A 54341-nucleotide genomic window follows, 5' to 3' on the forward strand; every position below is an offset into this window, starting at 1 on the left:
GGTTGGGCATGTTGCTGCATCAGGCCGTGCCCGGCTTCGAGGCTTGGTTCGGTCGGACCCCCACGGTTGACGAAGAACTGCGTCGGGCGGTCCTTGCATGATACTCGGGCTGACAGGCTCCATCGGTATGGGAAAGTCCACGACGGCTCAGATGTTCCGCGACCTCGACGTGCCGGTGTGGGATGCTGACGCGACGGTCCACGATCTTTATGGACCCGGCGGTGCCGCGGTCGCACCAATGTCAGCGATGTTTCCGGATGCGGTTCGCGACGATGCCATCGACAGGGCCGCGCTTCGCCGGATCATCACAGCGGATCAGACCGCCCTCAAACGGATTGAAGGTATTGTGCACCCCTTGGTTGCCGCGGACCGCAAGGCGTTCCTTTCAAGCAGCGACGGGCTAGTGGTGTTGGATATTCCGTTGATGTTCGAAACCGGGGCGGACGCCCTTGTCGATCGCGTCGCAGTCGTCACCGTTGACCCGGAAACGCAGCGGGCGCGGGTGCTGGACCGGGGCACGATGACTGAATCTGAGTTCCACGCGATCCTGTCCAAGCAGATGCCCGACGCTGACAAACGGTCGCGCGCGGATTATATCATTCCGACGGACGACATGGAAACCACCCGCGCCACCGTGGCCGCCATCGTGGAGGAGCTGAGATGAGAGAGATCGTCCTCGACACCGAAACCACCGGATTCGAGCCTGAATCCGGCGATCGTATCGTCGAAATCGGCGCGATTGAGCTGATCAATCACGTCCGGACGGGTAAGGAGTACCACCAGTACATCAATCCCGAACGCAGCATGCCCGCCGGAGCTTTTGAGGTGCATGGCCTGGGCGATGATTTCCTCAAGGATTATCCGGTCTTCAAACAGATCGGGCAGGCGTTCATCGACTTTATCGGTGATGCCAAGCTGGTGATCCACAATGCCGCCTTCGACATGAAATTTCTGAATGCAGAACTCAAGTGGATGGGGTTGCCGGTCATGCACATGAACCGGGCGGTCGATACGCTCGCTATCGCACGCGCAAAGTTCCCGGGTTCGCCTGCATCGCTGGATGCGCTGTGCCGTCGGTTCGGGATCGATAACGCGGCGCGGGTCAAACACGGCGCGTTGCTCGACTCCGAGATCCTCGCGGAAGTCTACCTGGAGCTGATCGGGGGACGGCAGCCGACGATGTCGCTCGTCAGCCAGTCGTCGGGGGGCGAGGTCAATGCCTCTGGAACATGGACGCCGCGGCCCCGACCGGCCCCCCTTCCGTCGAGAGTGACAGAGGCAGAGGGCAAGGCCCATGCCGCCTTTATCGAGGCGCTGGGCGACGGTGCCCTATGGAAGACTGGCGGCTGATCCGCGAAATGAAACGGCCCGGCGCAGGATGCACCGGGCCGAGATCAAATCTGTCAGATTCTTTTTACGAGACGGTGGCTGTCGCGGCCTCGGCCTGGGCGCGGCGCGTGAGTTCATTGCGGTAGAGCGTCACGAAATCGATGTTCTCAAGGTTGAGCGGCGGGAAGCCGCCATCGCGCGAGACGTCCGAAACGATACGGCGCAGAAACGGGAACAACAGACGCGGGCACTCGATCATCAGATAGGGATGCATCTGGTTTTCCGGGACGTTGGAAATCGCGAAAACGCCGGCATAGTCCAGCTCCATTGCGAAAACCGTATCGTCGGATCCCTTGGACTTGGCGGTCACGTTCAATTTTACGGCCACTTCGTATTGGCCTTCCGTCGATCGCTTCTTGGCCTCAAGACCAACCTGGACGTTGATTTCGGGCTGTCCGTCCAGCGTCTTGCCTTTCTGGACTGCAATATTCTCAAACGACAGGTCGCGAATGAACTGACCCAGAACCTGCGTTTGCGGCATCTGCTGCGGAGTGGCGGGGGCACCGGCCCCGTTCGAGGTTTCAGGTGTGGTCTGATCTTCGTCGGCCATGCTCTTCTTTCCTTGCGTCTGAATTAGGTTGACCTCGGTTACCAGACGCTCTCCTGCGTCACAACCGAGCCTTAAGGGGGCTTACTTTTGGGTCCAGCCGGAGGGACCGTCGCGGGGCGGGACCTCGACATACTCGGCCTCGACCACGTCATCCCGTGGGCTCGGCGGCGTGCCGTCCTGCTGTCCCATGGTGAAGGATTGCACCTTGATCCGCTTGCGGACCGCCTGCATCACCTTGTCGCGGACCCCCGGCACGAGCAGCAGAAAGCCGACAGCATCCGTAAAAAACCCCGGCGTCAGCAGCAGCAGTCCCGACGCCAGTATCATCGCTCCATGCGCCAGCGGGCGTGTTGGATTATCAAGCGTATTCAGCGAGTTCTGAATGCGCGCAAGCTCGGCAAGTCCTTGACGACGCACGAGATATGTACCAATCACCGCGGTGACGACCACGATTGCCAATGTGGGCCAAAGCCCCAGTATCCCACCGACCTGAATGAACAGGGCGATTTCGATCAGCGGGACGATGATGAACAAGGCCAACAGCGGCATGGGCAACTCCTTCTCGGGGTGCGGCTTCCCTTGACCCCCTTGCGGTCTTACATATGTCCCAAGCACAGGATACCAAGACCCGACCCTGCCGGAGCAAAGGATGACCGACGCCGTGATACAACTACTCGTCCTTGCCGGGATTGCCCTCTTTCTGGTGCTCAAGCTGAAGAATGTCCTCGGGACGCGCACAGGCTTCGAAAAACCCCGGATAACCCCAACGTCCGATAGCACCGACGTGCGGCGGGATTTCGAGGTGATCGAAGGTGGCCCCGACCGCGACATTACCGATTTCGTGGAGGATGGCAGCGATAACGCCAAGGAGCTTGCCGCCATGAAAGGGGCTGAACCGGGTTTTTCCGTCAGCGAGTTCGTCGGCGGCGCACGGCAAGCCTATGAGATGATCCTGATGGCGTTTGAGAATGGCGACCTGTCCGAAGTTCAACCGTTCCTGTCGGAAGACGTGTACGAAGCGTTCCTGTCCGGCGTGTCGGATCGGGAGGACAAGGGCCTGAAGGTCCACGCCAGTTTCATCGGCGTCCGGGAAACAACGCTGCGCAAGGCGCGGTTCGACGCGGCGGACAAGACGGCGGAGATCACGATCCGCTTCGTCTGCGAATTAACCAGCGTCGTTAAGGATAGCGAAGGCACCGTGGTTGAGGGCAACCCCAACGAGATCAAGAAACAGCGCGATGTCTGGACCTTCGCCCGAAAGATGGGCACCGGCGATCCGAACTGGAAGCTGGTCGCCACGGGCGATTGACGTGACCCAGGCAATGCAACCCCAGGCCGCCCCCGAAACGGGGCGGCTTTCGTTTTCCGACTTGCCGGGCTGGGCAGACGACGATCTGGATGCGACACTGGCCGCTCTGCGCCTGGGCGATGCGGCGGTTCCCAGCCGCGATGCACGCGCATGGTTCGAGGCAACGTTCAGGCCCGGTCCGGAGTTGGCCGGCCATTTCACCGGATATTACGAACCAGAGCTCCAGGCCTCCCGCACGCGCAGCGAGGCTTATCCCTGTCCGATCCACACGCTTCCCGATGGTGGGATTACCGCACCGCGCGCCACGATCGCGCCGCTCCTTGCCGGGTACGAGTTGGCCTGGCTGCGCGATCCGGTCGACCTGTTCTTCCTTCAGGTACAAGGCTCGGGGCGTCTGCGCCTGACCGACGGGTCAACGATGCGCGTCGGTTACGCCGGCAAGAACGGTCAGCCCTATGTCTCGATCGGCAAGCTTCTGGTCGAGCGCGGTGTGTTCGATGCGGACATGACGGCGGAGGGATTGAAGACTTGGCTGCGCGCGGATCCGGCGCGGGGGGACGCGCTGATGAACGAAAATCCCAGCTACGTCATGTTTCGGTCGGTCGAGCTATCCACGGAAACGGGGCCGATGGGTACGCTTTGCCCGGTAACTGCCCTTCGCAGCTTGGCCGTCGATCCGGACCACACACCGCTGGGCACTCTCGTCTGGATCGAAGTCGCGGGCCACGCGCGCCTGTGCATTGCGCAGGATACCGGATCGGCGATCAAGGGGGCAGGGCGGGCTGACCTGTTCTTTGGCACGGGCGCGGAAGCGGGAAGCCGGGCCGGGGCGTTGAATCAGTCCGGTCGCTTTGTTCCGCTGGTGCGGCGATGAAACGGCGACGGGGACTGAGTTTCGAGGATCGGGAGATCTGGTCGCGCTACAAGCAGAGCGCGGATCCCCTGCATCCCGATCAGCCCGAACCGGAACCCGACTCCAATCCGATGCCGACCCCAAAGCGACCTCGCTATGTTGCGCCCTTCGAGATGGGCAGCCGCGCCCGGCCGCGCACGTCTGGCCATGCGCTATTACCTTCGATCTCGGATCAGGTGAACAAGGCCCCGCTGCGCATGGATTCCAAGACGCACCAGCGGATGCGCGCGGGCAAATTGCGCCCCGAGGCCAAGCTGGACTTGCATGGCATGACCCTGGACGTGGCGCACCCGGCGCTGACGCGGTTCATCCTGTCAGCCCAAGCCGAGGGCAAGCGGCTGGTCATCGTGGTGACCGGGAAGGGCAAGGCCAAGCCTGATCATGGTCCGATCCCCACGCGTTTGGGCGTACTCAAACACCAGGTACCCCAATGGCTGCGTCTGGCCCCGCTGTCAGGCGTTGTACTGCAGGTGACCGAAGCGCATAGGTCGCACGGCGGGTCAGGAGCCTACTATGTCTACCTGCGGCGCTAGGGTCGGGCGTGCGCGGATCACGGCATAAGCCGCAATGGCCGCCGATAGAACGAAATAGGCTGCGATTGCCGACATCTGTTCCGGGAAATCCAACCCGGCGTCGATCAGAACGCCGGTGAGGCCCGGCCCGATAGCGGATCCAAAAACCATGACCGCCATCGCCAGCGCCTTGATCGAACCCAGGTGACGCGTTCCATAGAATTCCGCCCAGAACGCTGTCGGCACGGTGGCCTGCGCGCCGGTGCCCAGCCCCAGAACCATCAGGCCCAGTGCGGCGACCCCCAGTGTCTCGGCCCAGCCGATCAGCATGAACGCGGCGGCAAATGGCAACAGGTAAACCGCAAGCAATCGCCCCGTCCCGACCCGGTCTAGAAGGGCACCCGATGCAAAGGTGGTCGCGACGGAAACGGCCATGAACAGGGGCATCAGGGCGACGTAATCCAATAGGTCCCATCCTTTCACCTCGGTCAGGTGCACCTGGTGGAAGAACAGCGCGGTGCCGAAGGCGGGCGGCCCAAGCAACAGTGGGATAAGCAGCCAGAACAACCAGTGGCGCAACATCGCGCCCCGTGTCCAATGCAGGCCGTTCATCCCTGGCGCGGGGGATTCTGCCGCAAGCGATTGCGGTGTCCGTTCCGCCTGCAGCAGGCGCAGGATGATGGGCATGGTCAAAAGAACCAGTGCTGCCGCCACCAGCCAGAGTGTGCGCCACCCGGCGACGGCCAACAAGGCAACGAAGATGATCGGCAGCACTGCCTGACCTAACGCAAAACCCATGGAGGCGACGGAGAGGGCCTTGCCTCGTGTCGCAACAAACCAGCGCGCCATGGCAACGGCGGAGATATGGCTCATCATGCCTTGACCGAACAGGCGCAGCGCCAGCACCGTCACCGTGAGTGCGATGGCCCCGGAGAGCGTCGCCATTGCGACGCAGGCCAGTGCCAGACCCGTGGCTGCGACCATCGCCAAGCGACGCACGCGCAGCCGGTCCGTCAGGCCCCCGACAAAGACCATCAATGCAGCCGAAGCGGTGGTCGCGATGGTATAAATCAGGCCCCAGTCGCCGTCGCTCAGGCCGAAATCCCCCATGATCTCACCTGCGAAAAGTGAGATGAAAAAGGTCTGACCATAGCTCGACGTAAAGCAGATCAGCATCCCCGCCGACAGGAACGCCGCGTTGTCGCGCAGAAACCTCAGATAGGCGGCGGGCCCGCCGGCACCGCCGGTCACCGGGTCACAACACGTATCGCGATATATCGGTCGAGCGGGCCAGTTCGCCCAACTGCGCTTCCACGAAATCGGCGTCTATGGTGACTTCGGTGCCCGGTTTGTCGGGGGCGTCAAATGACAACTCCTCGAAGACACGCTCTAATACTGTATAGAGTCGGCGGGCTCCGATGTTCTCGACGCTGTCATTCACTTGCGCGGCGATGCGCGCCAACGCGGCGATGCCCGGTTCGGTGAAGGTGACGGTCACCTGCTCGGTCGCCATAAGGGCTGTGTACTGTCGCGTCAGGGCATTGTCGGTTTCGGTCAGGATGCGCACGAAATCATCCTCGGTCAGGGCGCGCAGCTCCACCCGGATGGGCAGGCGGCCCTGTAGCTCCGGCAGCAGGTCCGACGGTTTTGCGATGTGGAACGCGCCCGATGCGATAAACAGGATATGGTCGGTCTTGACGGTACCGTGCTTGGTCGAAACCGTCGTCCCCTCGATCAGCGGCAGCAGGTCGCGCTGTACGCCCTCGCGGCTGACGTCGCCGCCGCGGGCGTCGGCACGGGTGCAGACCTTGTCGATCTCGTCAATGAAGACGATTCCGTTCTGCTCCACCGCACGTATGGCCTCGCGCTTGATGGTTTCGTCATCCAGCAGCTTGTCGGCCTCCTCGTCGATCAGCAGCTCGTAGGATGCGGCGACGGTCAGGCGTTTCTTGACGGTGCGTTGCATCATCTTTCCGAACAGATCGCCAAGGTTCGCCATCTGGTCCATGCCCGGTTGACCGGGAATGGCCATGCCCATCGGGTTCGAGGTGTCGGACACTTCCAACTCGATGATCTTGTCGTCCAGTTCGCCCGAGCGCAGCTTTTTTCGAAAGCTTTCGCGTGTGCCCTCGCGGGCATCGGTGCCAGCCAGTGCCGTGATCACACGGTTTTCAGCGGCCCCGTGTGCCTTGGACTTGACCTCGTCGCGCATGTGCTCCCGGATCATGGTGATGGCCGCCTCGACCAGGTCGCGGATGATTTGTTCCACATCCCGACCAACATAGCCGACTTCGGTAAACTTGGTCGCCTCGACCTTGAGGAACGGTGCGCGGGCCAGCTTGGCCAAACGTCGGCTGATCTCGGTTTTACCCACGCCGGTGGGCCCGATCATCAGGATATTCTTCGGATAGACTTCGTCCCGCAGGTCGTCGCCGAGTTGCTTGCGCCGCCAGCGATTGCGCAACGCGACTGACACGGCGCGCTTCGCATCCTTCTGTCCGATTATGAAACGGTCCAACTCGGACACGATTTCGCGCGGGGTCAGGTCGGTCATTTGCCACTCCGGATATTCGTTGCACCCTACCTAAGGGGCGCTCACGGAAACGCAACGTCGGTCACGGCTGCGTGCGACCGGTCGCCTCGCATGGGGTGACTACGATCAACGTCAGGGATAGTCTGGTGCGCCCGCGTTTCATTTCCGGTTATTGCGCCAAGCCTTTCGAGCGCCGTCTCTGGCGAGGATCGGCCGTCATCGCACAATCCAACTTGACCGGTGCCTGTCGGCCGTCGTCATGTTCGAGGGGGTGAATTACATCCGGAGGAGGATAGCATGCTCGATCTTGGCAACCGAACTTCGATCTACCAACCCGAACAGGAAGGGCTGATCTTTCCATGGGAACCTGAATTCGATTCCGTCGAGGAGGAGCGTCGGTACCGCAAGGAACACCTTGTCGCTGCTTGCCGCGCCTTTGCACAGGAAGGCTTCGACTACGGTTTCGCAGGTCACCTGACGGTGCGCGACCCGGAGCGGCCCGAGCTTTACTGGACAAACCCAATGTGCGTGCATTTCGCCAAGGTGAAGGTGTCGAACCTGATCCTGGTGGACCACGTGGGCACGGTGATCGAGGGCGGTCATGCTGTGAATCGGGCGGGTTTCGTCCTGCATGCGAACGTTCACGAGGCGCATCCCGACATTATCGCCATGTGCCACGCGCATACGCCCTTCGGGGTGGCCTGGGCCGCGACTGGCCGCCCGATTGATCCGATCACTCAGGATGCCTGTGCCTTCTTCGAGGATCACGTGGTCATCGGTGAATCTGCTGGTGCGGTGGCCGTCGAGAACCATGCGGGCAATGATGTCGCCAAGGCGTTCAAGGGCGTAAAGGCCGCTATCCACCAGAACCACGGCCTGCTGACCGCCAGCCGCCACAGCATCGATGCCGCGGCATTCTGGTTCATCGCGCTGGAGCGGTGCTGCCGACAGCAGCTCGACATCGCCGCCACCGGGATCGAGCCTATCCGTATTCCTGAAAAGGGCGCGCGCTATAGTCGCGAACACGTTGGAAGCGATTATATCGGCTGGCTGCATTTCCAGACGGTTTGGAACCAGCTGATCGAGGATCAGCCCGACATGTTCGACTGAACCGGAAGGCGGTCGAGGGCTATTCGCCCTCGATCGTCTCCAATGTCAGGTTGCCGTTGGTATAAACACATATGTCGGCTGCGATGCCCATCGCCTTGCGCGCGACCTCTTCCGCCGAGAGGTCGGCCTCAATCAAACCGCGTGCTGCGGCCAATGCGAAGTTGCCGCCTGACCCGATGGCGGCGATGTTGTTTTCCGGCTCCAGCACATCGCCCGCGCCGGTAATGATCAGAAGCTCCTTGCCGTCGGTGACGATCAGCATGGCCTCCAGCTTTTGCAGGTACTTGTCCGTGCGCCAGTCCTTTGCCAGCTCCACGCTGGCGCGGGCCAACTGGCCGGGCATGGCTTCCAGCTTGGTTTCCAGCCGCTCCAGCAGGGTGAAGGCATCCGCCGTTGATCCGGCAAAGCCTACGACGACGTCATGACCGCCGGGTGACATACGCCGGACCTTGCGCGCGGTCCCTTTGATCACGGTCTGGCCCAAGCTGACCTGACCGTCGCCAGCTACGACGACGCGACCGTTCTTGCGAACTCCGATGATTGTGGTGCCGTGCCATCCGGGGAATGTGTTGGACATATTGTTACCTCTCTGGGCGTGGAACTCGGTGTGGTTTCGCCGGTTTGGCAAGTGTTCGAACCATCTTGCAAAGTGTAAATCTTAGTTGACGTATTCTTCTGTACGTATAAGTTGACAGTGTCCGATACTCGAAGCCGTGGAATCGTCCCGATCGATTTCCGGTCAACACCGGATCTTTCCTGTCTTCGGGCGGGGATGCATGCCCGCACCGCGCGATCAACAGACTGGTCGTTCTCTGTCTCGCACGGTGCGGGTATTTCTCTTCTCAGGATGTTTCGACCGGCCCGAAGATCCGCGCATGGTGTTCGCGCAGGTAGATTCGAATCCACGGGGTAAAGAGGTCGGGGTTTGCTTCGATCTCTCGCATCAGCTCGGGCAGGGGGGCCCAGCGGGTCGCCTGCACTTCGTCTGGCGCGGGATCGACGGTCAGCGCGCCGTCAGCCTGACCCACGAAAACTTCGGCCACTTCATGTTCGATCAGGCCCTGACCGACGTCGGCCCGGTATTCGATCGACTCGCGCTGGGTCAGGGGTACGCCGGTCACGCCCAGCTCATCGTTCAGCCGACGGATCGCGCAGGTCGCAGCATCCTCTCCCCAGTGTGGATGTGTGCAGCAGGTGTTCGCCCAGAGGTCAGGGGTGTGATATTTTCCCGCCGCGCGCTGCTGAATCAGCAGGCGGTCGCCCCACATCACGAAGACGGAAACGGCCTTGTGCTTGAGCCCACGTTGATGGGCCTCCAGCTTCTCGACGGGCAACAAGGTGCCATCGACCCAGGCAGGAATCATGATCGGCCCGTCGCGGGCCACGGTATCGGTGGTCATTGTCGTCTCAACGTCCCTTGGTTCAAGCCGGGGCGCTATTGATCGCCCTTGTCCAGCAAGCCGAACTTTCGAAGTTTAACGTACAGGCTTTGACGGCTGAGGCCCAGCATTTCAGCTGCGGCGACACGGTTGTTCTGCGTCAGATTGATGGCGGCCTCGACGCAGTCCCGCTCGATCGTATCTGTCATGCTGGCGACGATATCGCGCAGTGGTACACGTCCGACCTGTCGCGCGGCGTCTGCACTGGCAAGGAGCGGCTGCTCGGCGGTTCCCTGTGTTTCCGCCGTGTCACGGATGACATTCGCCAGAGAGACGTCGCGCAGGATCAGGCCGTGCCCGCCGTCCGGCAGATCGGAAACAGTGATTTCGACCGGCAGGCGTTGACCCGTGAGTCCGACAACCTGCGTTGAAAACGTTCTTGGGCGATTCTGGTCGGTCATCGCCTTGAGGTCGATGGTCCCGCGCAGCAAGAAGCCGGTAATGCTCCGATCCGCCACCACGCTTTCGGATGCGGCACCGACCATTCGCAGAAAGGCCGGGTTCATACGCGTTATATGTCCTTGGTCATCAAGGCAGATCATGCTGTCCGGACTGGCCTGGGAGAGGGCAGTGAACCCCTGCGGCCCATCGGATGTCCCGGCGTCGGATAGGTGGGTCAGGCGACAGACCAGAATGACCGGATCGCTGGCCCGGCTCAGCTGCGGGCGCAGAACGACGGTTCCGTTGCTGCCGCGCAGTTCGGCCGTGACGGTCCTGTTTGAACTGGCGGCGGAGCACAGACTGTCGATGAACTCGCTGCGACGACGGCCCTCAAAACATTGGGTAAAAGCCATTCCGGTACTGAACGCGCCGTGCGTATCGCTGGGCAGGCCCAGCAGCGCGACAGCGGGTTTGCTCAGGTCGAGGATGCGGCCTGTATGGGCATCGACAAGGACGATCGCGCTTTCAAGATGCGTCAGAAGAATACGGTTCAGACCTTTGGTCATGTGATCTTCTTCGTGGGCAGCCTCCAGCGCGGATTGCAGCCGGTCCGCCCGGGCCACAGCGTCGGCGAGCGGGGACTGATCGAGGCCGACGATCTGATATCCGTCTTCTCGGGATCGCAGTACGACGGACAGTACCAGATCAGACCTATCGTCGAGCGGTAGCGAAATCTGGGTGCGGGCCCGTGACGACACACCCTCGTCGAGGGATTTTCGCGCACGGATGAACTGTGCCTGCGATGACCGGGACAAGATGTCGTAGATGCGCTTGCCGACCCAGTCATCGCTCTCCGGAAGTGGTTTTGATCCGTTGGCCCGGATCTGGACGATATGATCATCCGACGAAAGGACGAAAATCACGTCCGCGATGCTCGTCTCCGCAGTAATGTGGTCAAACTCCCGAGTGGCCTCGGTCTTTCGGACGCTCATTCGATATCCTTCTAGTCCGCCTAGGGCACCCTCGCCCGCGGGATCTAGCGTTTCAAATAAGCAGTAAAATCTGGTATCCAAGGCGTAACGATGCGGAACCCACGCCCCTAATCTCCACACCCGAGTAGATAACACACATTTTTGTTGCAGTTTAGCGTCTTGCAGTCTGACTGTGTCAGTCTAGGTCTGATAAGGAAAACGGAAGAGGGAGACTATATATGAAATTTGCAATCGCATTCGCCACGACGGCGCTTCTGGCCGCACCGGCATTCGCCGATGCGCACCTTGCCGCGTCCGGTGATGCCGCCGAGGGTGAAAAAGCTTTCCGTCAGTGCCAAGCGTGTCACGTGGTCGAGGATCCTTCGGGTGAAGTTCTTGCTGGTCGCGCCTCGCGCACCGGTCCCAACCTGTACGGGGTCGTCGGACGCACCGCCGGTTCGGTCGAGGATTTCCGGTATTCGGATCTGATGATCGCCGCCGGTGAGGCGGGCATGATCTACGACGAGGCAAACTTCGTGCCTTACGTCATGGATCCGACTGCGCACCTCAAGGAAGCCAGCGGCGAAACCTCGGGTCGGGGCAAGATGTCCTACAAGGTCCGCAAGGAAGAAGACGCCATCAACCTGTATGCCTTCCTGGCACAGTTTCAGGACGAAGCCGCTCAGTAAACGAACAGTATCGTTGCAGGGGCCCCGCCGATTGTGCGGGGCCTTTTTGCGTTCACAGGTGGCCGCGATCAGCCTAGGTAAGCCCGCAGCGCGGGAGGCGGGTTTTCGAACAACGGCCCGGTCGGGCTCGGCGCGGCCATCACCCCGTCATCAATCACGGCCGTGTGGTCAGCGACGGCGCGCGCATCCTCCGGCGCATGGGTGACCATCAGGACCGAGAGATTCTCGTCACGGGCCGTGTCGCGCAGCAGGGTGAGCATCTCGGATCGCAACGCGGGACCAAGCGCCGAGAACGGCTCATCCAGAAGAAGCCAGGGTCGCCCCCGCAGCAGGGCGCGCGCAAGTGCGGCACGGCTTTGCTGCCCTCCGGACAGGGCGCGGGGCAGCCGGGCCTCCATCCCTGTCAGGCCAACCCGCTCAAGCACCTCATCGCGTGCCTGACGTTGGGCCTGCGACAGGCGCAGGTCCGGTCGCAGGCCCAAGCCGACGTTGTCGGCGATGCTTAGGTGGGGAAACAGGTTCTGATCTTGAAACAGGATCGACAGGGGCCGGTCGCCTGGCGCAAGGGTGGTGATGTCCGTCCCGTCCACAAGAATGCGCCCCGTGGTAACGGGCTGAAAACCGGCAATCGCTGCCAGCAATGTCGACTTGCCCGACCCGCTGGCCCCCATCAACGCGGTGATGCCGCCCGCCGGGATCGTGGCATTTGCTGCCAAGTGAAACGTCCCTTGAATCAAGGTTACATCTTCAAGTCTGAGCACGCCGGCCCCCTTTTTCGAACAGCCAGAACAGGCCCAGAGACAGAGCCACGAGGACGAGTGCCGCCGCCTTGGCTTCGTCCATCCGGTAGGATCCCATCAGTTGATAGAGCACCAGCGGCAGCGTCGCCTGATCGGGCGCACCGAACAGGGCGATCACACCAAGATCGCCCGCCGACAGGGCTGCCGTAAGACCCGCCGCAAAGCCCAGCGGCCCGCGCAACCGGGGCAGCGCGACGAAGCGCGCCCAGGCCCAGCCCTTAATCCCGAGAGAGGCAGAGAGGCGACCGTAATCGGCCTGCAACGTCTCTACCGCTGGGATCAGCGCCCGTAGCGCAAACGGCAAGGCCAGAACCACATTCACGAAGGCGGTCACCGGCAGTGCCAGCGCGACCGGGTTCGCGAAGGGCAGCAGGATCACGAAAAGGCCCGTTCCCAAGACCAGCGGTGATGCGGCGACAGAGAGCGTGCCGACCACCTCGACCCAACGCCCACGGCGGGTCATCACCACGGCCTGCGCCATTACCAGGGCCACGCTCGTGGTAAGAAAGGCCGCGATAAGGGCAATGATCAGTGAGCGCAGTGCGGCCCACCACGCGATGGTCGGCAGATCGGACAGGTGTCGCACCCCGTCACCCAACACGAGGACCATGGGCAGCAACAGAAAGGCGCAGGCGAGCATGATTGCCAACCCGTCCTGTCCCCGCAGAAGCAGGGACTGACTGTCCCACCGCTGCACACCGCGGTCGAGGCCCGCGCCGAAGCCTGACGGAAGGGCAAATCGGAACGATACCATCGCCGCCCCCGCGCCCAGTGCCAGTTGAATGGCCCCCAGCAGCGCCGCGCGTGACAGGTCGAAATCGAAGCGAAATGCCTGGTATATGGCCAGCTCCACCGTCGTGGCCCCCGGCCCGCCGCCCAGCGCCAGTGCCACGGCAAACGACGTGGTGCAGATCAGGAAAATCACCAGGAAAATGCCGGGAACGACACTGCGAAGCATCGGCCACTCCAGCCGCCGAAACGTATCGGAAGGGCTGAATCCCAAAGATGCCGCAAGGCGTAATCGCTCGGCGGGAATCGACAGCCAGCCTTGCAAGATGAGGCGCGTTGCAAGGGGCATGTTGAAGAATACATGGGCGATGATCACCCCCTGCCAGCCATAGATCGACATCGGCTCCACCCCGATCCAGCCCAGCGCGACGTTTACCACGCCTGACCGCCCGAAGACGGCGATAAGGCCCAAGACGGCGACGATCACCGGCAGGATGAAGGGGGCCCCCAAAAGCAGGACAACGATGCCGCGTCCAGCGAACGCGCGCCGCGCCAGTGCCCGCGCCACCGGGACCGCCAGCAGGACCGAAAGCGTGGCGGAGAACACGGATTGCCACAGCGTGAACCACAGCGCGCCCCAGTCCGACGGGCGGATCCCTCCCCAGCCCTCCGCGCGCCAGGCAACCGCACTCAGCGGAAGCAAAAGGGCACCCGCCACGATGACCGCGGCAATCAGTCCAAGACGGGGGCCCATTGGTGCTACTGACCGAAGCCGGCCTGGAACTCGCCGATAACGGTGTCGCGCAGTGCGTCGGATTCGGCCGCGCTATAGATCAGACCCTTGTCCGGCAGGGGCAATGTCTTGAAGCCGTCGGGCAATTGCTCAAACGGCAGTTTGGCTGGCATTGACCAGTTTCCCTCGGGGATGATCGTCTGGAACGCCTCGGTCAGGATGAAGTCGAGGAACGCCTGCGCCAGTTCAGGTTGATCCGTCTCGGCGACCTGCGCGACGGTTTCCACGTTCACGTAGTGGCCTTCGTCGAACAGAACGGCCTTCTTCGTCTCATCACCCTCCGCGATGATGTGATAGGCGGGCGAGGTGGCATAGCTGAAGACCATGTCGACTTCGCCGTCGGTGAACATACCGTAGGATTCGGACCATCCTCGGGTCACCGTTACGACCTTGGGGGCCAAGGCGGCCCAGGCTTCGGTCGCGTCGTCACCAAAGACCTTGTGTATCCACAGCGCCAGACTCAGGCCCGAACCGCTGGTGCGGGGGTCCTGAAGGGCGATGCGCAGATCGTTGGGGGCGTTGACGAAATCGGCGAATGTGGTCGGCACGGTGTCGAACTTGGTCGCGTCATAGACGAAGGCCTGATGGCCCCAGTTGAACGGCAGAAATGTCTCGTCCGTCCATTCGATGGGCATGGTCAGGTCGCCGACATCGACGTTGTGCGGTGCAAACAGCCCAATCTGGCGCGCCCGCTCGGCATCGTCGAGGGTCAGGCCGATCACCACGTCGGCGCTGGTGCGGTCGCCCTCCAGCCGCAGACGGGGCAGCACGTCGCCGGTCACATATTCGATCTTGCAATCGCAGGAGGCTTCGAACGCGTCCTTGATCGCGGGGCCGGGGCCCCATTGGCTGCCGAAGTAGTCGGGGGCATAGACCGTCAACGGCTCCGCGGCGGCGGAAACGGTGATCAGGGTCAGGCCCGTTGCGATGGTGGCGGTCAGTTTCATCTCTCACTCCCATGGCGACGGACGGGGGTGAGGAGCATCTGATGTGTTTCAAACATCGCACCTTCCCTCCGCCGGTCTTAACCGGTTCAGGTTCAACGGGTCCGCGATTAAGCATCTCAGCCTGTGAAGGCCCCCCGAGGTGAGAGAAAGTCTAGCCTCTGCGGTGCCGGGCAGCAAGGGTGGGTGGTGGCACCGTGGCATCAGGGGCACGTCTGATTGCCTTGCGAAGGGCCATGCGCTAGGCGGTTGCCGAAAGAAGAGGCCTTATATGTCGCTCAATTCCTTCGGTCACCTGTTCCGCGTCACCACATGGGGTGAAAGCCACGGTCCTGCCCTTGGCGCGACGGTCGATGGCTGCCCGCCGGGAATTCCCGTGGATGCCACGCAGATCCAGCAATGGTTGGACAAACGAAAGCCGGGTCAGTCCAAGCACACGACGCAACGCAAGGAACCTGACGCGGTCGAAATCCTTTCCGGCGTCTTCGAGGGGGTTTCGACGGGCACGCCGATCCAGCTGATGATCCGTAATACCGACCAGCGCTCCAAGGATTACGGCGAGATTGCCGAGAAATTCCGGCCCGGCCACGCCGACATAACCTATTGGCAGAAGTACGGTATCCGCGACTATCGCGGCGGTGGGCGCAGTTCGGCGCGGGAAACGGCGGCGCGGGTCGCGGCCGGCGGCGTCGCCCGGTCGGCGCTGGGCTTGCTGGCTCCGACGGTGCAGGTCACGGGCTATATGGTTCAGATGGGCGAACTGGAGATCGACCGGTCGCGGTTCGACTGGGACGAGATCGGGCGCAACGATTTCTGGTGTCCGGACGCCGTTGCGGCGCAGGAATTCGCGGATCACCTGGACTGGCTCCGCAAGGACGACCACAACTCGGTCGGGGCGGTTATCGAATGCGTGGCGCGCGGCGTGCCCGCCGGCCTGGGCGCGCCGATCTACGGCAAGCTTGATACGGACCTCGCGGCGGCCATGATGTCGATTAACGCCGTGAAAGGCGTGGAGATCGGCGAGGGCATGAACGCCGCGCGCCTGACCGGACGTGACAACGCCGATGAAATTTCCATGGGCTCCGACGGCCCGGTCTATTCGTCCAACCATTCGGGGGGCATATTGGGCGGCATCTCCACCGGGCAGGACGTCGTGGTGCGATTTGCGGTGAAACCCACGTCTTCGATCCTGTCCGAGCGACGCACGATTACGAAGTCCGGCGAAAACACGATGATCATCACCAAGGGCCGCCACGACCCCTGTGTCGGCATCCGAGCCGTCCCCGTGGCCGAGGCGATGATGGCCTGTGTCGTGCTGGACCACCTCATGCTTCATCGCGGTCAGGTCGGCGATGCGGGCGGGCGGATCGGCTAGGTCCGCTTTAACCGGCTCAGCTGTACGGCCAGTATCCCGAAGGTCACGATCAGCACGCCCGCCACGTCAAGCGGGCCGAGTTGTTCGCCCAACAGGGCCCAGGCGATGACCACGCCGAAGAACGGGTTGAGGAAGTGGAAGGTCGCCGCAGGTGTCGCGCCGATCCGCGCGACCAGCAGGAACCAGATCCAGGTCGCCGCCAATCCCGGCACCAGCGTGGTATAGGCCAGCGCGGTGATCAGGCGCGGCGTCCAGGTCACGTCCCAGGTTTCCATGGCAAGGCCAAAGGGTAGAAGCGTGGCCGAGCCGACCAACATTTGCAGGCCGACGACCATCAACAAGTTGCCGCCGCCTGACGCACCACGCACCGACAATGTGGCGACCGTGAGGGCGACAACCGCCAACAGGCAGAGCGCGATGCCGGTCAGATCCGCGCCGCCCTGCAAACGCGTACCCATGATCAACAGGACGCCCAGGGTGCCGGCCAACAGCCCGACCACACCCAGAAGCCGCGTGCGCTCCGAAAAGATCACCCAGTTCGCCAGCGCCACCAGAAGCGGCAGGCAGGAGGCGATGATCGCGGCCAGCGAGGCTTCGATCCACTGCATCGCCACGAAATTCAGGCCAAGATACAGGGCGTTCTGACAGATACCGAAGACCACGACCGCGCGCCATTGGCCCCGCATCAGGCGCATCCGTTGGCCGATCGCGTAGGCGATGGCCATGCCAAGAATGCCCGAAATGGCGAAGCGCAGCGACAACGACAGGATCGGAGGTGCCTCGGCGACGATGATCCGGGCCGAGGTGAAGGCCGATGACCACATCAGGGCAAAGAGCAGGCCATAGGTGATCGCGCGGATATCCATGGCGCGACCCTGCCCATTTTGCCTGCCGGGACAAGCGCCGATAGAACGTGTCATGAAAAAAGGCCCCGAAGGGCCTTAGATCATAGTGTGCGGTGCGGTGCCCCGTGGGGCCGCCGATCAGGAGTTGACCGAGTCCTTGAGAGCCTTGGCGATGGTCATCTTGACCACCTTGTCGGCCTCTTTCTTGAATTGCTCGCCCGTAGCGGGGTTGCGGACCATACGCTCCGGACGTTCGCGGCACATGATCTTGCCGACACCTGGCAGGGTCACGGCACCACCGTTCGATACTTCCTCGGTGATGATCTCGATGATCGAGTCGAGTGCGCCGGACGCCGACTTCTTGTCGGTGTCCATCTTCTCGGCCAGTGCGGCGACGAGTTGCGTCTTGGTCATCGGTTTATTGGCCATGTGCGGCTCTCCCTTCCCAGTGGAATCTTGCTTCGTTTGGCGGACCTTAACCTGTCCTTTTGGCTTGTCACAAGAAATTGTGAGGCCGAATGACCGATGTGTGGTCATAAAAGAGCGTCAAAGGAAGGCTGTTTCCTCGAAACTTCGCAATTTTCGACTGTGAAGCCGCTCCAGAGGCATTTCGCGAAGCGATTCCATGGCCCGGATTCCAATCATCAGGTGTCTGCTGACCTGTGTCTTGTAGAAATCGGAGGCCATGCCCGGCAGCTTGAGCTCCCCGTGCAGCGGTTTGTCCGACACGCAAAGCAACGTGCCGTAGGGCACCCGGAAGCGAAACCCGTTGGCCGCGATGGTGGCGGATTCCATATCCAGTGCGATTGCGCGTGACTGCGACAGGCGCTGCACGGGGCCGGCCTGTTCGCGTAATTCCCAGTTGCGATTGTCGATCGTGGCGACGGTGCCGGTGCGCATGATGCGCTTGAGTTCGTAGCCCTCCAACTCGGTCACCCGCTCCACCGCATCCTCCAGCGCGACCTGCACTTCGGCCAGTGCCGGGATCGGAACCCAGACGGGCAGATCGTCATCCAGTACGTGATCTTCCCGCAGGTAGGCATGGGCCAGGACGAAATCGCCCAGCGATTGCGAATTGCGCAGGCCCGCGCAATGCCCGACCATCAGCCAGACATGGGGACGCAACACGGCGATATGATCGGTCGCGGTCTTTGCGTTCGACGGACCCACACCGATGTTCACCAGCGTGATGCCTCCGCCATCGGCGCGGGTCAGGTGGTAGGTCGGCATCTGTGGCATCTTGGGCGGGTCGATCATGGTTGCGTCCGGGTCGCCTGCCGTGACCCGCTGACCCGCCGGGCCGACAAGTTCGAGGTAGCCCGAGTCCGGGTCGCGCAGAACCTGTCGCCCGTAGGAGATGAACTCATCCACGTAGAATTGGTAGTTCGTGAACAGCACGTGATTTTGGAAATCGGCGGGATTGGTCGCGGTGTAATGCGACAGCCGCGCCAGCGAGTAATCGACACGCTGGGCGGTGAACGGGGCAAGCGGGCGCGATCCGTCTTCGAAATGGAATCCCACGCCGTTCACGATGGCATCGTTCGTGGTCTCCAGGTCCGGCACGTCGAAGACATCGCGCATCAGGAACGGCAGCACGCCATCCTGCGGGACGTTCAGATCTGCGTCGTTGAGGACAGCAAAATGCACCGGGATCGGCGTCTCCGAAGGGCCGATCATCACCGGGATATCATGTGACTTCATCAGCAAGGCGATCTGCTGTGTCAGGTAGTTTTCGAACAGGTCCGGGCGCGTGATCGTTGCCGTATATTGCCCCGGTTCGGCGACATGCCCGAAAGACAGGCGGCTATCGGTTCGCCCGTAGCTTGTCGTCGTGATCCGCACTTCGGGATAGTAGGCACGATAGCGGCAGTCCGGCATGACACCGCCAAGGGCATCTTGGAAATGCACCTGAAGGAACTTGGTCGCCTCGGTGTAGAGCCGTTTCAGCTCGGCCACGGCCTTGCCCGCGTCGGTAAAGGCTTGGGCTTCGCCAATCTCGGGCGTGCGGATTGGGGATGTCTTAAGGGTCATTCAGGTCTCGATAAGATCGGTCAGTTCAAATTTCGTGACATCCACAAGGCCTAGGTCGCTGATCCGCAGTTCCGGAATCACGACAAGAGCCAGCAGGGAATGCTGCATGTAGGCATTGTTCAAGGTGCAGCCCGCATCGCGCATCGCCCCCATCAGGGCTTCGGCCTTGGCGGCGACCTCGGCGGCGGGGCTGTCGGACATCAGGCCTGCGATGGGCAATTCGACCAAGGCGCGCTCCGTCCCGTCGGCAAACAGCGTCACGCCGCCGCCGACCTGCCGCAGCCGGTTCGCGGCAAGCGCCATGTTCGCGCGGTCGGTGCCCACGACGATCATGTGATGGCTGTCATGCGCGACGGTCGAGGCCATGGCCATCTTGCCGCGATACCCAAAGCCCGAGACGAGCGCGTTCGTCACGCCGCCCGTGGCACGGTGCCGTTCAACCAGGGCAATCTGGCACGTATCCGGGTGCCCGGTCGTATCCACACGGCCATCGGTGACGGGCAGGGTACGGGTCAGAGCCTTGGACGGGGCCTGGTTCTCCAGCACACCGATGACGCGGGCGCGGACTTCGTTTGCGCCGTTGGGGGCGGTGATGTTGAAATCTTCCGCACTCAGGTCGCGGGCCATGTTTACGGTTCGGCGCGCGGTGCCGGGCCAGTCGAGATGCGGGCAGTCGGCGATCAGCGTACCGTCCGTCGCCACCGTTTGCCCCAGTGCGATCACATGCTCGATCGGCAATTCAGTCAGGTTGGACGTCAGGATCAGGTCGGCCCGGCGACCGGGCGCGATGGATCCCATTTCACGTTCAAGCCCGAAATGCGTCGCGGTGTTGATCGTGCACATCTGAAGCGCGACCAGAGGATCGCACCCACAAGCAATTGCATGGCGCAGAACGCGGTTCATATGGCCGTCGTTCACCAGCGTGCCCGCCATACAATCGTCCGTGCACAGGATGAAGTTGCGTGGATCAAGGCCACGCTCGGCCACGGCCGTTATCTGCGTCTCAACGTCATACCAGGCCGAGCCCAGCCGCATCATCGACCGCATCCCCTGGCGCACACGGGCAACGGCGTCGTCTTCGCAGGTGCCTTCGTGATCGTCGGCTGGGCCACCGGCGGCATAGGCATGAAAGGCAGGGCCAAGATCCGGGGAGGCATAGTGGCCCCCGATGGTCTTGCCCGCCCGCGCGGTCGCCGCCATTTCGGCCAGCATCTTGGGATCGCCGTTCACCACGCCGGGGAAGTTCATCATCTCCCCCAATCCGACGATACCGGGCCAGGCCATTGCCTCGGCCACGTCGTCCGGCGTGATCTCGTGCCCGGTTGTTTCTAGGCCGGGCGCGGACGGCGCGCAGGAGGGCATCTGCACGAACATCGAACAGGGCTGCATCCGCGCCTCGTCGTGCATCAACCGCACACCCGGAAGGCCCAGCACATTCGCGATTTCATGCGGATCGGTGAACATCGCGGTGGTGCCGTGCGGAATAACGGCGGCGGCGAATTCGGCGGGGGTGAGCATCCCGGATTCGACGTGCATATGCGCGTCACAAAGGCCGGGTATTACATAGTGGTCTTTCGCCTCGATGATCCGGGTGTCCGGACCGATGCAGTGGCTGGCATCCGGGCCGACATAGGCGAAACGGCCCTGCGCGATGGCGACATCCCAATCAAGGATTTCGCGCGTGTGAACATTCACGACTTTGCCGCCGCGCACCACCGTTTCGGCGGAGGCGCGACCGGCGGCTACGGCGATGAGGGTGGGGGCAGCATCGGGCCAGGAAGGGAGAGTCTCGGGTGTCATGGCGAAAGGTGTCATGGGTTGGCGGAGCGTGCAATGGGGGCGTTGCCCCCGGCCTGCGGCCTCCCCCAGGATATTTTCGGCAAGAGGAAGGCCGCGGGAAGAGGTACGACCCGGTGCATTTAGGCTAGGTAGGGGATGTCTCCTGCCCAGCCGATCCGGTTCAGGACCCAGTATGCGGCGATCACCGCAATGACGACCGATATCGGGACCGCGATCCTGGCGCGATACCAAGAGCGCGCCCCGAACGGCAGGCTGAACAGCAGGAAAGCAGCCGCGATGACGGTGATCTGACCAAGTTCGACCCCGATATTGAACGAGATGAGGGATGCGATGAAATGGCTGCCCAGCCCGAACTCTGACAAGACGCTGGCAAACCCCAGTCCGTGAAGCAGTCCGAAACCGAATACGACACCGATACGCTCCCACCCGATCTCCTTCTTCCCGCCGGACCAGATGTTCTCGACCGCGACCCAGACGATCGACAGTGCAATCAGCGCTTCTATGACCCACATCGTCGGCTGAACGATGCCCAACGTCGCAAGCGCGAGCGTAACCGTATGCGCGACCGTGAAGGCCGACACCTGCCAGAGCAGCGGGCGCCACGCGCGGGAGTAGAAGAAAAGACCCAGCACGAAGAGGATATGGTCGAGACCCTTGGGGATGATGTGGTCGAACCCCGACACGACGTAACGGTAAACAGCATCGCCCAGAGATGTCTGCGCCACGCCGGTGCGCGGCATCGGATCTGAGAGCGCGCCATTTGTCAGATAGGCCTCGTAGGCGTCGTCGGTGCCTGCCGCGATCTGCCGGATGATCAACCCGCCCAGAGCCGCGTCCCAGCCGAAGACGACCGGATCGTCGCCTTCGGGAAGGTCCGCCACGAGGGTCAGCGTGGAATCGCGCCGGATTTCGATGTCGCCGACTTGGGGCACGTCCACTTCCGAGAGCATCGGCAGCAGGTCGGTATCGCCAGTGGTCAGGGTGATGTTTTCGGAAATTGAGGTCCAGCTTTCGGTCAGAGCTGCCGCCAAGTCCGCCGGTGGCAGCGCGCGCAACGCGTCGTTCTGGTCCGACAGGGGGGAGTCGTTGGTATCCTCAACCTCAGAAAGGTTCACACCGGCGATGATCGGCTCCACCGCCGTGCGCAAAGTTATGGTGACAGTGTCCGGCCCTATTTCAACGTCGGCAACGGCGGGCTGCACCTCGTGTGCCGTAGCCGTGAACGGCAAGGCCATTGACAGCAGCGCGAGGAGCACCACCCTGATTTGCAGCAGCAGGAGCTTTCCCATGTTCACCCTTCCGAAATCATATCTGGTAGCAATGTGCATCGTAGCGACCCCGCTTCAAGCCCATGAATTCTGGATCGAACCGCTCGACTACACGGTGGACGCCGGCGCGACGGTGCAAGCAACATTCCGAAACGGGCAGGAGTTTGCAGGCTCTGCATTGTCCTTCATTCCGAACCGGTCGGCACGGTTCGACATGGTGGTAAGCGGAAACCGAGCCGAAGTGCCCAGCCGCATCGGCAACAACCCGGCCTTTGACGTCGAGGATCTGCCCGAGGGGCTTTTGACGATCATTCACGAGACGACGGACAACACGGTCACATATTCGGAATGGGTCAAGTGGGTGAACTTCACCAATCACAAGGACTTCACTTTCGCGCAGCAAGGCCACCTGGATCGCGGTCTGTCCGAGGAAAACTTCAAGGAGAGTTATCGTCGTTTCGCCAAGGCGCTCGTCGCCGTCGGGGACGGTGCCGGGTCGGATGCCGATCGCGGTCTGCGGGTGGAGTTCGTGGCGCAGGCGAATCCCTATACCGACGACATGTCGGGCGGGCTGCCGGTTCTGCTTATGTTTGACGGCGCACCCAAGGTAGATGCGCAGATCGAAATGTTCGACAAGGCGCCCGATGGCTCGGTCGAGATCACGCTACACCGTACCGATGCCGAGGGGCGGGCGACGCTGCCGGTGGACGCCGGGCATGAATACCTGCTCGACTCGGTCACGATCCTGCCGATGGAGCCGGCAGTCGAAGGCGACCCGGTATGGGAGACGCTCTGGGCCGCGTTGACCTTCGCCGTCCCCGAGGAGTAAGTCACGCGGGAGAAATCCCCGGAGGGCCCCATGGACAAGTTCAAGACCATCACCGGCGTTGCAGCCCCCTTGCCGCTGATCAATGTCGATACCGACATGATCATCCCCAAGCAGTTCCTGAAGACGATCAAGCGGTCGGGTCTTGGCGTGAACCTGTTCGACGAGATGCGCTATGGCGACGATGGCGCGGAGTTGCCTGATTTCGTGCTCAACAAACCCGCCTATCGCAACGCCGAGATCCTTGTCGCGGGTGATAACTTCGGCTGCGGCTCGTCGCGCGAACATGCCCCTTGGGCCTTGCTGGACTTCGGCATCCGCGCGGTGATCGCACCCAGCTATGCAGATATCTTCTACAACAACTGCTTCAAGAACGGCATCGTGCCAATCGTTTTGCCGAAAGAGCAGGTCGACGCGTTGATGGATGATGCCAGGAATGGTGAGAACGCCAGGATCACCGTTGACCTGGAGAACCAGACGGTCATAGGCACCGACGGCACTGCCTATCCGTTCGAAGTGGACAGCTTCAAGAAGCATTGCCTTCTGAACGGCTTGGACGATATCGGCCTGACCTTGGAGAAGGCCGCATCGATCAAGACCTTTGAGCAAAACATGGCGCAAGCCCGTCCCTGGGTCTGATTATTGCCAACGCGTCAAGCGCCTTAAAGTCGAAACGTAAGATATTGAAATTAATAAGCCTTCCTGTTTCTCAGGAAGGCTTTGCGGCTTTCTGGGCACACAAAACCTCTTAACGCTTTTCGTGCAACCTCAGCCGGTTGCGGGGTGAAGTTAAACAAGGCAAGTTGATGTCAAGAATGAGGCAGTCGCCCCAACGAGGGCAGAAGATAATCAAGGCTCCATAAAAACCAGGGGCCATCCGGTAAGGATCGACAGGCAGTGATTTCGCAGCTCCCAGGTGCGTGCATTCGTGCGCTACTCATGGTGGCGATGGTTTTGACCCCATCGCTGCTGCTGCCCGATGTGAATTCTCAGGTCAGCGATGCCTTCGTTCTGATTGCCCTGTTCGCCGCCGTCTTCGTAATTGTCGAATATGTTTCGATCTATCCCGGCCTTATAGAATTCCGCAGTGCGCCGCCGTTCAATCGCGTCCGATTCCTGACATTGTTCACCACGCTCACGTTGATTGCGCTGGCCTGCTCCAGCAAGCACGAGCCGTCCTTGCTGGCACGGTTGATCCTGGCGGTTGGCGTGTTGCTTGGGCATTCAATGGACTTTCCGCTGTCGCCGATTCGGCTGCTGATCTGGATCTTGCCCGAGGGCACAACGCTGGGTCAGGCGCAGATGGTGCGTGCCGCCGCCGGTCTGGCCTATCTGACATCGTTGGTCGGCCTGACGATTTTCGCGATCATGATCCGCGTTCGGGGCTGGCCATCGCCGACGGGCAGCTTCAACGTCTGGATCAACTTGCCGACATTCGACCCGACTGCGGGTGGCGATGTCGTCAAGCGGCTAAAACGCGACGGAGCCGTTAACATTCTGTTAGGTCTTATCCTGCCATACTTGACTCCACCCTTGGCCGTGTACATCGCGAATTCGTACGGGGTGTCGATGCTGGAAAGCGACTTGATGACGGTCTGGGTGATGGCACTGTGGGCATTTCTTCCGACATCCTTGTTCTTGCGCGGCATCGCGATGCGCCGTCTGGCCCTGATGATCTCGCAAAAGCGCCGTCGCCTTGTCTCGGAACGTGGCGTACCCGATCCGGCCTTCTTGCCGGCCTGATCTGTTGTTTCGGGGCGATGGCCTCGGCCGATGCGATCCGCTTTGCGACTTTCGACACCGGACTGGGGCGCAAGGGCCCTGGCCTCATGCTGCGCGATCTGCGTTCTGGTAAGAACGATCAGGCTGAGGCGGCGCTCTCGATCATCGTCGCGGCGGATGCAGATGTGCTGATGCTGATGGATGTTGACTGGGACTATGATGGGGCTGGCCTTGATGCAGTGGTGCAGCGATTGGCAGGGGCGGGGTTGACGTACGGCCATACTGTCGAATTGCCGCCCAACTCCGGTGTGCCTTCGGGTGTCGATCTTGACGGCGACGGCACCACATACGAGGCGCGCGATGCGCTGGGCTATGGCTGGTTCTTGGGAGACAGTGGAATGGCCGTTCTGTCGCGGTACCCGTTCGGCGCGGTGGAGGATTTGAGCCACACGCTCTGGTCCGACATTTCCGAGGCGTCCAATGTCCTGCCGCCGGATGCACGCGCGGTCGTTCCGCTGGCTACGACGGCGCAATGGGTCATCCCCCTCCGTATAGGCGCGGAGGAGATCACGCTGATCACGCTATCCGCAGGCACGCCTGTTTTCGATGGCCCCGAAGACCGCAACGGCTTGCGCAACCGGGACGAGCTCGCCTTCGTGGCCAATCTTGTGGATGCGGCCCGGCGTCCGCTTGTCATGGGGCGCGCCAATCAGGACCCCGCGCGCGGAGAGGGCCACGCCGAGGCGTTGCACTGCCTTCTGGAGCATCCAGCCCTTCAGGACCCCCGCCCCCTGTCCGATGACGGCAGCCCGGCGACGGTCGAATGGCGGACTGCAGGGCGAATGAGGGTCGATTACGTCCTGCCGCCGCGTAGTCTGCGGGTTCTGGGCAGCGGCGTCCTGCATGATCCCGATGCCGGATCGTCGCGCCTTGTCTGGGTCGAGGTGGCGGTTCCTTGACGCCTGCGGGGTCAGGGCTTACCCCACCGTCAACCAAACCCAAGCAAAGGCGCTGACCCATGGCGAACCCTTCCCTTCTGATCCTGCCGGGCGACGGCATCGGCCCCGAAGTCATGGCCGAGGTACGGCGCGTGATCGACTGGTTCGGAGCAAACAAGGGCCTGACCTTCGACGTGTCCGAGGATCTGGTCGGCGGTGCCTCCTATGACAAGCACGGCACGCCACTCACAGATGCGGCGATGGCCAAGGCGCAGGAAGTCGACGCCGTCCTGCTGGGGGCTGTCGGTGGTCCGAAATATGACGACCTGGATTTTTCGGTAAAACCGGAGCGGGGCCTGCTGCGCCTGCGCAAGGAAATGGATCTGTTTTCGAACCTGCGCCCGGCGCAGTGCTTTGACGCGCTGGCCGATTTCTCCTCGCTCAAGCACGATATCGTCGCCGGCCTCGACATCATGATCGTTCGGGAGTTGACCTCTGGCGTCTACTTCGGAGAGCCGCGCGGCATCCACAAGGAAGGCAACGAGCGGGTTGGCATCAACACCCAACGCTACACGGAATCCGAAATTGCGCGCGTTTCCCGCTCGGCTTTCGAGCTGGCCCGCAAGCGGTCGAATAAGGTCTGCTCCATGGAGAAGGCCAACGTAATGGAATCGGGCGTTCTGTGGCGCGACGTCGTGCAGGAAATCCACGATGCCGAATATCCGGACGTGGAGTTGTCGCACATGTACGCCGACAACGGCGCGATGCAGCTGGTTCGCGCGCCCAAGCAGTTCGACGTGATCGTTACCGACAACCTCTTCGGCGATATCCTGTCCGACTGCGCGGCAATGTTGACAGGGTCCTTGGGGATGCTGCCCTCGGCCAGCCTCGGCTTGCCGATGGCCAATGGTCGTCCCAAGGCACTTTATGAGCCTGTGCACGGCTCCGCGCCCGACATCACCGGTCAGGGCAAGGCGAACCCTATTGCCTGCATCCTCAGCTTCGCGATGGCGCTGCGTTACTCCTTTGACGAGGGGGACAATGCCGATCTTCTGGAAGGCGCGGTTCAGCAGGTTCTGGCCGACGGTGCGCGGACGGCCGATCTGATGGGGCCCGAAGGCGGCACACCGATCAGCACGACCGAAATGGGAGACGCGATTCTGGCCGCCCTCGACGCGGCCTGATCATCGACCCGGACCGCGCGTCCGCTCCAACAAAAACCGCCCCCGCCCGGCATCCGTCGCGGCGGGGGCATTTGTTTCCTCCCTCCCCCTTTCGGATCACCGCAACTCGGGTTAGGCCGAATGGAGGGAGGAGATTTGGTCTCATACCGCGAACGCCCGACAGGGTGACCGTGGTGAACACAAACCGGAGGGCACCATGCCCGAACGTACATCTCCCTTGCCCGGTATCCTGCTGGCTTTGGCGGCTTTCGCGCTCTTTTCCACCCATGATATCGCGGTCAAGATGCTGGGCGGTGGCTACTCCGTCTTCCAGATCATCTTCTTCAGCGTCCTGCTGACTTTTCCGCTGGTCGTATTCATGCTGCTGCGCGACAGCGAGGCGAGCACCCTTATCCCGCGGCACCCATGGTGGAGTGTGCTGCGCACCGTTGCCGCCGTGAACACTGGGTTTTGCGCGTTCTATGCCTTCTCCGTTTTACCGTTGGCGCAGGTCTACGCGATGATCTTCGCTTCGCCTCTCCTGATCACGCTGCTGGCGATCCCGATCCTTGGCGAGAAGGTCGGCATTCATCGTGGTGGGGCGTGCGTCGTCGGCCTGCTGGGAGTTCTGGTCGTCTTGCAGCCCGGCAGCCAGGAAGGCTTGGACCTTGGACTGGGCCATGCCGCCGCACTTCTGGCGGCATTCACCGGCGCGTTGGCCTCGGTCATCGTGCGCAAGATCGGTCGGGATGAGCGCGCGGCCGTGTTGATGCTGTATCCCATGATGGCGAATTTCGCGGTGATGGGGCTATTATTGCCTTTCGTCTACAAGCCGATGCCGCTGGGCGACCTTGGACTCTGGGCGATGATGGCTGGCCTCGCGTTCCTTGCGGGCCTGGCCCTGATTCAGGCGTATCGCCGGGCCGACGCCGTTCTGGTCGCGCCTATGCAATACAGCCAGATTGTCTGGGCGGCGCTTTATGGCTGGCTGTTCTTCGGCGAAACGATCGACGCCGGAACCGCATTGGGTGCCGGGATCATCATCGCCTCGGGTCTCTACATCGTGTTCCGTGAAGGGCGCGGCAGGTCGCGCCATACGCCGGTTCTTCGAACCCGGACGCGGCCCGAAACAGGCACGACTTTCCGCATCGGACGAATGCTCTCCGAGGAGGCGCGTGCTGTCTCTACGGCCTACCGATGATAGGTCTTGCCTAGGCCCACGCGGCCCGATAGGACGCGGCCACGGTCGGGCAGTGGCGCAGCCTGGTAGCGCACCTGCTTCGGGAGCAGGGGGTCGGAGGTTCGAATCCTCTCTGCCCGACCAGATCATTTAAGAGATGCGATTCCAGACACCGAGGCGCGTACTGCGCCCTTGGTCGGGCTGGCCTTTGAGGGGAAACGGCGGCACACCACAGGTATACCCGTAGAAGGATGTCGCCCGTGAAACGCTCCCGCATCAACGACCTTATCACCGAGGGCGACGAGATGATCCGCCGCCATGGGTTCGTGCTGCCCCCTTTTGCCTATTGGACGCCGGACGAATTCCGGGCCAATGCAGCGCGCGCGCGCGCAGTCATCGACGCGCGCTGCGGCTGGGACGTGACCGATTACGGCGCGGGCCGCTACGATCAGATGGGGCTTTTGTTATTCACCTTGCGCAACGGCCGGCTGGCCGACCTGCGGCGCGGCGGGGGCATGTGCTATGCCGAGAAGCTGCTGATCTCCAAACAGGACCAGCTCAGCCCGATGCACACCCATGTGATCAAGGCGGAAGACATCATCAACCGGGGTGGTGCAACGCTGGTGATCGAGCTGTTCGGCTCGGACAGTGAGGGAAAATTCGCCGAAGACCGGGGCGGCACCGTCTTCTGCGACGGCATTCGGCGCGATTATGCGCCTGGCGAAAAGCTCAAACTGACCCCCGGAGAGTCGATCACCCTGATGCCCGGTGATTGGCATGCATTCTGGGGCGAAGGTGGCGACGTTCTGATAGGCGAGGTCTCGACCGTTAACGACGACGAGACCGACAACATCTTTCGCGAACCGATCGGCCGCTTTGCGCAGGTCGACGAAGACACAGCCCCCCTGCACCTTCTGGTCAGCGATTACGGGATGCATCTTCCGCAGGGCAGACGCGCGTGAACCGGCTGGTCAGCACAATCAGCGCCACGCCGACAATTCAGAGCGCAGCAATCAGCGATGAGTGGACGGTCTTTAGGTGTGTAGTCCCGGCATCTGGTGGATCGGATTGATAATGAATCTGTCCGGCTCTGATGTCCAGATTTTGCAAATGTATTCGTAGGGCATGAGCCCGCTGAGCGTCTTAAGCCTCCGTGCGAAGTTATAAGCTGCCATGAAGTCCGCGAGGTGCGTGCGCAGCTGGTCGTGACTGTCGTAGTGATATCGTTTGACGGTGGCCTCTTTGATCGTGCGGTTCATTCGTTCAACCTGGCCGTTGGTCCAGGGGTGGTTGGGTTTGGTCAGGCGGTGTTCGATTCCATTCACGTCGCAGATCATGTCGAACCGCATCTGCCGGGAAGATGCCGTGTTCCGGTTCCGGGGCTGCTCAGCGAACTGGATGCCGTTGTCCGTAAGGGTTGTCCGTAAGGATCGTGTGGATGTGATATGGGACAACCTTGGGCAGATGCTCCACGGACTCCCACGCTGTCTTGCGATCCGCCTTGTCCACCAGTTGCGTGGCCGCAAACTTGCTGGTCCGGTCAATCCCGACGAACAGGTAGAGCTTGCCCTCAACTGTCTGAACCTCGGCGATATCGATTTGAAAGAACCCGATGGGGTAGCGCTTGAACTTCTGCCGCTTTGGCTTGTCCGTTGCCCGGCAACACATGCTTGCATGTGTGAGAGGGGCCTTCGACGTCCGGCAGGCGCGAGATGCCGTGCCGCTGCAGGCAACGATGTAGTGCTGAACGTGTCAGGTGCGGGATCGAGGGCTGCAGGGCATACAGACAATCATCCAGCGGCAGCAGTGTATGTCTTCGGAAAGCGACGATCATCGCTTCCTCCGCTTCGGTGAGGACCGTGGAGCGCGGCTCTTTCGGCCCGGTCTTCAAGTCCTCGACCGTCTGCCGTTTTCGCCACTTGGCGACCGTCTTCGGGTTGATGCCCAGTTCTTGGCTCAGTTGCGAGAGCGAAGCTTGCCCCTCTCGGGATCATGCGTTTCATGACCCTGCCGGGCAGTGGATCGCTGTATTGCAGCTCTGACGGCGTGCGTGGTCGTGGCGCTCCCGTGACGAACTTGTCCCATAATGCTTCCTTCCAGGCATTAGAAAGGATCGCACCATCAAACCGTGGGATCAAACAGCTAACACCTTGGCTTTTGACGCAAAGAACGTCGCGACCCACCGGCTCGGAAGCAAACATTGCTTAGGCGTTGCGATGATCGAATTAATGTCAGTCCAGTCGGACCGAGTCGGTGCTTTGCCGTTCGGCCGAGGAGAAGCCGATCCGGTCGAGGCCCACATCGGCCACGACGGCGATCAGCAGGGCGGCTGCAAAGGCGATGAACATGGTTTTCATTTTAACTCACTCCGCCGGGGTTTGCTTGGGGTTCCGCTCGGCCATAACTTCCTCGGCCCAGATGGAATGGTGCTCAAGCGCCCATTGTTCCTCTACCTCACCTTTGCCCATCGCGTCATACGCGCCCTCCATGCCGATGGAGCCGAGGTAGATGTGGGCAAAGATGACTGCCGTCATGCCGAAGGCGACGATGCCATGCCACAGTTGAGCGTATTGCATCTCTTCCTGCGGGGACATCGTGGTCGGGAGTTCACCAAGGCCGATGGCCTGCGGCAGTCCCCAGCCATTGAGCAGCTCGAACGTTCCGGCGAACATCGGCAACTCGAACGGGAACAGCAGTGAAAGCCCCGAAGCCGAAATCGAGACGCCGCCGATGATGACCACCCAGAAGATGATCTTCTGGCCGGCGTTAAACTTGCGCGCGGGCACATGGCCCCCGCCAAAGATACCGCCGCCCTTGGCGAGCCACTTCAGGTCGTCCTTGTTGGGAATGTTCTGGAGCGTCCACATGAACAGCATCATCAAAATACCGATCATGAACGCCCAGCTGATGTTGTTGTGCACCCATTTGGAGGCGATCGCCATCGGGGCCCATGCCTCGTGTCCCAGAAGCGGAATAATCGCCACGCGCCCGAACAGCACCAGGATCCCGGTGATGGCGAGGGCGATGAAGCTGCCCGCGGTTAGCCAGTGGCCGAAGCGCTCATATGTCTTGAACCGCAGCAGGGTACGGCCCGTCTTGGGTCCGTCAATCTTGATGCGGCCACGGATCAGGAAGAACAGCGCCAGCAACGCCAGCGTGCCCAGCAACAGATAGCCACCATAGGGGCGCAGGATGTTGTCGCGCACATCCAGCCACCACATGCCGCCGTCCTGTATCAGGGTGGTCGCCGCAGGACCTCGGTTCTGCGTGTCGAATCCGACGTTGCTATAACGCACGCCGCGCCACAGGTCCGGGTCGGAGGCCCCACCGAGCGTTCCAAGCGGTTCGGTTATCGGCGCACCGGGCATTCCGGGCTGCGTCCGACGCTCCGTGGTGTCGATATTCGGCTCGGCCTGACCCGCGGCGAGCGCGTTCTGGCGGGCCATGATCTCTTCCAACGTCGTCGCACCCCCGGTCGCGGACCGGTCGATGACCAAAGGGTCGTCAGGGCCGCCGGTCGGGACCGCGTCCTGGGCCATGGCGGGCATGGCGAAGGCGATCAGAAACAAAAGTGTTCGAAGCATCAGGGTTCCCCATCGCGAGACGAATAAGGCCCGCCCCGATTGATCGGAGCGGGCCGAAATTTACCTTGGCTCAGTTGTCACGAGCTTCCGGACCATAGGCTGTGGACCAGCCCCAGGCACCGGAGCCGAAGCCACGTGCCACCACACGTTCGCGGTAGATGTCGGAAACTTCCGACGCATCACCGGCCAGCAGGGCCTTGGTGGCGCACATCTCGGCGCAGACGGGCAGTTTGCCCTCCGCGATCCGGTTGCGACCGTACTTGGTGAACTCGACCTCGGACATGTCTTCTTCCGGGCCACCGGCGCAGAAGGTGCATTTGTCCATCTTGCCGCGGCTGCCGAAGTTGCCGGCTGTCGGAAACTGCGGCGCGCCGAAGGGGCAGGCATAGAAGCAGTAGCCACAACCGATACACAGGTCCTTGGAGTGCAACACGATGCCATCGGCGGTCTGGTAGAAGCAGTCCGTCGGGCAGACCGCCATGCAGGGCGCGTCCGAGCAGTGCATGCAGGCAACCGAGATCGAGCGTTCGCCCGGCTGGCCATCCTGAATGGTGACCACCTTGCGGCGGTTGATGCCCCAGGGGACTTCATGCTCGTTCTTGCAGGCGGTGACGCAGGCGTTGCATTCGATGCAGCGTTCGGCGTCGACGAGGAATTTTGCGCGTGCCATTTCTTTCGTCTCCTTAGGCTGCGTAGATCTTGCAGAGAGTCGATTTCGTCTCCTGCATCTGCGTGACCGAGTCGTATCCGTAGGTTTGGGCCGTGTTGGTGGACTCACCAAGCACGATCGGGTCGGCACCTTCCGGGTAATTCTCCCGCAGGTCGCGCCCCTCGAAGATGCCGCCGAAGTGGAAGGGCATGAAGGCAACGCCTTCACCCACCCGCGGGGTCACCATCGCCTTGACCAGAACCTTGCCGCCTTCCGGGCCTTCGACCCAGACGTCGCCGCCCTCGCGCACGCCCAGGTTGTTGGCGTCACGCGGGTTGATCTCGACGAACATCTCTTGCTGGAGTTCGGCAAGCCACGGGTTGGACCGCGTCTCGTCTCCGCCACCCTCGTATTCGACCAGGCGGCCGGAGGTGAGGATGATCGGATACTCCTGCGAGAAGTCGTTCTCCTGAATGGAGGCGTAACGGGTCGGAACGCGCCAGAACTTCTTGTCCTCATAGGTGCCGTATTCGGCCACGAGGTCACGACGCGGCGTGTACAGCGGCTCGCGGTGCAGCGGGACCGGATCGGGGAAGGTCCAGACCACGGCGCGGGCCTTGGCATTGCCGAAGGGGGCACAGCCGTGGGCGATCGCGACACGCTGGATGCCACCCGACAGGTCGGTCTTCCAGTTCACGCCACCGACCTTTTCCTTGTAGTCGGAGGGCATTTCGCCCTGCTGCGATGTCTCTCCGACTTCTTCCTCACCGGGGCGGGCGTCGCGGAATCCGCTTACCCATTCGATCATCGCCCGCTCGTAGGGTGTCAGATCGGCGTCCCAGCCGAGGTCCTGAAGCATCTGCATCGTGAACTCGGGATAGCCGTCCTGGATTTCCGAGCCGACGGAGTAGACGCCTTCGGCCAGAAGGTTGTCGCCGTCCCGCTCCACGCCGAAACGGGCACGGAAGGTCAGGCCGCCTTCGGCGACCGGCAGCGACATGTCGTACAGGTTCGCGGTGCCGGGGTGGTTCATCTCGGGGTTGCCCCAGGCCGGCCAGGGCATACCGTAGTAATCCCCATCAGCCGGACCACCGACAGCGCGCAGCGACGTCTTGTCGAAGGTGTGCTGGTTGGCCATGTGCATCTTGATGCGCTCGGGTGACTGCCCGGTATAGCCGATCGTCCACATGCCGCGGTTGAACTCCCGCGTCAGGTCTTCGATCAGGGGCGTGTCCTCGGCTTCCATCTCGATGTTGCGGAAGATCCGGTCAGCGAACCCGAACTTCTTGGCGAATTTCGCCATGATGATGTGGTCGGGCAGGCTCTCGAACAGCGGGTCGACCACCTTGTCGCGCCACTGAAGCGAGCGGTTGGAGGCCGTAACCGAACCGCGCGTTTCGAATTGCGTCGTCGCGGGTAGCAGGTAAACGCCGTCCTCGCGGTCCTGCATCGCCGCCACGAGGGTCGGGAAGGGGTCGACGACGACGAGAAGATCAAGCTTCTCCATCGCGGTCTTCATTTCCTTCATGCGGGTCTGGCTGTTGGCGGCGTGGCCCCAGAAGACCATCGCGCGCGTGTTCGCGGGTTGGTCGATGTTCTCCGCTTCCTCCAGTACACCGTCGATCCAGCGCGAGACCGGGATGCCGGTCGCGTTCATCATCTTGGTGTCGTTGAATTCGGCATCGCTGAAGCGGCCCTTCAGCCAGTCGATGTCTTCGTCCCAGACACGGGCCCAGTGACCCCAGGCCCCGTCCGAAAGTCCATAGTAGCCCGGCAGCGTGTCGGCCAGAACGCCGAGGTCCGTGGCACCCTGCACGTTGCAGTGGCCGCGGAAGATGTTGGTGCCGCCACCCTCGGTGCCCATGTTGCCAAGGGCCAGCTGCAGAATGCAGTAGGCGCGGGTGTTGTTGTTGCCGTTGGTGTGCTGCGTGCCACCCATGCACCAGATGACGGTGCCGGGTCGGTTTTCAGCCAGGAGGCGCGCGACGCGGCGCAGCTGCGATGCCGGGGCTCCGGAGACGCGCTCCACCTCCTCGGGGGTCCAGCGTTTCACCTCTTCGCGGATCTGATCCATGCCCCAGACACGGGTGCGGATGAACTCCTTGTCTTCCCACCCGTTCTCGAAGATGTGCCACAGGATGCCCCAGACCAGCGCCACGTCGGTGCCGGGCCGGAAGCGGACGTATTCGTCGGCATGGGCGGCGGTGCGGGTATAGCGCGGATCGCAAACGATCAGGGGGGCCGACTGCTCTTCCTTGGCTTTCAGGATGTGCAGCAGCGAGACGGGGTGCGCCTCGGCCGGGTTGCCGCCGATCAGGAAGATCGCCTTGGACTTGTGGATGTCGTTGTAGCTGTTGGTCATGGCGCCGTAGCCCCAGGTGTTCGCAACGCCCGCCACCGTGGTGGAGTGACAGATGCGCGCCTGGTGATCGACGTTGTTCGTACCCCAATAGGCGGCGAACTTACGGAACAGATAGGCCTGTTCGTTGGAATGCTTGGCTGAACCCAGCCAGTAAACCGAGTCCGGGCCGGATTCGTCGCGGATGGTCAGCATCTGGTCGCCGATCTCGTCGATCGCCTGCTCCCAGGAGACGCGCTCCCACTGGCCGCCGACTTTCTTCATCGGGTACTTCAGGCGACGCTCGCCGTGGGCATGCTCGCGGACCGCGGCCCCCTTGGCGCAGTGAGCGCCGAGGTTGAACGGGCTGTCATAGGCCGGCTCCTGGCCGAACCAGACGCCGTTCTGCACTTCGGCAACGACCGTGCAGCCAACCGAGCAGTGGGTGCAGACGGATTTGATCTTCTGGACGCCGTCGGCGACCGCGTATTCAGCGACCTGCGCCTGGGCGACGTTGCCGCCGGTCGCGCCGATGGCAGCAAGGCCGCCGATGGCCAGCCCGGAGCCGCGCAGGAACGAACGGCGATCAACGCCGGTCTTTGCAGCGCGGTCAAGAACGGCGACGCCGCCGGAGCGAGGAGCCTGGGTGGTTTTTCTACGAAGCATTTCGTCCCCTCCTCAGAAGCGCGCGCTGGCGAAATAGGCGCGCGTGTGCTCGGTGTCTGCCAGACCCTTCTGCGGGCCGGTCGCGGCTTCGGCCGTCTCGGTTCCGGCAAGGGTCGTCGCCGCCACGGCGGCGGGCGCGGCGGCCGCCATCTTCAGGAAACCCCGGCGTTTGCCGTCGACCTTGGTGTCGGTTTTATCCGTCATGCTCATTCCTCCAAAAAGATGCGGCTGTCAGGCGGTCGCCAACCGGAACGCTTCGCGCTCGATTTCCATGAATTCGCGGCCCACGTCGCCAACGGCGGCATATAGGGATGCGGTTTTTGCCTTGGACAGATCCGTGAAGAAATGTCCGGCCCAGGGGGCGACATGCTTGCCCCAGAAGTCGCGTTGGCGCGATAAGACCAACGGCGCGCCGAAGCGGCCCACGATGATCGCGCCCATGACCTCCATCAGACTGGCGATCCCGTCCTCGGGCTCAAACACGCCCTCCGCACGGGCCAGGCCCAGCGCCATGAAGTCGCGCCGCAGCGCACCGAGGGGCTTCTCGTTCAGGAATCCAGTCAGGTAAAAGCTGGCATAGGGCAGCAATTCGCCACGCCCCAGACCGATGAAAAGCGCGTTGTACTCCCGCTTCACGTCCTTGACGTCCGCATCCCGTGCGGCAGTCGCGAGCTTTGTGATTGCACGGCCAAGGGCACTGTCGTCGCCTTCCAGCGCAGCAGTCTGGTCGAGCGTCATCCGGTCCATTGGACGAGACAATACAAGGCCGAGATAATTATAGAGATCCGCGCGCAGGCGGTCCTCGTCCGTTGGCTGACCCGCTGGTCCGGGTGCAGTTGCGTTCATTCCCGATCGTCCTCCTCGAAGGTGAAGCGCATTCGTATTGAAGGCTTCACCACAGGGCCCGAAGTCTCCTCAGCCCCGGTATTCCTGAGCATACCATTAACTTTTGCTTTACCTTCATCAAGGGGATTCTGGTCACCTGCGGCAATCTTGGTTTCCCGATCTTTTTCATCGGGTACAACGATTTCCCGGTCGTCGGTGATCTTTGCCTCTGCCGTTTCGGCGTCTTCGGCCATCTTTTGCACGTGCGCGGCCAGACCCTTACCCACCTGATAGGACGTCTTGAGAACGCCATCTTTCAGGCCATTTCCAGTGAAATCTCCGTCGTAATCGTTAAGCCCGTCGACGCAGGCGAGCACTGGATTGGACCGCCAGAGGCTGCGCAACGCGCGATTCCTGATATGCTGCGGCACCTGTTTTGCCATGAACGCCGCGATGTTATCGCCGGACTTGGCCGTGTCCGGATTGGGCAGGTTCAGAGATTCCAGCAGTTCTGCCTCCGTCATTTCGGCCTGGGCGGCTGCGCGCTCGGCCTGTTCGGCCTGCTCCCGCGCTTCGGATTCGGACTTGCGCTCGGCCTCCTGCGCTTCCTCGACGGCTCCTTTGCGGCGGGACCAGAAATCGCTCATTCCGGCGTCCCCTCGGCCTTGCGGGCGCGCAGCGATTGCGGGTTACGCCAGACATCCGCGACCTGCGCAATCCGCTCGTCGCCCTTGCCGTCCTGCGCCTCGCCTTCTTCGCGCCGGTCGCGTTTGCGCTTCACGAAGGGGTCATCCTCGTGGTGCAACGCGACGAAGGTTTCGACCCATTCGATCATGCCCTTCGGCATGGCAACTTTTTCAATCCGATCCTCGGCGTCGACATCGTGAAAGCTCGCCTCGAACGGAGAGGCGGTGACCAGCACCGGGTCGGGCCGTCCGGTGCCACGCAGCGCGACCCAGACGGAGGGCTGTTGCGATGTAAGGTTCTGCACAAGACTGTCGGTGTCCTTGCGGTGCATCTGCAATGTCAGGGTCGCGGCGTGGTATTCGGCGACATCCCCATCTTCCCGCATCAGCTTCCAGTCGGCACGCGGGGCGTGGGGGATGATCCCGACGAAAGTCCAGTTCTGCGCGACCCAGCGGGTCACACCCGGAGCGCGCCGAATCAGAATGCCGACGGGCATCTCGGCGATCTTTGGAGCTTGGTTGTTCATGCACACATGCTGCAACGCATCACGTGTCAATGTGAAGAGACGATATCTGACAGCGACACAGGCGTCGTCTTGCAACCTGACGGGCGTCGTGTGCATCTGAGCGCCGGGGATAGAGGAGAGACCGATGACCGGACGCGACCAAGCGGGCCATCTTGTTCTATGCACATGCGCCGGATCGCAGCCTGTCGATGCAAAGGCATTGTCCGCGGCCACGGGTCGGGCCTGCGGGAAGGTGCACGATGCGTTGTGTCTCGCCACGCCGGACATTGTCGGGCGCGCTTTCGCGGGGCCGAACACGCTGATGGCCTGCGTGCAAGAGGCCGAAGCGCTGACTGCGCTGGCCACCGAAGCCGGGATCGCCGCGCCGCATTTCGTCGATATCCGCGACCGCGCAGGCTGGGGCGAGGGCGACGTCACAGCCAAGCAGGCCGCGCTTCTGGCCGAAGGTGACTTGGCTCCGGCAGAGCCCCGCATCCTCGATGTGACGTCCGACGGTCTGTGCTTGATCGTCGGTCCCGAAGATGCAGCGCTTGCCGCTGCCGATCGGCTCAAGGATGCCTTGGCCGTAACTGTCCTTCTGACCGACGCCGGCGCTGCGCCCGACAAGCAGCCCTTCGACGTCGTCGCTGGGCGTATCCGCAAGGCCGCCGGAGCTTTCGGCGGGTTTGAACTGACGCTGGATACCCTGTGTCAGATCAATCCGACCGGGCGGCAGACCACCTTCACCGCGCCGCGCGACGGGGCCAAGACCCGCTGTGATATCATCCTTGATATGACCGGGGGCACTCCGCTGTTCCCGGCCCACCATAAGCGGGAAGGCTATCTGCGCCCCGATCCCAAGAATCCGCAAGCGGTGGCCGATGCCATACTTGAGGCCAGCCAGATGGTCGGCACCTTCGAGAAGGTGCTGCACGTCCGGACCGAGTCCGCGCTGTGTGCCCACAGCCGGGCCGAGCAGACGGGCTGCACCAACTGCCTCGACATCTGCCCGACCGGCGCCATCGTACCCGACGGCGAACATGTCACCATCGACCCGATGATCTGCGCGGGCTGCGGGGCCTGTTCGTCGGTCTGTCCGTCGGGCGCGGTCGCCTATGCCGCGCCGCCGGTCGACGATACCTTCCGCCGGATCGAGATACTGGCCCGGACTTTCCGCACCCACGGCAAGACACCGACGCTTCTGATTCACGATGACCACGGGCGCGAGATGATCGCCCTGTCCGCGCGTCACGGGGCGGGCCTGCCGGACCATGCCGTGCCGCTACATATCCCCGCCATCGCTGCCTTCGGCCACGCCGAAATCATGGCGGCGCTGGGAGCCGGGTTTGCGCGTGTCGATATCCTGCCGTCCCCACGGACGGAACGGGATCCGGTGCTGGACCAGATCGCTCTGGCCAATGCGCTGGCCGGACGCGACGCTGCACGACTGATCGACGTGACCGACCCGGAGGCTTTGGAAAAGGCTCTACGTGGCGGGTTCGAGACTGTTTTGCACGATCCGATCCTGCCTATGGGCACGCGGCGTCAAGTCACGCGCGTCGCCGCAACGGCGCTTCACGATGCCACGACTGTCCTGCCTTTGCCGGACGGTGCGCCTTACGGCGCGGTGGTTGTCGACACCGATGCTTGCACGCTTTGCCTGTCGTGTGTCTCGCTGTGTCCGTCCGGCGCGCTGATGGACAACGTGGACCGACCCGAACTGCGGTTCCAGGAAGACGCCTGCCTGCAATGCGGTCTGTGCGCCAACATTTGCCCCGAAGACGCGATTACGTTGCAGCCGCAGTTGAATCTCTCGCCCGATGCACTTTCGCCGCGCATCCTGAACGCGGAAGAGCCAGCGGAGTGCGTCGAGTGCGGCAAGCCTTTCGGCGTTGCTTCGACCATCGAACGCATTGCCGGGATGCTGGCCGACAAGCACCCGATGTTCGGGGCCGAGAAGGCCCGCATGATCCGCATGTGCGACACCTGCCGGGTCAATGCGATGGCCCATTCCGAAAACAACCCCTTCGCCTCCGCTCCGCGCCCCAAAACGCGGACGAGCGACGATTATCTAAATTAGGAGACATTCATGCCCGACAATCGTTCAGACGAATTCAACATGTCCATGCGCAAGTTCCTCAAGCAGGTCGGCGTGACGTCTCAGCAGGCCATCGAGAAGGCCGCGCGTGACGCGGGCACCGACGGTCCGTTCCACGCGAAGGTCGTCCTGACCATTGACGGGCTGGAGCTGGAGCATGTGGTGACCGGCACCATCAACGGCAGCCCGGAATGAGCGCACCGACACGCGAAGACGTGCTTGCCGTCCTCAAGGGCATCGAGGCACCGAGCGGTGGTGATCTGGTTTCCGCCGGCCTGGTCCGGGCCCTGTCCGTCGGCGATGGGGAGGCACGCTTCGTCATGGAGATCGCGCCCAGTCAGGCCAAGGCCATGACACCCGTGCGCGACGCGGCCGAAGCCGCGCTGAGGGCGATGCCGGGCATGACCAAGGTCACCGTTGCTCTGACTGCGCATTCCGACAAGGCCCCGCCCGACCTGAAGCCTGCGCGCGCCGCCACGGCCCCCACCGGCCCCCAGTCGGTGCCGGGCGTAGCCCGCATCCTGGCAATCGCGAGCGGCAAGGGTGGCGTCGGCAAGTCGACCCTGTCGGCGAACCTGGCCGTGGCACTGGCCGCAGAAGGGCGGCGCGTGGGACTTTTGGATGCGGACGTCTACGGCCCTAGCCAGCCCCGGATGCTGGGCGTCTCGGGCCGTCCGCAGTCGCCCGATGGCAAGACGATTCTGCCGCTGCGCAACCACGGTGTCACGATGATGTCGATGGGCCTGATGACGAACGAGGATCAGGCCGTCGTCTGGCGCGGCCCGATGCTGATGGGCGCGCTTCAGCAGATGATGAACCAGGTGCAATGGGGTACGCTTGATGTCCTGATCGTCGACTTGCCACCGGGGACGGGCGACGTGCAGATGACGCTCGGCCAGAAGTACCACGTCGACGGTGCGGTGATCGTCTCGACCCCGCAGGACGTGGCACTTCTGGATGCGCGCAAGGGCATCGACATGTTCAAGCAGATGTCCGTTCCGGTCGTTGGAATGGTCGAGAACATGTCCACGCATATCTGCACCAACTGCGGTCACGAGGAGCATATCTTCGGCCATGGCGGCGTCGCGAAAGAGGCCGAGAAGATGGGCGTTCCCCTGTTGGCCGAGATCCCATTGCACCTGTCGATCCGGGTTGCAGCCGATGGCGGTGCGCCGGTCGTCGCATCCAAGCCCAACAGTCCGCAGGCACAGGCCTACCGCGCGCTGGCGCGTAAACTGGTCGACATGGGTCATGCCTGAGTTTCCACCGCTGCTGCGCGGAACCCTGGCCGCCGAGCCCCGTGTTGCTGCCATCGCGGAGGCGACGGCCGGTTGCGACGGGGGGCTGATCTTCTGGCGCGGCGGCGACGTGCTGGAGGCCGCCGTCGTCTTTGCCCCCGACGTGCCGCTGTTGCAGGCGGCGCAGATGCTGCCGCTGACGGGTCTGGCCTTGCGTGACGGGCTGGGCGCGATCGGCCCGCCCGAGCTACCGATTCACCTGACGTGGGACGGTCGGATCATGCTGAACGGGGCGGAGGCCGGGGCGGTGACCCTGATCGCGCCGAAGGGGTCGACCGACGCCATTCCCGACTGGATTGTCGCGCATCTGTTGATCCGATTTGTCCCGGTCGAAGAGCATGACCGCACCGCGCTCTGGTCCGAAGGGGCCGGCGACATCACCCCCGATGAACTGGTCGAGGCCTGGGCGCGGCACATGCTGCATCGTCTGTCCGTATGGCAGGACGACGGGGCCAAGTCCCTCCATACCGACCTGACTGGTTGCGCTTGGGAGGCGGAATCGAAGGCCGAGGGCTTCCTGGGCTACGATGAAACGCTGGGCCGGTTGCGTCGCGACGGCGAGACGGTGAAACTGGACCCGCTGACCGACCTGCTGGAGACACCATGAACCTGGCCCGTGCGATCCATTTCGACGAAAGTGACATGAACGTCTATCACGTGCCCGCCCGGACCGGCGAATGGTGCATACCCGGCGGGTTCGAGTTTTCCGACTGGTCCGACGGCGATCTGGTCGGTAAGGCACGGCAGGCCTTCACCAACGGCTGGCTGGGTCTGGATACCTTCGGACGCGTCACCTTTGTTGCCGTCACCCGGATCGAACCGGCGGAACGCGAGGCCCTTGTCGAAGCTCTTGCCGATCACTTCGTGCAGATGCATGGCGCGCCGTCGCGCGAGGCGGCCTATCCCGTGGCCACGCAGGAAGTCGACGCGATGATCGACCTGTGCGATGGCGTCGACCCGAACCGGGTCATCACCGTCGCGCGGGAGCTTGGCGAGGCCGGCGTGCGCGAGACGTTCCGCATCCTGGAGGCCCGCGACGCCGATCTGGCACAGGTGGCTGTCCACGGCGAGGAATAGATTTCTTTGCTTTGGCACCAGAAGTCCGGGGCATCCTTCCAAGACAAGAGACCGGTCAGCGTTCGGCGTTGAACGTGAAAAGCTGTTCGCCCGCGACCCGGTAGCCGTTGATCAGGGTTTCCGCGCGTTCGGATACCAGCCAATCCTCCAGCCGGGCGGCGGCTTCGGCGTTGACGTGGGCGTGCTTGTCCGGGTTCACGGGAAGATAGGCATATTGGTTGAACAGCGCCGGATCGCCTTGGAACGCGATTGCCATACCATCCTTGTTGCCGAAGTTCAGCCAGCTGGCCCGGTCCGACAGAACATAAGCCCCCATGCCGACAGCCGTGTTCAGCGCGGCCCCCATGCCGGCACCGACGGGGCGATACCAATCGCCTTCGGGCGGCAGGCCGGAGGCCTCCCAGAGGGCCAGTTCCGCCTTGTGCGTGCCGCTGTCGTCCCCTCTGCTGACGAAGGGCACTTCGGCGGCGGCGATGCGCGCCAGCGCCTCGGGGGCGCTTTGTGCGCCATTGATACCGGCGGGATCCTCGACCGGGCCGACGATGACGAAATCGTTGTACATGATCTCGCGGCGATACTCCGCGTTACCGGCGGCCACGAAGGCATCCTCCGCCGGGCGCGAATGCACCAGAACGGCATCTACGTCGCCCGCCGCACCCAATCGCAGAGCCTGCCCGGTCCCGACAACGACAAGCTGAACTTCGATGTCGGTCCCGTCCCTGATTTCCGGCAGCAGGACGTCAGCCAGACCGGAATTCTGGAACGAGGTGGTAACGGCCATTTTCATTGTCTCGGCCGGGGCGGCGACGGGCAAAAGACAGAACAGGAGGGCGCGTAGAAGCATAAGTGTCTCGTTATGGTTACCGATCTTGCGGCAGATGATTTCGGCGGAAGGACGGGCTGTAAAGGTCAAACGTGCGATGCCGCCTCAGTCGACGATATCGCCGCGCAGAAAGGCGCGCGCTTCGGCGGTATCGGGCCCGTCGAAGAAGGCGGTGGCAGGTCCTGTTTCGTGGATGCGACCATGCAGAAGAAAAATCACGTCGTCGGCGATGCGCCGTGCCTGCCCCATGTCGTGCGTTGCCATGACAAGACGCGTGCCACTGGCGGCGGCCTCGACCAGGTGCGACTCGATCTGCCTTGTCGCGCTGCCATCCAGTGCGGCGCAGGGTTCGTCCGCGAACAGAATTTCCGGTGTGGCGATCAGGGCGCGGGCCAGGGCCAGCCGCTGCATCTCTCCGCCCGAAAGCGAAGGGGCCGATTGCTCAAGCTTGGCCGTCAGATCGAAGCGCGACGCTGCGGTCCGGGCCATCGCGGTCGCTTGCGCGCGTGGCATGCCGTGCAGGCGTAAGGGAAAGACTAGGTTGGCCAGAACCGACCGGCGCAGGGCAATGGGTTGCTGAAAGACATAGGCCTGACGCCGCCGCGCCTCCGTATCCGGAAGCGACCATGTGACGGAGCCCGCCGCGACCCGCTGCAATCCGTGCATCATCCGCAGAAGCGACGTCTTGCCCGACCCGTTCGGCCCGATCACCACGGTCACGCCCCGCTCGCCCAGCTTCAGATCGACCGGCCCGACCAGAACCTTGCCGCGCCGCCGGAGTGTCGCACCCGCCAACGTCAGGGGCAGCGCGCTTACCATGTGCCCTGCCGCTCGGTTCGCAGCGCCCAGTGGCTGGCCCAGGACACGATCAGCGCAAGCGCGATCAGCACGATGCCCAGACCCAGGGCCAGCGCGAAGTCCCCGCGGCCCGTCTCCAGCGCGATGGCAGTGGTCAGGACGCGTGTCATCCCGTCGATGTTGCCGCCGACGATCATGATGGCCCCGACTTCCCCGATGGCGCGCCCAAACCCGGCCAACGCCGCCGTCAGCAACGCCCGCCGCCCGTCCAGCAGCAGCGTCATGATGCGCTGCGTCCGCGTGGCGTTCATCGAGATCAGCAGGTCGTGGTAGGTGGACCAAAGGTCGCGCATCGCCTGGTGCGCGATGGAGGCGATCAGCGGCGTGATGATAATCACCTGCGCCACGATCATCGCGGTCGGTGTGAACAACAGGCCTAGCACCCCCAAGGGCCCCGATCGGGACAGCATCAGGTAGACGACCAGCCCAACCACGACCGGCGGCAGGCCGATCAGTGCGTTCATCGTTGCGATCACCGCGCGGCGCATCCGAAACCGCCGCACGGCAAGCCAGCCGCCCAGCGGCAGACCGATGGCACAGGCGATGACGAGCGCGGTCAATGTCACGCGCAGCGACCGGAGCGTGATCTCGATCAGCTCCGTGTCCAGCGTCACGATCATGCGCAGCGCTTCGGTCAATCCGGCCAAAAGGTCGCCCATGGTCCCTCCTCCGCTGGCCAGATGGACTACCAAGCGGGCGGTGTTCAAGCCCTGCCTCGCGGTCTGCCGTCAGAAACGCCCCAGAAGTACGCTGGCCCACATGCCAAGACGACCGGCAAGGCCGTCGCGGTGGATACCCGTGCGGGCGAAGGCCCGCACACGGGGGCCGAAGGGTTGCGCTCGCAAGGCGCGCAGCTCCTCCAGCAGCTTGGCATTGGCCGGGGTCAGTCGAGTCCGCATCGCATCCAGGTTGGCAATATTGGCATCGGTCCAGTCCCGATAGCGCCCGTCGACCATATTGCGCAGCCGCTTGAGTGTCGCGACAATCCCGTTGTTCGAGCCGATCTGATTACGCTCGTGCTGTCGGTAGATCACGAAAGGCTCGTCATCGAAGATCGCCGTGCCGCCGCAGCCCATCAAGGTCTGGTAGATCCACCAGTCGTGAACCGGGGCCGCCGCAAGGCGCTGTCCCGCCTCCCGCATGAGGTCCGTTCCCGCGCGGTTGAGCACCATGGTGTTGCCCCCGGCGTAATTGCGGGCCATCGCGTGGCGGAACGACGGGGACACGCCCATTCCGCGTGAAGGCCGGCCTCGGGTCAGGTCGCCTGCCGCGACAAGGGCGCGACCGCCGTAGACAGCCGCGCCCTTCACCGGTGCAAGCCGGTCACACGCCCGCTCCAGCTTGCACGGCAGCCAGATGTCGTCCTGATCCGAGAGGGCGACCCAACCGGTCCCAGCGGGCATCCGCGCCAGAAGCGAGGCGAAGTTGCGTCCGAATCCCCGGCAGGGGCCGTCCAGCACCTGAACGGCGAAGGGTGCGGTCCGGGCGAAATCCGCCAGCATCGCCCGGGTGTCGTCCGTTGATCCGTCGTCGCTGACCAACAGCAGATGTGGCTGCCGTGTCTGGTCTACGAAAGACTGTAGCTGCGCCGGCAGGAAGGCTGTTCCGTTGTAGGTGGCCATGGCCACGACAAGCGCGCCGTCCGGGACGGAGATCGGGGTTTCGGAGGGGGGGAGAGCCGGCGCATCGAATGTCATGATGCCTCATAGGACAGCCCCCGCACGGGGGCCATGGCCGCAGGGTCAGGCAGCCGGGCTTACCGCGACCATTTTCCGATAACGTTGGGTCAGCTTAGGGCGGCACCTCTCACGGTCGTTAGGCCTTCAGGGTGCGCGTAACGATGCGGCTCAGCGACGTCTTGGGCGCGGTATCGCCCTGCGCTTCGGCCCAGGACAGGAAGGCCTTTATCCGCCGCTCGACCTTCTGGGCATGGTTCTGGGCGATGTCTTCAAGCCTGTGATCAAGGTAGGGGTTCGCAAAGCGTCCGATCGTCGTCTCCACGTAGGCGCGGGCGACTTGGCCCATTCCTGCGGCGTCGAAAGCTGGCAGGACCTCCGTTTCGTACAGGCGGCGCAGCGTGGCCTCGCGCCGCGCGACGAACAGGCGGACGAGGGCAGGCGTGAACTCCGGGTCCTGGCGGAACTGGTCGGCCATCCACGTGTGGGCCAGGTTCAGGATGAAAAGCTTGAGCGTCTCGATCTCGGACAGGTTGCTCACGACCTGAACCGCCGGGTGATCGCAGGGCAGGATCAGCCCCGGCTGATCCTCGATCGCCCAAAGGGCATAAGGTTCGGCCACGGCCCCCGCGGGTTCCAGCGGTTGCGAGACGATACGATCGACGAGCGAATTTACCCACGTAACGTCGCGCATGAGCCAGGCCCGCAACGCATCCCCTTCGGCCAGCTCCAGCACCCTGTCGCGGAGCACGGTGCCGTTGTCGGCGATCAGCTCCATCGGCATGACCTGGATCGGCCTGCCGCCTGCCGCGTGGCGCGAAGCAAGCAGCCGGGTCAGCTTGGCGGGATAGGACAGGTCTTGCACCGGGGCGTCCGTGCCGTCGGCGGGGCAGGGGTCGTATCCACTGTCGCCGGTGTTCGACAGGACCATTCGGGCTTCCTCCACGAAGACGCGCGTGATCTCCGCCCAGTCGGTCTCGGTCGAAAGGGTGCGCGCCACGCTGTTGACGCGGGTGACCCGTTGAACCGGGGTGCGGTCCTCCATTCCTTCGATCCGCACATCGTAGCCACTGGTCAATGCGGCAAGCCTTGCGGCGCGCGCCGGGTCGCCGCTGGTTTGGACAACCGAAATTGGCCCCACGTCCTGACCGGCGGCGCGGGCTTCGGACACGAACAGGTCGGCGTGGGCCTGAAGGAAACGGCTCGTGCCGAACTGGAGGATCGGGGTCCGCATGAGGCGCACTTTCAGCGAGGGACGAGGGTCGGTTTTCAGCTAGACTGCACGGTAGCAGCCAATCAGACAGGACGTCAGCCTATGACCCGCATCGACGCGCATCAGCACTTCTGGCGGGTGGACCGGGGTGATTATCATTGGATGGACCACAGTGTTGCCCGGATCCGACGCGATATCCTGCCGCCTGATCTGGAGCCGCACTTGGCACGGCATGACATCGCGGGCACGATATTGGTTCAAGCCGCCCAGACCGAGGCGGAGACCCAGTTCCTGTTGGAGTTGGCGCGTCGCACGCCATTCGTCCGCGGCGTCGTCGGCTGGGCCGATCTGGAAGCGCCGGACCTGACCGCGCGGCTGGACGGGCTGAACGATCCGAAGTTGCGCGGATTGCGGCCCATGTTGCAGGACATCGCCGAGACGGAATGGCTTGCGCGTCCGGCGGTGGTCGATGGATTGCGGTTGATCGCGGCGAAGGGCCTGCGCCTTGATGCGCTGGTGCAGCCGCGACACCTTATCGTTCTGGCCGATATCGCCGCGCGCATTCCGACACTTCCAATCGTGATCGACCATTGCGCCAAGCCGATCATCGCGGGCGGGGCGGACCCAGGTGACGTCTGGCGCGCCGACATGGCGCGTCTGGCCGCCTTGCCGTGGGTCTTCTGCAAGATTTCCGGCTTGGCGAACGAGGTCGGGCCGGGCTGGACGGTCGATGACCTGCGCCCGACCCTCGATCACGTCCTTTCGGTTTTCGGACCGGACCGCGTGATGTGGGGTAGCGATTGGCCGGTTCTGGACCTTGCCGGAAATTATGATCGCTGGGTCGACGCGACAGGAACGCTCCTGGCACCCTTTTCCGAAGAAGCACGGGCGCAGGTCATGGGGGGGACGGCGGCGCGATTCTACGGTGTATCGAGCAGTTGAAAGCCGTGATCTTCGGTGTCCAGAAAGGCCTTCACGCCCGCGACGGCCAGCGTGATATCTTCCTTGCCGCCCATGCCCCGATCGTGCAGCCCGCCCTCGATCACCGTCACCTCGATCGTGCCATACGGGAGCGCGTCGGCAACGGCCTGTTTGTTCACCTGGTCGGGGAAAGGCACGGCGATCGTGACCTCGACGCGCATCTGCGACGGGTGCTTGTAGGCCTTGAACAGTGTCAGCGAGGAATGCCGGATCGCATCCGACACGGCGCGAAGCGCGGCCTTGGTCATGTCGTGGCCATGGACGTCAGCGCCCATGCCGATTTCAAGGATCAGCGGCTTTTCGGTCATGCGCCCTTCTCCACGTCGAAGGACACCGACACGATGGCATTGGCCACGATCACCGGGTTGCCGTTCATCTCCAGATCGGCCCCGCCCAGCACTGCCTCGGCCGAGACCCGACCGTAGGGGGCCTCTGCCTTCACGGCCTCAAGATCGACGGCCTGAGGGTTGCCCACGCCGATGCGGATATCCACGATCATCGCGTCCTTCCCGAACCCGAAGGCATCGGCCACGGTCAGGTAATTGCGGTGCAGCGCGTCATGGACCGCCCGCCGCGCCGCCTTGGTGTAGTCGGCCCCGCGCAGGTCGGTACCCATGCCCATTTCGACCGCGAATTGTGTCTTTGCCATCTGGTCCCCCATGTCTGATCGCAACCATCGCGCGGCCCGCAATGATTGCCAAGGGGGCCATGTCGGCATAACTCCGGGTGGATACGGATACGAGAGGACCACCATGCTGACCGGATCGACAATTCTGCTGACGGGGGGCACCGGCTCCTTCGGGTCCCGCTTCGTGCCTATGACGCTGGAGAAATACAAACCTCGTCGGATCATCATTTATTCGCGCGACGAGATGAAACAGTGGGAGATGGCCAAGCAATACGGCCACCTGCCCGAGGTGCGGTTCTTTATCGGCGACGTGCGCGATCGGGATCGGCTGTACCGGGCGATGGACGGGGTGGACTATGTCGTTCACGCGGCGGCGACCAAGATCGTGCCGACGGCGGAATACAATCCATTCGAGTGCGTCAAGACAAACATCAACGGCGCGATGAACCTGATCGATGCCTGTATCGACAAGGGCGTGAAACGCTGCGTCGCGCTGTCGACCGACAAGGCGTCTTCGCCCGTGAACCTTTATGGGGCGACCAAGTTGGCGTCCGATAAGCTGTTCGTGTCCGGCAACTCCTACGCAGGGGCGGACGGCACACGGTTTGCCGTGGTCCGCTATGGCAATGTCATGGGGTCGCGCGGATCGGTCATCCCGTTCTTTCTGACACTGGACGACGGACGCAAGGTACCGATCACCGATCCCCGCATGACCCGCTTCATGATCACGCTGGAGCAGGGGGTCGAGTTGGTCTGGCACGCCTTCGACGACATGATGGGCGGCGAAATCTACGTAAAGAAGATTCCGTCGATGACCATCACCGACATTGCCGAGGCGGCGCTGCCGGGGCGCGAGCAGGAGACCGTCGGCATCCGTCCGGGCGAAAAACTGCACGAGCAGATGATCGGCCCCGAAGACGCCGCGCATACCTATGAATACGATGAGCACTTCAAGATCATCCCGGCGATCCACAACTGGTCGAAGGACCCGGTCCGAATCAAGGACGGCAAGCCCGTGGCGGAGGATTTCAACTACTCCTCCGACAACAACACCCAGTGGATGACCGACGCGGAGCTGGGCGCATGGATCGCCGCCAACCGCGACAAGATCGGCAAGTTCTGATGATCCCTTATGGCCGGCAGGACGTAAGTCAGGATGACATCGACGCGGTGACCGAGGTGTTGCGTTCAGACTTCCTGACGCAGGGCCCCGCCGTGCCGCGGTTTGAGGCGGCAATCTGCGCGGCAACGGGCGCAAAACACGCGGTTGCGTCAAACTCTGCGACATCTTCGCTGCATGTCGCCTGTCTCGCGCTGGGGCTGGGGCCGGGCGACATCCTCTGGACTGTGCCCAACACGTTCGTTGCCTCCGCCAACGTCGGTCTCTACTGTGGCGCGACGGTCGATTTCGTGGACACCACGCCTGACACTTACGTCATGGACGCCGATGCGCTGGAGGCCAAGCTGACCGCCGCCGCGACTGCTGGCAAGCTGCCCAAGATCATCATTCCGGTCCATTTCGCCGGGCAATCCTGCGACATGAATCGCGTCGCCGCGATGGCCCGTTCCTACGGCGTCAAGATCATCGAAGATGCAAGCCACGCCATCGGGGCCCGCTACCTCAATCAACCCATCGGCGATTGCGCCCACTCCGACATCTGCGTCTTCAGCTTCCACCCGGTGAAGATCGTCACCACGGCCGAAGGTGGTTGCGCCACGACGCAGGACGATGAGCTGGCCTACCGCATGGGGCTTTTCCGGTCGCACGGGATCACGCGCGACGCCGATCGCATGACGATGGATGCGCCCGGCGGGTGGTACTACGAGCAACTGGAACTGGGTCTGAACTACCGCATGACCGAGATGCAGGCCGCCCTAGGCGTGTCCCAGATGAAGCGGTTGGATGACTTCGTGGCGCGCCGCAACGAGCTGGCGCGGCGTTATGACGATATCCTGTCGGATCTGCCGCTGACCCGGCCCGCGCAGAACCCTGATGCCTATAGCAGCTATCACCTTTACCCGATCCAAGTGGAGAACAGGGCGCGGGTGTTCAAGGCGCTGCGCGATAACGGGATCGGCGTGAACGTGCATTACATCCCGGTTCACCTTCAGCCCTATTATCGCAATCTGGGGTTCAGGCCCGGCGACTTCCCTCAGGCTGAATCCTATTACGATCACGCCATTTCTATACCGCTTTATGCCGGGCTGACGGACGCGGATCAGGATACTGTGGTTGCGGCGCTGAAGCGGTCGATTTGAAGGGTATATATGACAACGACCCCCGACCGGTTCAGTGAGGTTGTCATCATCCGGGCGGGTTGCGTATCCAAGACTGTCAAAGTGCTGCGCCTAGGTGTTCAGTCAAGGCATCTTGTGGGTTGGCTTGAGAATGAACCTTCTCGGCTCTGATGTCCAGATTTTGCAGATGTATTCGTAGGGCGTGAGGCCGCCAAGAGTCTTGAGCCTGGGGGCAAAGTTGTAAGCTGTCGTGAAGTCGGTGAAATGCGCGTGGAGTTGATTGTAGTTGTCGTAATGGTAGCGCTTGACGGTGGCGTCCTTGATCGTGCGGTTCGTCCGCTCGACCTGGCCGTTGGTCCAAGGATGGCTGGGTTTCGCCAGCCGATGCTTGATCCCATTGGCGTAGCAGATCATGTCGAAGCGCATTGGTCGCGAATAGATGGTATTGCGGTTTCGGGGCTGCTCGGCGACCTGGATGCCATTATCCATGAGAATGGTGTGGACCAGATAGGGCACAGCCTCGAGCATGTGCTGGAGGAACTCCCAGGCAGTTCGTCTGTCAGCTTTCTCAAAGGGTCGGGTGACGGCGAACTTGCTGGTGCGGTCGATACCGACGAACAGATATAGCTTTCCTTCAGCAGTTTGTACCTCGGCAATGTCGATATGGAAGAGCCCAATCGGGTAGCGTTTGAACTTCTGGCGCTTCGGATTGTCCCCCTCGATGTCAGGTAGGCGCGATATGTCATGCCGTTGCAGGCATCGATGAAGGGCCGAGCGCGTCAGGTGTAGGATCGACGGCTGTAAGGCACAGAGGCAGCTGTCCACGGGCAGAAGAGTATGGCGTCGGCACGCTGCGATCGCTGCTTCCTAGACTTCGGACAGGGCTGTTGAGGGTGGCTCCCTCGGCCCAGTCTTAAAGTCTTCCACCGTCGCCTGTTTCCGCCACTTCGAAATGGTCTTCGGATTGATGCTCAGCTCCCGGCTTAGCTGCGAGAGCGAAGCTTGCCCCTCTTGGGATCATGCCTTGCATGACCCTGCCGGGCAGTGGGTCGCTGTATTGCAGCTCTGACGGCGAACGTCGTCGTCGCGCTCCCGTGAAGAATTTGTTGCATGTCGCTTCCTTTCATTCATGAGAAAGGATCGCACCATCAAACGATGGGACCAAACACCTAAGCTATTTTAGCATTTATCAGGCAATGGGAATAAGGAACGCGCATCAAATCTTGCCGAATATGTGTGGTGACGTTGATGTAAGCGGGTGGAAAGACCTGTTCATAACCAGCAGTACTGCGAATATGACGCCCACTATCGAGGGCCTTCAAAAGTCTGGCAATCGGGTTTTGCCCTTTGTGGATGACGGGTTCGATTCCAATAAACTGCCCGCCCGGCACCAAAAGTTCGGCCGCTCTGGTCAGAACATTCCGCGCTATCGCGTCGTCCAGATGGTGCAGAATGCCAATGCCGATGACCGCATGTAGAGGGGTGTCGCTGTTTATCAGCGCTGTATCGCCCAAATCTCCGCAAATGAAGCTCGCCTGTGGCGACCCATATTGTGCGCGCGCCTGTTCAATATGGCGCGAGTTCCAGTCAATACCGGTATAATGTTTGGTATGGCGCAGAACCGTGGCCCAACGCCCGGGACCGCAGCCAATTTCCAGTACGTTCTTGCCATCCAGTCCATCAAAGACCAGTTTGCCAACGCGCGCATAGGCATCGCTCCCAGCAAGGGCCGTTTGGATACGCTGATAAATCGCAGGGACCGTCACCAGTCGATAGATGCCTCGGGTTCTCTCTGCCATCTTCCCTCTCGATAATTTGCGCGACCGGTGTGGTCATAGTAGAAGTGATGGCAGTTTGGAACCACGATAGCGCGGTGAGGATTTGCGCAGCCCTTGCCTTCGGGCGATCAGGTGCACTGATCATTTTCGGGCATGCCGATTGGGGAAAGCACGGACGCGGCACCCAAACCCAATAGCCGCTCCGTCACAGCTTCGGACGACATGGGATGCAGCCCAACAACGATGTCGCGTCCACGCAAATCAACCTCGCTGGTGCGGAACACAGGTTTGTCGAAGGTGCGAACTCCTTCCAGATCATCGACGATGATGCAGGTGATCCTTGACCAAAGTTTCGGTAAATAGGCACGGATCAGCTGACTGAATTCGCCACCGCCGAACAAGATCGGACTGCCAGACATTGCTTGACATAGTCGGCCATCGGCCTGCGACCATTGCATCAGATAGCGAACCCGATGGGCATAAAGCGCGGCCACCGCAGTGGGGGGCGGGGCCGAGTCAGGGACGGGCGTGCGGGTGAAGTGGAACAATCTGCTGAACGGCTCCCACGGGGTAGGTTTGCTGTCTCGCAACCAAAGCCCCGACCCTGTCGCCACCGCTGCCATCGCTGTAGGGGTGAAGTGATACAGATGGTCCGAAAACAACAATTCATGGCTTGGCACCAAGCCGCTTGGACAAGACAGCAAGACATGCCCGTCTGGAGCCAGAATCGTCGCAATCTGTGCCAGAAACTCCTTTGGGTCCGCAATATGTTCTAACACGTGGTTGGCGTAGACAACCGCAAAGGGCGTGGCGAAACTAACATCCGCCAGCGTCCCGACGCGTATATCAATTTCGGATGTTTGGGGCAGGGATTCGGGGCTGGGTTCAAGCGCCGTAATCTGTGCATCGGGCATGGCGTGGGCCAGATGGAGGGACGTCTGGAAATTCGCCGCGCCCAATTCCAAGATCGGCCCAGACGCACCCAAAGCGGCTATTTCCGCCTGAAGGCCTTTGGCGATGCCAGCATGTCGCGCAATCTCTCGCGGAGATGTGCCGTCGCTGCGCCGATAAGGCACCTCGATGTCAACGTTCCGCCCGATCAGGGCACTACAATCGGCGCAACTGTCCTTGCGCAAGGGTTCGTCCAAAATAAGACCGTCACTGCGCAACGCCCGCTTCAGGCCAACCGGAAACTGGGTCACAGACGCCGATTGGCACAACGGGCAGCGTGTCATTTCCGGGCCCGTGCCGACAGATAGGCATCCACACTTTGGGGCGAGGGAAAGTCGAAGCCAAGAATACGGCGTTGGTCTGGCGTCAGGCCGCTTTCCTCGACATTGCCGGGTATCCGGATTTGCTGGCTGAAATACGGGATCGTATACACATGGTTGACCGCGCGCCGGTCAGCGGTCGAGCGGTTGAACCCGCCGGTGTGATAGGCCATGCAATCCAGCACGATATATTGTCCGGCTTTGGCATTCACTTGCAGCGCATGCGCTGACACATACGCGTCGGACGGATAATTTGGTGTCTTGTGCGATGCAGGAATGACCCAAGTACCGCCATTTTCCGACGTGAAATCATCCACACAATACAGCGCGTTCACGGCAAGCGGGACGTTGGTGACAAAGTGCTGATAGGGCAGGTCGCGGTGCCATAGCCCCTGATTATAGGCGGCACCCGCCGGGTTAATAACCCCGTTTTGCTGGTTCAGAATGAACTGGCCGTCAATCAGTTGCCCGACCACGGATAGGATGTTCGGGGCAAAGGCCAGGTTGCGGAACGGTTCGGGTGACACGGCCATTGGCAGGCGCATCGAGTTGTGTTCGTCCATGCTCTCTAAGTGGTCTTCGCCCCAAGTGCGCGTGTATTCGGCGCGGGTCATGTCGAACTTCTGTTCAATGTCAGTGATTTCTGTCGAAGAGAAGCCAGAATCGACAATCGCATACCCAAGCCGCCGGATTTGATCGGCAGCCAGAAGCAGCGCGTCGTCCCACGTGTCACCGTGAAGTATACCATAGGCATTATTTGCGGGAATGGGTGATGTCTCTTGCGGCGGCATGCGGTCCCCCGGTGCGGTCGCTTCGATATGGGGCACTTACAAAAGGGGTGTCAAGATTGTCAGGCGGACTGCGCTTTGCATTCCCCGGCCTCGCGCTGTCGGTGCATACAGATTCACTTGGTCTTCTCGTCCCTGATCCGCTAAGGC

At 62.4% G+C, this 54341-nt stretch carries 57 protein-coding genes, 1 tRNA gene, 2 pseudogenes and 1 riboswitch (1 of these 61 running past the window's edge); of the genes and pseudogenes, 25 read left to right on the forward strand and 35 right to left on the reverse strand.

Going from position 1 to position 54341, the window contains the following annotated elements; genetic code table 11:
* The 3 genes in view from BLV27_RS01625 to dnaQ are tightly spaced (each overlapping or abutting the next) and all read left to right on the forward strand, a layout consistent with a single transcriptional unit that may run on beyond the window.
* Positions 1-101 carry the 3' end of a shikimate dehydrogenase gene (locus BLV27_RS01625; protein WP_092641291.1) on the forward strand. Its footprint begins 718 nt before the window's first position, so 101 of the gene's 819 nt are visible here — the last part of the coding sequence; the start codon falls outside the window, past its left edge; its stop codon occupies positions 99-101.
* A complete protein-coding gene (gene coaE, locus BLV27_RS01630) occupies positions 98-664 on the forward strand; it encodes a dephospho-CoA kinase (RefSeq protein ID WP_092641294.1) in 567 nt (188 codons plus the stop codon). The genes BLV27_RS01625 and coaE overlap by 4 nt, the downstream gene beginning before the upstream one ends.
* Positions 661-1350 carry a DNA polymerase III subunit epsilon gene (gene dnaQ / locus BLV27_RS01635; RefSeq protein ID WP_092641296.1) on the forward strand — a complete coding sequence of 230 codons (690 nt, stop codon included), beginning with the start codon at positions 661-663 and terminating at the stop codon, positions 1348-1350. The genes coaE and dnaQ overlap by 4 nt, the downstream gene beginning before the upstream one ends.
* A 64-nt stretch (positions 1351-1414) precedes the next feature.
* On the opposite strand, the gene secB is transcribed toward dnaQ, so the two are convergent.
* Positions 1415-1939 carry a protein-export chaperone SecB gene (gene secB, locus BLV27_RS01640; RefSeq protein ID WP_092641299.1) on the reverse strand — a complete coding sequence of 175 codons (525 nt, stop codon included), beginning with the start codon at positions 1937-1939 and terminating at the stop codon, positions 1415-1417.
* Between the two features lie 81 nt (positions 1940-2020).
* Complete coding sequence (locus tag BLV27_RS01645; protein ID WP_092641302.1) at positions 2021-2488, reverse strand: FxsA family protein; 468 nt, start codon at positions 2486-2488, stop codon at positions 2021-2023.
* A gap of 100 nt (positions 2489-2588) precedes the next feature.
* Between BLV27_RS01645 and BLV27_RS01650 the strand changes: the two genes are divergently transcribed.
* Genes BLV27_RS01650 through BLV27_RS01660 form a run of 3 tightly spaced genes read left to right on the forward strand, consistent with a single transcriptional unit; the run spans position 2589 to position 4694 of the window.
* Positions 2589-3248 (forward strand): Tim44/TimA family putative adaptor protein, encoded by a 660-nt coding sequence (locus BLV27_RS01650; protein ID WP_092641305.1) that lies wholly within the window; start codon positions 2589-2591, stop codon positions 3246-3248.
* 13 nt (positions 3249-3261) lie between these two features.
* Positions 3262-4122 carry a murein transglycosylase A gene (mltA, locus tag BLV27_RS01655; RefSeq protein ID WP_170831315.1) on the forward strand — a complete coding sequence of 287 codons (861 nt, stop codon included), beginning with the start codon at positions 3262-3264 and terminating at the stop codon, positions 4120-4122.
* Positions 4119-4694 (forward strand): Smr/MutS family protein, encoded by a 576-nt coding sequence (locus tag BLV27_RS01660; protein WP_092641310.1) that lies wholly within the window; start codon positions 4119-4121, stop codon positions 4692-4694. The genes mltA and BLV27_RS01660 overlap by 4 nt, the downstream gene beginning before the upstream one ends.
* Here the strand turns inward: BLV27_RS01660 and BLV27_RS01665 are convergent.
* Both BLV27_RS01665 and hslU read right to left on the reverse strand, forming a co-directional pair.
* Positions 4662-5849, reverse strand: a complete 1188-nt coding sequence (locus BLV27_RS01665; RefSeq protein ID WP_092642028.1) for an MFS transporter — start codon at positions 5847-5849, stop codon at positions 4662-4664. The two genes, BLV27_RS01660 and BLV27_RS01665, sit on opposite strands and share 33 nt — an antisense overlap.
* A gap of 79 nt (positions 5850-5928) precedes the next feature.
* Complete coding sequence (gene hslU, locus BLV27_RS01670) at positions 5929-7227, reverse strand: ATP-dependent protease ATPase subunit HslU (protein ID WP_092641313.1); 1299 nt, start codon at positions 7225-7227, stop codon at positions 5929-5931.
* Positions 7228-7503: 276 nt separating this feature from the next.
* On the opposite strand from hslU, the gene BLV27_RS01675 reads away from it, so the two are divergent.
* A complete protein-coding gene (locus BLV27_RS01675) occupies positions 7504-8316 on the forward strand; it encodes a class II aldolase/adducin family protein (protein ID WP_092641316.1) in 813 nt (270 codons plus the stop codon).
* Positions 8317-8335: 19 nt separating this feature from the next.
* On the opposite strand, the gene hslV is transcribed toward BLV27_RS01675, so the two are convergent.
* The 3 genes from hslV to BLV27_RS01690 form a co-directional block, all read right to left on the reverse strand.
* Positions 8336-8893 (reverse strand): ATP-dependent protease subunit HslV, encoded by a 558-nt coding sequence (hslV, locus tag BLV27_RS01680; RefSeq protein ID WP_092641319.1) that lies wholly within the window; start codon positions 8891-8893, stop codon positions 8336-8338.
* A 265-nt stretch (positions 8894-9158) separates the two neighbouring features.
* Positions 9159-9716, reverse strand: a complete 558-nt coding sequence (gene idi, locus BLV27_RS01685; RefSeq protein ID WP_244504499.1) for an isopentenyl-diphosphate Delta-isomerase — start codon at positions 9714-9716, stop codon at positions 9159-9161.
* Positions 9717-9751: 35 nt separating this feature from the next.
* Positions 9752-11128: a helix-turn-helix domain-containing protein gene (locus BLV27_RS01690; protein WP_092641323.1), complete on the reverse strand. Its 1377-nt coding sequence runs from the start codon at positions 11126-11128 to the stop codon at positions 9752-9754.
* A gap of 218 nt (positions 11129-11346) precedes the next feature.
* Here BLV27_RS01690 and BLV27_RS01695 point away from each other — a divergent pair, with 218 nt between their 5' ends.
* Positions 11347-11796, forward strand: coding sequence for a c-type cytochrome (locus tag BLV27_RS01695; RefSeq protein WP_092641326.1), 450 nt, complete (start codon positions 11347-11349; stop codon positions 11794-11796).
* A gap of 68 nt (positions 11797-11864) precedes the next feature.
* On the opposite strand, the gene BLV27_RS01700 is transcribed toward BLV27_RS01695, so the two are convergent.
* From BLV27_RS01700 to BLV27_RS01710, 3 genes are read right to left on the reverse strand one after another with little or no spacing between them, the layout of a single operon-like run.
* Positions 11865-12557, reverse strand: a complete 693-nt coding sequence (locus BLV27_RS01700; RefSeq protein ID WP_092641329.1) for a thiamine ABC transporter ATP-binding protein — start codon at positions 12555-12557, stop codon at positions 11865-11867.
* A complete protein-coding gene (locus BLV27_RS01705) occupies positions 12544-14079 on the reverse strand; it encodes a thiamine/thiamine pyrophosphate ABC transporter permease ThiP (RefSeq protein WP_092641332.1) in 1536 nt (511 codons plus the stop codon). The genes BLV27_RS01700 and BLV27_RS01705 overlap by 14 nt, the downstream gene beginning before the upstream one ends.
* A gap of 5 nt (positions 14080-14084) precedes the next feature.
* A complete protein-coding gene (locus BLV27_RS01710) occupies positions 14085-15065 on the reverse strand; it encodes a thiamine ABC transporter substrate-binding protein (protein ID WP_092641335.1) in 981 nt (326 codons plus the stop codon).
* Between the two features lie 46 nt (positions 15066-15111).
* Positions 15112-15212: riboswitch (TPP riboswitch) on the reverse strand.
* 121 nt (positions 15213-15333) lie between these two features.
* On the opposite strand from BLV27_RS01710, the gene aroC reads away from it, so the two are divergent.
* Entirely contained in the window at positions 15334-16437 is a 1104-nt protein-coding gene (aroC, locus tag BLV27_RS01715) for a chorismate synthase (protein ID WP_092641338.1), read from the forward strand.
* Here the strand turns inward: aroC and BLV27_RS01720 are convergent.
* The 5 genes from BLV27_RS01720 to BLV27_RS01740 all read right to left on the reverse strand — a co-directional run bounded on the left by BLV27_RS01720 (position 16434) and on the right by BLV27_RS01740 (position 22402).
* On the reverse strand, positions 16434-17303 hold the full coding sequence (locus BLV27_RS01720; RefSeq protein WP_092641341.1) for a DMT family transporter: 870 nt from the start codon (positions 17301-17303) through the stop codon (positions 16434-16436). The genes aroC and BLV27_RS01720 overlap by 4 nt on opposite strands.
* Positions 17304-17420: 117 nt before the next feature.
* Positions 17421-17711, reverse strand: a complete 291-nt coding sequence (locus tag BLV27_RS01725) for an HU family DNA-binding protein (protein ID WP_092641345.1) — start codon at positions 17709-17711, stop codon at positions 17421-17423.
* 117 nt (positions 17712-17828) lie between these two features.
* The gene (locus tag BLV27_RS01730; RefSeq protein WP_092641348.1) at positions 17829-19313 is read right to left on the reverse strand and encodes an AMP nucleosidase; all 1485 of its coding nucleotides are present in this window, start codon (positions 19311-19313) and stop codon (positions 17829-17831) included.
* Complete coding sequence (locus BLV27_RS01735; RefSeq protein WP_092642034.1) at positions 19314-21113, reverse strand: adenine deaminase; 1800 nt, start codon at positions 21111-21113, stop codon at positions 19314-19316.
* 119 nt (positions 21114-21232) lie between these two features.
* Complete coding sequence (locus BLV27_RS01740) at positions 21233-22402, reverse strand: HupE/UreJ family protein (protein WP_092641351.1); 1170 nt, start codon at positions 22400-22402, stop codon at positions 21233-21235.
* On the opposite strand from BLV27_RS01740, the gene BLV27_RS01745 reads away from it, so the two are divergent.
* The 8 genes from BLV27_RS01745 to BLV27_RS01780 all read left to right on the forward strand — a co-directional run bounded on the left by BLV27_RS01745 (position 22401) and on the right by BLV27_RS01780 (position 29172).
* Entirely contained in the window at positions 22401-23210 is an 810-nt protein-coding gene (locus tag BLV27_RS01745) for a DUF4198 domain-containing protein (RefSeq protein ID WP_092641354.1), read from the forward strand. The two genes, BLV27_RS01740 and BLV27_RS01745, sit on opposite strands and share 2 nt — an antisense overlap.
* Before the next feature lie 30 nt (positions 23211-23240).
* Positions 23241-23846: a 3-isopropylmalate dehydratase small subunit gene (leuD, locus tag BLV27_RS01750; protein WP_092641358.1), complete on the forward strand. Its 606-nt coding sequence runs from the start codon at positions 23241-23243 to the stop codon at positions 23844-23846.
* Positions 23847-24104: 258 nt separating this feature from the next.
* A complete protein-coding gene (locus tag BLV27_RS01755) occupies positions 24105-24950 on the forward strand; it encodes a hypothetical protein (RefSeq protein WP_092641362.1) in 846 nt (281 codons plus the stop codon).
* A 17-nt stretch (positions 24951-24967) separates the two neighbouring features.
* Positions 24968-25888, forward strand: coding sequence for an endonuclease/exonuclease/phosphatase family protein (locus tag BLV27_RS01760; protein WP_092641365.1), 921 nt, complete (start codon positions 24968-24970; stop codon positions 25886-25888).
* Between the two features lie 59 nt (positions 25889-25947).
* Positions 25948-27051 (forward strand): 3-isopropylmalate dehydrogenase, encoded by a 1104-nt coding sequence (gene leuB / locus BLV27_RS01765; RefSeq protein WP_092641368.1) that lies wholly within the window; start codon positions 25948-25950, stop codon positions 27049-27051.
* A 196-nt stretch (positions 27052-27247) separates the two neighbouring features.
* Complete coding sequence (locus BLV27_RS01770; RefSeq protein WP_092641371.1) at positions 27248-28231, forward strand: DMT family transporter; 984 nt, start codon at positions 27248-27250, stop codon at positions 28229-28231.
* 46 nt (positions 28232-28277) lie between these two features.
* A tRNA-Pro gene (locus tag BLV27_RS01775) sits at positions 28278-28354 on the forward strand.
* 116 nt (positions 28355-28470) lie between these two features.
* Entirely contained in the window at positions 28471-29172 is a 702-nt protein-coding gene (locus tag BLV27_RS01780) for a D-lyxose/D-mannose family sugar isomerase (protein WP_092641374.1), read from the forward strand.
* 72 nt (positions 29173-29244) lie between these two features.
* Here the strand turns inward: BLV27_RS01780 and BLV27_RS01785 are convergent.
* From BLV27_RS01785 to BLV27_RS01820, 9 genes and pseudogenes are all read right to left on the reverse strand, one after another.
* Positions 29245-30295 (reverse strand): annotated as a pseudogene (locus tag BLV27_RS01785) (IS481 family transposase).
* A gap of 146 nt (positions 30296-30441) precedes the next feature.
* Positions 30442-30567, reverse strand: a complete 126-nt coding sequence (locus BLV27_RS19980; RefSeq protein WP_280140279.1) for a hypothetical protein — start codon at positions 30565-30567, stop codon at positions 30442-30444.
* Positions 30568-30573: 6 nt separating this feature from the next.
* Positions 30574-31794: a formate dehydrogenase subunit gamma gene (locus BLV27_RS01790; RefSeq protein ID WP_092641377.1), complete on the reverse strand. Its 1221-nt coding sequence runs from the start codon at positions 31792-31794 to the stop codon at positions 30574-30576.
* 70 nt (positions 31795-31864) lie between these two features.
* Positions 31865-32464, reverse strand: coding sequence for a formate dehydrogenase FDH3 subunit beta (gene fdh3B, locus BLV27_RS01795; protein ID WP_092641380.1), 600 nt, complete (start codon positions 32462-32464; stop codon positions 31865-31867).
* Positions 32465-32477: 13 nt separating this feature from the next.
* Positions 32478-35447: a formate dehydrogenase subunit alpha gene (locus BLV27_RS01800; RefSeq protein WP_092641383.1), complete on the reverse strand. Its 2970-nt coding sequence runs from the start codon at positions 35445-35447 to the stop codon at positions 32478-32480.
* A gap of 12 nt (positions 35448-35459) precedes the next feature.
* Positions 35460-35651 carry a twin-arginine translocation signal domain-containing protein gene (locus BLV27_RS01805; protein WP_092641386.1) on the reverse strand — a complete coding sequence of 64 codons (192 nt, stop codon included), beginning with the start codon at positions 35649-35651 and terminating at the stop codon, positions 35460-35462.
* A gap of 27 nt (positions 35652-35678) precedes the next feature.
* Positions 35679-36293, reverse strand: coding sequence for a TorD/DmsD family molecular chaperone (locus BLV27_RS01810; RefSeq protein WP_092641389.1), 615 nt, complete (start codon positions 36291-36293; stop codon positions 35679-35681).
* A complete protein-coding gene (locus tag BLV27_RS01815; protein ID WP_092641393.1) occupies positions 36290-36919 on the reverse strand; it encodes a DUF3306 domain-containing protein in 630 nt (209 codons plus the stop codon). The genes BLV27_RS01810 and BLV27_RS01815 overlap by 4 nt, the downstream gene beginning before the upstream one ends.
* Positions 36916-37485 carry a DUF3305 domain-containing protein gene (locus tag BLV27_RS01820; protein WP_170831316.1) on the reverse strand — a complete coding sequence of 190 codons (570 nt, stop codon included), beginning with the start codon at positions 37483-37485 and terminating at the stop codon, positions 36916-36918. Before BLV27_RS01820 ends, BLV27_RS01815 begins: the two co-directional genes overlap by 4 nt.
* Before the next feature lie 124 nt (positions 37486-37609).
* On the opposite strand from BLV27_RS01820, the gene BLV27_RS01825 reads away from it, so the two are divergent.
* The 5 genes from BLV27_RS01825 to BLV27_RS01845 are packed head-to-tail and all read left to right on the forward strand — an operon-like array spanning position 37610 to position 41937.
* The gene (locus tag BLV27_RS01825) at positions 37610-39544 is read left to right on the forward strand and encodes a 4Fe-4S binding protein (RefSeq protein ID WP_092641399.1); all 1935 of its coding nucleotides are present in this window, start codon (positions 37610-37612) and stop codon (positions 39542-39544) included.
* A 9-nt stretch (positions 39545-39553) separates the two neighbouring features.
* Entirely contained in the window at positions 39554-39757 is a 204-nt protein-coding gene (locus BLV27_RS01830; protein ID WP_092641402.1) for a DUF6494 family protein, read from the forward strand.
* Entirely contained in the window at positions 39754-40821 is a 1068-nt protein-coding gene (locus tag BLV27_RS01835; protein WP_092641405.1) for an Mrp/NBP35 family ATP-binding protein, read from the forward strand. Before BLV27_RS01830 ends, BLV27_RS01835 begins: the two co-directional genes overlap by 4 nt.
* Positions 40814-41467, forward strand: a complete 654-nt coding sequence (locus BLV27_RS01840; protein ID WP_170831317.1) for a biotin/lipoate--protein ligase family protein — start codon at positions 40814-40816, stop codon at positions 41465-41467. Before BLV27_RS01835 ends, BLV27_RS01840 begins: the two co-directional genes overlap by 8 nt.
* Positions 41464-41937: a DUF6505 family protein gene (locus BLV27_RS01845; RefSeq protein WP_092641411.1), complete on the forward strand. Its 474-nt coding sequence runs from the start codon at positions 41464-41466 to the stop codon at positions 41935-41937. Before BLV27_RS01840 ends, BLV27_RS01845 begins: the two co-directional genes overlap by 4 nt.
* Before the next feature lie 55 nt (positions 41938-41992).
* On the opposite strand, the gene BLV27_RS01850 is transcribed toward BLV27_RS01845, so the two are convergent.
* From BLV27_RS01850 to BLV27_RS01870, 5 genes are all read right to left on the reverse strand, one after another.
* Positions 41993-42781, reverse strand: coding sequence for an ABC transporter substrate-binding protein (locus BLV27_RS01850; protein ID WP_092641414.1), 789 nt, complete (start codon positions 42779-42781; stop codon positions 41993-41995).
* A gap of 84 nt (positions 42782-42865) precedes the next feature.
* Positions 42866-43579, reverse strand: coding sequence for an ATP-binding cassette domain-containing protein (locus BLV27_RS01855; RefSeq protein WP_092641417.1), 714 nt, complete (start codon positions 43577-43579; stop codon positions 42866-42868).
* The gene (locus BLV27_RS01860) at positions 43573-44277 is read right to left on the reverse strand and encodes an ABC transporter permease (RefSeq protein WP_092641420.1); all 705 of its coding nucleotides are present in this window, start codon (positions 44275-44277) and stop codon (positions 43573-43575) included. Before BLV27_RS01860 ends, BLV27_RS01855 begins: the two co-directional genes overlap by 7 nt.
* A 69-nt stretch (positions 44278-44346) precedes the next feature.
* Entirely contained in the window at positions 44347-45315 is a 969-nt protein-coding gene (locus tag BLV27_RS01865; RefSeq protein ID WP_092641423.1) for a glycosyltransferase, read from the reverse strand.
* A 118-nt stretch (positions 45316-45433) separates the two neighbouring features.
* The gene (locus tag BLV27_RS01870; RefSeq protein WP_092641426.1) at positions 45434-46528 is read right to left on the reverse strand and encodes a mannitol dehydrogenase family protein; all 1095 of its coding nucleotides are present in this window, start codon (positions 46526-46528) and stop codon (positions 45434-45436) included.
* Positions 46529-46609: 81 nt separating this feature from the next.
* Here BLV27_RS01870 and BLV27_RS01875 point away from each other — a divergent pair, with 81 nt between their 5' ends.
* Positions 46610-47449: an amidohydrolase family protein gene (locus BLV27_RS01875; protein WP_092641429.1), complete on the forward strand. Its 840-nt coding sequence runs from the start codon at positions 46610-46612 to the stop codon at positions 47447-47449.
* Here BLV27_RS01875 and BLV27_RS01880 read toward each other — a convergent pair.
* Positions 47428-47796, reverse strand: coding sequence for a Lin0512 family protein (locus BLV27_RS01880; RefSeq protein WP_092641432.1), 369 nt, complete (start codon positions 47794-47796; stop codon positions 47428-47430). The genes BLV27_RS01875 and BLV27_RS01880 overlap by 22 nt on opposite strands.
* On the reverse strand, positions 47793-48137 hold the full coding sequence (locus tag BLV27_RS01885) for a Lin0512 family protein (RefSeq protein ID WP_092641435.1): 345 nt from the start codon (positions 48135-48137) through the stop codon (positions 47793-47795). Before BLV27_RS01885 ends, BLV27_RS01880 begins: the two co-directional genes overlap by 4 nt.
* Positions 48138-48240: 103 nt before the next feature.
* Here BLV27_RS01885 and pseB point away from each other — a divergent pair, with 103 nt between their 5' ends.
* Together pseB and pseC are read left to right on the forward strand one after the other, a co-directional pair.
* A complete protein-coding gene (gene pseB, locus BLV27_RS01890; protein ID WP_092641439.1) occupies positions 48241-49239 on the forward strand; it encodes a UDP-N-acetylglucosamine 4,6-dehydratase (inverting) in 999 nt (332 codons plus the stop codon).
* Positions 49239-50375, forward strand: a complete 1137-nt coding sequence (pseC, locus tag BLV27_RS01895) for a UDP-4-amino-4,6-dideoxy-N-acetyl-beta-L-altrosamine transaminase (protein WP_092641442.1) — start codon at positions 49239-49241, stop codon at positions 50373-50375. Before pseB ends, pseC begins: the two co-directional genes overlap by 1 nt.
* 102 nt (positions 50376-50477) lie before the next feature.
* Here pseC and BLV27_RS01900 read toward each other — a convergent pair.
* From BLV27_RS01900 to BLV27_RS01915, 4 genes and pseudogenes are all read right to left on the reverse strand, one after another.
* Positions 50478-51466 (reverse strand): annotated as a pseudogene (locus tag BLV27_RS01900) (IS481 family transposase).
* Between the two features lie 57 nt (positions 51467-51523).
* Complete coding sequence (locus BLV27_RS01905; RefSeq protein WP_092641445.1) at positions 51524-52153, reverse strand: class I SAM-dependent methyltransferase; 630 nt, start codon at positions 52151-52153, stop codon at positions 51524-51526.
* A 107-nt stretch (positions 52154-52260) separates the two neighbouring features.
* Positions 52261-53334 (reverse strand): class I SAM-dependent methyltransferase, encoded by a 1074-nt coding sequence (locus BLV27_RS01910; protein ID WP_170831318.1) that lies wholly within the window; start codon positions 53332-53334, stop codon positions 52261-52263.
* A 29-nt stretch (positions 53335-53363) separates the two neighbouring features.
* The gene (locus BLV27_RS01915) at positions 53364-54194 is read right to left on the reverse strand and encodes a phytanoyl-CoA dioxygenase family protein (RefSeq protein WP_092641451.1); all 831 of its coding nucleotides are present in this window, start codon (positions 54192-54194) and stop codon (positions 53364-53366) included.
* Positions 54195-54341: the final 147 nt, after the last annotated feature.

The organism is Jannaschia faecimaris (genome assembly GCF_900107415.1).
GTDB lineage: Bacteria > Pseudomonadota > Alphaproteobacteria > Rhodobacterales > Rhodobacteraceae > Jannaschia > Jannaschia faecimaris.

What these genes read in the sequence shown, in the direction of transcription:
- BLV27_RS01665 (WP_092642028.1), bottom strand. Translation starts at nt 5,849, where the DNA reads ATGCTGATCTGCTTTACGTCGAGCTATGGTCAGACCTTTTTCATCTCA.
- BLV27_RS01915 (WP_092641451.1), bottom strand. Translation starts at nt 54,194, where the DNA reads ATGCCGCCGCAAGAGACATCACCCATTCCCGCAAATAATGCCTATGGT.
- BLV27_RS01730 (WP_092641348.1), bottom strand. Translation starts at nt 19,313, where the DNA reads ATGACCCTTAAGACATCCCCAATCCGCACGCCCGAGATTGGCGAAGCC.
- BLV27_RS01725 (WP_092641345.1), bottom strand. Translation starts at nt 17,711, where the DNA reads ATGGCCAATAAACCGATGACCAAGACGCAACTCGTCGCCGCACTGGCC.
- aroC (WP_092641338.1), top strand. Translation starts at nt 15,334, where the DNA reads ATGTCGCTCAATTCCTTCGGTCACCTGTTCCGCGTCACCACATGGGGT.
- BLV27_RS01830 (WP_092641402.1), top strand. Translation starts at nt 39,554, where the DNA reads ATGCCCGACAATCGTTCAGACGAATTCAACATGTCCATGCGCAAGTTC.
- BLV27_RS01885 (WP_092641435.1), bottom strand. Translation starts at nt 48,137, where the DNA reads ATGGCAAAGACACAATTCGCGGTCGAAATGGGCATGGGTACCGACCTG.
- BLV27_RS01860 (WP_092641420.1), bottom strand. Translation starts at nt 44,277, where the DNA reads ATGGGCGACCTTTTGGCCGGATTGACCGAAGCGCTGCGCATGATCGTG.
- leuD (WP_092641358.1), top strand. Translation starts at nt 23,241, where the DNA reads ATGGACAAGTTCAAGACCATCACCGGCGTTGCAGCCCCCTTGCCGCTG.
- BLV27_RS01850 (WP_092641414.1), bottom strand. Translation starts at nt 42,781, where the DNA reads ATGCTTCTACGCGCCCTCCTGTTCTGTCTTTTGCCCGTCGCCGCCCCG.
- coaE (WP_092641294.1), top strand. Translation starts at nt 98, where the DNA reads ATGATACTCGGGCTGACAGGCTCCATCGGTATGGGAAAGTCCACGACG.
- BLV27_RS19980 (WP_280140279.1), bottom strand. Translation starts at nt 30,567, where the DNA reads ATGAAAACCATGTTCATCGCCTTTGCAGCCGCCCTGCTGATCGCCGTC.
- BLV27_RS01650 (WP_092641305.1), top strand. Translation starts at nt 2,589, where the DNA reads ATGACCGACGCCGTGATACAACTACTCGTCCTTGCCGGGATTGCCCTC.
- BLV27_RS01835 (WP_092641405.1), top strand. Translation starts at nt 39,754, where the DNA reads ATGAGCGCACCGACACGCGAAGACGTGCTTGCCGTCCTCAAGGGCATC.
- fdh3B (WP_092641380.1), bottom strand. Translation starts at nt 32,464, where the DNA reads ATGGCACGCGCAAAATTCCTCGTCGACGCCGAACGCTGCATCGAATGC.
- BLV27_RS01745 (WP_092641354.1), top strand. Translation starts at nt 22,401, where the DNA reads ATGTTCACCCTTCCGAAATCATATCTGGTAGCAATGTGCATCGTAGCG.
- hslU (WP_092641313.1), bottom strand. Translation starts at nt 7,227, where the DNA reads ATGACCGACCTGACCCCGCGCGAAATCGTGTCCGAGTTGGACCGTTTC.
- BLV27_RS01645 (WP_092641302.1), bottom strand. Translation starts at nt 2,488, where the DNA reads ATGCCGCTGTTGGCCTTGTTCATCATCGTCCCGCTGATCGAAATCGCC.
- pseB (WP_092641439.1), top strand. Translation starts at nt 48,241, where the DNA reads ATGCTGACCGGATCGACAATTCTGCTGACGGGGGGCACCGGCTCCTTC.
- dnaQ (WP_092641296.1), top strand. Translation starts at nt 661, where the DNA reads ATGAGAGAGATCGTCCTCGACACCGAAACCACCGGATTCGAGCCTGAA.
- BLV27_RS01805 (WP_092641386.1), bottom strand. Translation starts at nt 35,651, where the DNA reads ATGACGGATAAAACCGACACCAAGGTCGACGGCAAACGCCGGGGTTTC.
- BLV27_RS01825 (WP_092641399.1), top strand. Translation starts at nt 37,610, where the DNA reads ATGACCGGACGCGACCAAGCGGGCCATCTTGTTCTATGCACATGCGCC.
- BLV27_RS01865 (WP_092641423.1), bottom strand. Translation starts at nt 45,315, where the DNA reads ATGACATTCGATGCGCCGGCTCTCCCCCCCTCCGAAACCCCGATCTCC.
- BLV27_RS01820 (WP_170831316.1), bottom strand. Translation starts at nt 37,485, where the DNA reads ATGAACAACCAAGCTCCAAAGATCGCCGAGATGCCCGTCGGCATTCTG.
- BLV27_RS01660 (WP_092641310.1), top strand. Translation starts at nt 4,119, where the DNA reads ATGAAACGGCGACGGGGACTGAGTTTCGAGGATCGGGAGATCTGGTCG.
- BLV27_RS01710 (WP_092641335.1), bottom strand. Translation starts at nt 15,065, where the DNA reads ATGAAACTGACCGCCACCATCGCAACGGGCCTGACCCTGATCACCGTT.
- BLV27_RS01840 (WP_170831317.1), top strand. Translation starts at nt 40,814, where the DNA reads ATGCCTGAGTTTCCACCGCTGCTGCGCGGAACCCTGGCCGCCGAGCCC.
- leuB (WP_092641368.1), top strand. Translation starts at nt 25,948, where the DNA reads ATGGCGAACCCTTCCCTTCTGATCCTGCCGGGCGACGGCATCGGCCCC.
- BLV27_RS01810 (WP_092641389.1), bottom strand. Translation starts at nt 36,293, where the DNA reads ATGAACGCAACTGCACCCGGACCAGCGGGTCAGCCAACGGACGAGGAC.
- hslV (WP_092641319.1), bottom strand. Translation starts at nt 8,893, where the DNA reads ATGTCCAACACATTCCCCGGATGGCACGGCACCACAATCATCGGAGTT.
- BLV27_RS01740 (WP_092641351.1), bottom strand. Translation starts at nt 22,402, where the DNA reads ATGGGAAAGCTCCTGCTGCTGCAAATCAGGGTGGTGCTCCTCGCGCTG.
- BLV27_RS01675 (WP_092641316.1), top strand. Translation starts at nt 7,504, where the DNA reads ATGCTCGATCTTGGCAACCGAACTTCGATCTACCAACCCGAACAGGAA.
- BLV27_RS01905 (WP_092641445.1), bottom strand. Translation starts at nt 52,153, where the DNA reads ATGGCAGAGAGAACCCGAGGCATCTATCGACTGGTGACGGTCCCTGCG.
- BLV27_RS01870 (WP_092641426.1), bottom strand. Translation starts at nt 46,528, where the DNA reads ATGCGGACCCCGATCCTCCAGTTCGGCACGAGCCGTTTCCTTCAGGCC.
- BLV27_RS01770 (WP_092641371.1), top strand. Translation starts at nt 27,248, where the DNA reads ATGCCCGAACGTACATCTCCCTTGCCCGGTATCCTGCTGGCTTTGGCG.
- BLV27_RS01855 (WP_092641417.1), bottom strand. Translation starts at nt 43,579, where the DNA reads ATGGTAAGCGCGCTGCCCCTGACGTTGGCGGGTGCGACACTCCGGCGG.
- idi (WP_244504499.1), bottom strand. Translation starts at nt 9,716, where the DNA reads ATGACCACCGATACCGTGGCCCGCGACGGGCCGATCATGATTCCTGCC.
- BLV27_RS01800 (WP_092641383.1), bottom strand. Translation starts at nt 35,447, where the DNA reads ATGCTTCGTAGAAAAACCACCCAGGCTCCTCGCTCCGGCGGCGTCGCC.
- BLV27_RS01705 (WP_092641332.1), bottom strand. Translation starts at nt 14,079, where the DNA reads ATGGGCCCCCGTCTTGGACTGATTGCCGCGGTCATCGTGGCGGGTGCC.
- BLV27_RS01845 (WP_092641411.1), top strand. Translation starts at nt 41,464, where the DNA reads ATGAACCTGGCCCGTGCGATCCATTTCGACGAAAGTGACATGAACGTC.
- BLV27_RS01760 (WP_092641365.1), top strand. Translation starts at nt 24,968, where the DNA reads ATGGCCTCGGCCGATGCGATCCGCTTTGCGACTTTCGACACCGGACTG.
- secB (WP_092641299.1), bottom strand. Translation starts at nt 1,939, where the DNA reads ATGGCCGACGAAGATCAGACCACACCTGAAACCTCGAACGGGGCCGGT.
- BLV27_RS01815 (WP_092641393.1), bottom strand. Translation starts at nt 36,919, where the DNA reads ATGAGCGATTTCTGGTCCCGCCGCAAAGGAGCCGTCGAGGAAGCGCAG.
- BLV27_RS01720 (WP_092641341.1), bottom strand. Translation starts at nt 17,303, where the DNA reads ATGGATATCCGCGCGATCACCTATGGCCTGCTCTTTGCCCTGATGTGG.
- BLV27_RS01790 (WP_092641377.1), bottom strand. Translation starts at nt 31,794, where the DNA reads ATGCTTCGAACACTTTTGTTTCTGATCGCCTTCGCCATGCCCGCCATG.
- BLV27_RS01875 (WP_092641429.1), top strand. Translation starts at nt 46,610, where the DNA reads ATGACCCGCATCGACGCGCATCAGCACTTCTGGCGGGTGGACCGGGGT.
- mltA (WP_170831315.1), top strand. Translation starts at nt 3,262, where the DNA reads ATGCAACCCCAGGCCGCCCCCGAAACGGGGCGGCTTTCGTTTTCCGAC.
- BLV27_RS01735 (WP_092642034.1), bottom strand. Translation starts at nt 21,113, where the DNA reads ATGACACCCGAGACTCTCCCTTCCTGGCCCGATGCTGCCCCCACCCTC.
- BLV27_RS01690 (WP_092641323.1), bottom strand. Translation starts at nt 11,128, where the DNA reads ATGAGCGTCCGAAAGACCGAGGCCACTCGGGAGTTTGACCACATTACT.
- pseC (WP_092641442.1), top strand. Translation starts at nt 49,239, where the DNA reads ATGATCCCTTATGGCCGGCAGGACGTAAGTCAGGATGACATCGACGCG.
- BLV27_RS01880 (WP_092641432.1), bottom strand. Translation starts at nt 47,796, where the DNA reads ATGACCGAAAAGCCGCTGATCCTTGAAATCGGCATGGGCGCTGACGTC.
- BLV27_RS01695 (WP_092641326.1), top strand. Translation starts at nt 11,347, where the DNA reads ATGAAATTTGCAATCGCATTCGCCACGACGGCGCTTCTGGCCGCACCG.